The organism is Bernardetia sp., assembly GCF_020630935.1.
Lineage (GTDB): Bacteria > Bacteroidota > Bacteroidia > Cytophagales > Bernardetiaceae > Bernardetia.
Window position 1 is genome coordinate 1 of the sequence record NZ_JAHDIG010000013.1, and the last position, 57,671, is coordinate 57,671.

At 33.5% G+C, this 57,671-nt stretch carries 46 protein-coding genes and 1 tRNA gene (1 of these 47 running past the window's edge); 25 read left to right on the forward strand and 22 right to left on the reverse strand.

Features of this window, described 5'->3' with window-relative positions:
- Positions 1-8: 8 nt before the first annotated feature.
- Genes QZ659_RS05430 through QZ659_RS05440 form a run of 3 tightly spaced genes read right to left on the reverse strand, consistent with a single transcriptional unit; the run spans position 9 to position 4,567 of the window.
- Positions 9-626, reverse strand: a complete 618-nt coding sequence (locus tag QZ659_RS05430) for a hypothetical protein (protein WP_291723062.1) — start codon at positions 624-626, stop codon at positions 9-11.
- 26 nt (positions 627-652) lie between these two features.
- Entirely contained in the window at positions 653-2,368 is a 1,716-nt protein-coding gene (locus QZ659_RS05435) for a DNA polymerase/3'-5' exonuclease PolX (protein ID WP_291723065.1), read from the reverse strand.
- Positions 2,369-2,410: 42 nt separating this feature from the next.
- Positions 2,411-4,567: a 7TM diverse intracellular signaling domain-containing protein gene (locus QZ659_RS05440; protein ID WP_291723067.1), complete on the reverse strand. Its 2,157-nt coding sequence runs from the start codon at positions 4,565-4,567 to the stop codon at positions 2,411-2,413.
- 358 nt (positions 4,568-4,925) lie between these two features.
- On the opposite strand from QZ659_RS05440, the gene QZ659_RS05445 reads away from it, so the two are divergent.
- The 3 genes from QZ659_RS05445 to QZ659_RS05455 all read left to right on the forward strand — a co-directional run bounded on the left by QZ659_RS05445 (position 4,926) and on the right by QZ659_RS05455 (position 7,727).
- The gene (locus QZ659_RS05445) at positions 4,926-6,080 is read left to right on the forward strand and encodes a small-conductance mechanosensitive channel (protein ID WP_291723070.1); all 1,155 of its coding nucleotides are present in this window, start codon (positions 4,926-4,928) and stop codon (positions 6,078-6,080) included.
- A 12-nt stretch (positions 6,081-6,092) separates the two neighbouring features.
- On the forward strand, positions 6,093-6,734 hold the full coding sequence (locus QZ659_RS05450; RefSeq protein WP_291723073.1) for a DUF1361 domain-containing protein: 642 nt from the start codon (positions 6,093-6,095) through the stop codon (positions 6,732-6,734).
- A 183-nt stretch (positions 6,735-6,917) separates the two neighbouring features.
- Positions 6,918-7,727: a formylglycine-generating enzyme family protein gene (locus QZ659_RS05455; protein WP_291723075.1), complete on the forward strand. Its 810-nt coding sequence runs from the start codon at positions 6,918-6,920 to the stop codon at positions 7,725-7,727.
- Between the two features lie 76 nt (positions 7,728-7,803).
- Here the strand turns inward: QZ659_RS05455 and QZ659_RS05460 are convergent, their stop codons facing one another.
- A complete protein-coding gene (locus QZ659_RS05460) occupies positions 7,804-9,129 on the reverse strand; it encodes a tetratricopeptide repeat protein (RefSeq protein ID WP_291723079.1) in 1,326 nt (441 codons plus the stop codon).
- A 57-nt stretch (positions 9,130-9,186) separates the two neighbouring features.
- Positions 9,187-9,798, reverse strand: coding sequence for a fumarylacetoacetate hydrolase family protein (locus QZ659_RS05465; protein ID WP_291723082.1), 612 nt, complete (start codon positions 9,796-9,798; stop codon positions 9,187-9,189).
- A 299-nt stretch (positions 9,799-10,097) separates the two neighbouring features.
- On the opposite strand from QZ659_RS05465, the gene QZ659_RS05470 reads away from it, so the two are divergent.
- Together QZ659_RS05470 and QZ659_RS05475 are read left to right on the forward strand one after the other, a co-directional pair.
- Positions 10,098-12,128: a CBS domain-containing protein gene (locus QZ659_RS05470; RefSeq protein ID WP_291723085.1), complete on the forward strand. Its 2,031-nt coding sequence runs from the start codon at positions 10,098-10,100 to the stop codon at positions 12,126-12,128.
- 83 nt (positions 12,129-12,211) lie between these two features.
- Positions 12,212-12,994: a metallophosphoesterase gene (locus QZ659_RS05475; RefSeq protein WP_291723089.1), complete on the forward strand. Its 783-nt coding sequence runs from the start codon at positions 12,212-12,214 to the stop codon at positions 12,992-12,994.
- A gap of 21 nt (positions 12,995-13,015) precedes the next feature.
- Here QZ659_RS05475 and QZ659_RS05480 read toward each other — a convergent pair whose 3' ends face one another.
- Positions 13,016-13,792 (reverse strand): EI24 domain-containing protein, encoded by a 777-nt coding sequence (locus QZ659_RS05480; protein ID WP_291723093.1) that lies wholly within the window; start codon positions 13,790-13,792, stop codon positions 13,016-13,018.
- Positions 13,793-13,843: 51 nt separating this feature from the next.
- The gene (locus QZ659_RS05485) at positions 13,844-14,845 is read right to left on the reverse strand and encodes a DivIVA domain-containing protein (RefSeq protein ID WP_291723097.1); all 1,002 of its coding nucleotides are present in this window, start codon (positions 14,843-14,845) and stop codon (positions 13,844-13,846) included.
- 256 nt (positions 14,846-15,101) lie between these two features.
- Here QZ659_RS05485 and QZ659_RS05490 point away from each other — a divergent pair, with 256 nt between their 5' ends.
- On the forward strand, positions 15,102-15,269 hold the full coding sequence (locus QZ659_RS05490) for a hypothetical protein (RefSeq protein ID WP_291723099.1): 168 nt from the start codon (positions 15,102-15,104) through the stop codon (positions 15,267-15,269).
- A 138-nt stretch (positions 15,270-15,407) separates the two neighbouring features.
- Here the strand turns inward: QZ659_RS05490 and QZ659_RS05495 are convergent, their stop codons facing one another.
- Complete coding sequence (locus QZ659_RS05495) at positions 15,408-16,295, reverse strand: UbiA family prenyltransferase (protein WP_291723102.1); 888 nt, start codon at positions 16,293-16,295, stop codon at positions 15,408-15,410.
- A 217-nt stretch (positions 16,296-16,512) separates the two neighbouring features.
- Here QZ659_RS05495 and QZ659_RS05500 point away from each other — a divergent pair, with 217 nt between their 5' ends.
- Positions 16,513-17,766, forward strand: coding sequence for a hypothetical protein (locus QZ659_RS05500; RefSeq protein ID WP_291723105.1), 1,254 nt, complete (start codon positions 16,513-16,515; stop codon positions 17,764-17,766).
- A 27-nt stretch (positions 17,767-17,793) separates the two neighbouring features.
- Positions 17,794-18,888: a DUF6688 family protein gene (locus QZ659_RS05505; RefSeq protein ID WP_291723108.1), complete on the forward strand. Its 1,095-nt coding sequence runs from the start codon at positions 17,794-17,796 to the stop codon at positions 18,886-18,888.
- Between the two features lie 51 nt (positions 18,889-18,939).
- On the opposite strand, the gene QZ659_RS05510 is transcribed toward QZ659_RS05505, so the two are convergent.
- Both QZ659_RS05510 and QZ659_RS05515 read right to left on the reverse strand, forming a co-directional pair.
- Positions 18,940-20,619, reverse strand: a complete 1,680-nt coding sequence (locus QZ659_RS05510; protein ID WP_291723111.1) for an AMP-binding protein — start codon at positions 20,617-20,619, stop codon at positions 18,940-18,942.
- Positions 20,620-20,772: 153 nt separating this feature from the next.
- Positions 20,773-21,291 (reverse strand): phosphoribosyltransferase family protein, encoded by a 519-nt coding sequence (locus tag QZ659_RS05515; RefSeq protein ID WP_291723114.1) that lies wholly within the window; start codon positions 21,289-21,291, stop codon positions 20,773-20,775.
- Between the two features lie 372 nt (positions 21,292-21,663).
- Here QZ659_RS05515 and QZ659_RS05520 point away from each other — a divergent pair, with 372 nt between their 5' ends.
- From QZ659_RS05520 to QZ659_RS05565, 10 genes are all read left to right on the forward strand, one after another.
- Positions 21,664-22,473 (forward strand): prohibitin family protein, encoded by an 810-nt coding sequence (locus QZ659_RS05520; protein WP_291723117.1) that lies wholly within the window; start codon positions 21,664-21,666, stop codon positions 22,471-22,473.
- Between the two features lie 187 nt (positions 22,474-22,660).
- Positions 22,661-23,437 carry a GAF domain-containing protein gene (locus QZ659_RS05525; RefSeq protein ID WP_291723120.1) on the forward strand — a complete coding sequence of 259 codons (777 nt, stop codon included), beginning with the start codon at positions 22,661-22,663 and terminating at the stop codon, positions 23,435-23,437.
- Positions 23,438-23,493: 56 nt separating this feature from the next.
- Complete coding sequence (locus QZ659_RS05530; protein WP_291723122.1) at positions 23,494-23,688, forward strand: hypothetical protein; 195 nt, start codon at positions 23,494-23,496, stop codon at positions 23,686-23,688.
- A 60-nt stretch (positions 23,689-23,748) separates the two neighbouring features.
- Positions 23,749-23,967, forward strand: coding sequence for a hypothetical protein (locus tag QZ659_RS05535; RefSeq protein WP_291723125.1), 219 nt, complete (start codon positions 23,749-23,751; stop codon positions 23,965-23,967).
- A 66-nt stretch (positions 23,968-24,033) separates the two neighbouring features.
- Positions 24,034-24,543 (forward strand): hypothetical protein, encoded by a 510-nt coding sequence (locus QZ659_RS05540; RefSeq protein WP_291723128.1) that lies wholly within the window; start codon positions 24,034-24,036, stop codon positions 24,541-24,543.
- An 8-nt stretch (positions 24,544-24,551) separates the two neighbouring features.
- Positions 24,552-25,244, forward strand: coding sequence for a hypothetical protein (locus QZ659_RS05545; RefSeq protein WP_291723130.1), 693 nt, complete (start codon positions 24,552-24,554; stop codon positions 25,242-25,244).
- Between the two features lie 179 nt (positions 25,245-25,423).
- Complete coding sequence (locus QZ659_RS05550) at positions 25,424-29,590, forward strand: DUF445 family protein (RefSeq protein ID WP_291723134.1); 4,167 nt, start codon at positions 25,424-25,426, stop codon at positions 29,588-29,590.
- A 71-nt stretch (positions 29,591-29,661) separates the two neighbouring features.
- Positions 29,662-29,988, forward strand: coding sequence for a hypothetical protein (locus QZ659_RS05555; RefSeq protein WP_291723137.1), 327 nt, complete (start codon positions 29,662-29,664; stop codon positions 29,986-29,988).
- Between the two features lie 74 nt (positions 29,989-30,062).
- On the forward strand, positions 30,063-31,391 hold the full coding sequence (locus tag QZ659_RS05560; RefSeq protein ID WP_291723139.1) for a hypothetical protein: 1,329 nt from the start codon (positions 30,063-30,065) through the stop codon (positions 31,389-31,391).
- Positions 31,392-31,411: 20 nt separating this feature from the next.
- Positions 31,412-32,497, forward strand: a complete 1,086-nt coding sequence (locus tag QZ659_RS05565; RefSeq protein ID WP_291723142.1) for a hypothetical protein — start codon at positions 31,412-31,414, stop codon at positions 32,495-32,497.
- A gap of 31 nt (positions 32,498-32,528) precedes the next feature.
- Here QZ659_RS05565 and QZ659_RS05570 read toward each other — a convergent pair whose 3' ends face one another.
- The 4 genes from QZ659_RS05570 to QZ659_RS05585 form a co-directional block, all read right to left on the reverse strand.
- Positions 32,529-32,948: a type II toxin-antitoxin system VapC family toxin gene (locus tag QZ659_RS05570; protein ID WP_291723145.1), complete on the reverse strand. Its 420-nt coding sequence runs from the start codon at positions 32,946-32,948 to the stop codon at positions 32,529-32,531.
- Positions 32,949-33,692 carry a hypothetical protein gene (locus QZ659_RS05575; protein ID WP_291723148.1) on the reverse strand — a complete coding sequence of 248 codons (744 nt, stop codon included), beginning with the start codon at positions 33,690-33,692 and terminating at the stop codon, positions 32,949-32,951.
- Positions 33,693-33,822: 130 nt separating this feature from the next.
- Positions 33,823-35,988: a dipeptidyl-peptidase 3 family protein gene (locus tag QZ659_RS05580; protein ID WP_291723151.1), complete on the reverse strand. Its 2,166-nt coding sequence runs from the start codon at positions 35,986-35,988 to the stop codon at positions 33,823-33,825.
- Positions 35,989-36,132: 144 nt separating this feature from the next.
- Positions 36,133-36,546: a DUF3276 family protein gene (locus tag QZ659_RS05585; RefSeq protein ID WP_291723154.1), complete on the reverse strand. Its 414-nt coding sequence runs from the start codon at positions 36,544-36,546 to the stop codon at positions 36,133-36,135.
- 243 nt (positions 36,547-36,789) lie between these two features.
- Here QZ659_RS05585 and QZ659_RS05590 point away from each other — a divergent pair, with 243 nt between their 5' ends.
- From QZ659_RS05590 to QZ659_RS05610, 5 genes are all read left to right on the forward strand, one after another.
- Positions 36,790-37,554, forward strand: a complete 765-nt coding sequence (locus QZ659_RS05590; RefSeq protein WP_291723157.1) for a DUF4290 domain-containing protein — start codon at positions 36,790-36,792, stop codon at positions 37,552-37,554.
- Positions 37,555-37,750: 196 nt separating this feature from the next.
- Positions 37,751-39,967, forward strand: a complete 2,217-nt coding sequence (locus tag QZ659_RS05595) for a peptidase domain-containing ABC transporter (RefSeq protein ID WP_291723160.1) — start codon at positions 37,751-37,753, stop codon at positions 39,965-39,967.
- Positions 39,968-40,179: 212 nt separating this feature from the next.
- Complete coding sequence (locus QZ659_RS05600) at positions 40,180-44,121, forward strand: two-component regulator propeller domain-containing protein (protein ID WP_291723163.1); 3,942 nt, start codon at positions 40,180-40,182, stop codon at positions 44,119-44,121.
- Positions 44,122-44,353: 232 nt separating this feature from the next.
- Entirely contained in the window at positions 44,354-44,740 is a 387-nt protein-coding gene (locus tag QZ659_RS05605; RefSeq protein WP_291723167.1) for an STAS domain-containing protein, read from the forward strand.
- A 214-nt stretch (positions 44,741-44,954) separates the two neighbouring features.
- On the forward strand, positions 44,955-46,847 hold the full coding sequence (locus tag QZ659_RS05610) for a SpoIIE family protein phosphatase (protein ID WP_291723170.1): 1,893 nt from the start codon (positions 44,955-44,957) through the stop codon (positions 46,845-46,847).
- A gap of 5 nt (positions 46,848-46,852) precedes the next feature.
- On the opposite strand, the gene QZ659_RS05615 is transcribed toward QZ659_RS05610, so the two are convergent.
- The 5 genes from QZ659_RS05615 to gyrA form a co-directional block, all read right to left on the reverse strand.
- Positions 46,853-48,397 (reverse strand): sensor histidine kinase, encoded by a 1,545-nt coding sequence (locus tag QZ659_RS05615; protein WP_291723173.1) that lies wholly within the window; start codon positions 48,395-48,397, stop codon positions 46,853-46,855.
- 257 nt (positions 48,398-48,654) lie between these two features.
- The gene (murB, locus tag QZ659_RS05620; protein ID WP_291723178.1) at positions 48,655-49,677 is read right to left on the reverse strand and encodes a UDP-N-acetylmuramate dehydrogenase; all 1,023 of its coding nucleotides are present in this window, start codon (positions 49,675-49,677) and stop codon (positions 48,655-48,657) included.
- 144 nt (positions 49,678-49,821) lie between these two features.
- Entirely contained in the window at positions 49,822-50,490 is a 669-nt protein-coding gene (locus QZ659_RS05625; RefSeq protein WP_291723181.1) for an L-threonylcarbamoyladenylate synthase, read from the reverse strand.
- 737 nt (positions 50,491-51,227) lie between these two features.
- Positions 51,228-52,448, reverse strand: a complete 1,221-nt coding sequence (locus QZ659_RS05630; protein WP_291723184.1) for a tetratricopeptide repeat protein — start codon at positions 52,446-52,448, stop codon at positions 51,228-51,230.
- 140 nt (positions 52,449-52,588) lie between these two features.
- On the reverse strand, positions 52,589-55,273 hold the full coding sequence (gene gyrA, locus QZ659_RS05635; RefSeq protein WP_291723187.1) for a DNA gyrase subunit A: 2,685 nt from the start codon (positions 55,271-55,273) through the stop codon (positions 52,589-52,591).
- Positions 55,274-55,606: 333 nt separating this feature from the next.
- On the opposite strand from gyrA, the gene QZ659_RS05640 reads away from it, so the two are divergent.
- Positions 55,607-56,026: a hypothetical protein gene (locus QZ659_RS05640; protein ID WP_291723190.1), complete on the forward strand. Its 420-nt coding sequence runs from the start codon at positions 55,607-55,609 to the stop codon at positions 56,024-56,026.
- A 139-nt stretch (positions 56,027-56,165) separates the two neighbouring features.
- On the opposite strand, the gene QZ659_RS05645 is transcribed toward QZ659_RS05640, so the two are convergent.
- Entirely contained in the window at positions 56,166-56,543 is a 378-nt protein-coding gene (locus QZ659_RS05645; RefSeq protein ID WP_291723193.1) for a hypothetical protein, read from the reverse strand.
- 70 nt (positions 56,544-56,613) lie between these two features.
- Between QZ659_RS05645 and QZ659_RS05650 the strand changes: the two genes are divergently transcribed.
- Positions 56,614-57,024: a hypothetical protein gene (locus tag QZ659_RS05650; protein WP_291723196.1), complete on the forward strand. Its 411-nt coding sequence runs from the start codon at positions 56,614-56,616 to the stop codon at positions 57,022-57,024.
- Positions 57,025-57,232: 208 nt separating this feature from the next.
- Here QZ659_RS05650 and QZ659_RS05655 read toward each other — a convergent pair.
- Both QZ659_RS05655 and lptE read right to left on the reverse strand, forming a co-directional pair.
- A tRNA-Arg gene (locus tag QZ659_RS05655) sits at positions 57,233-57,304 on the reverse strand.
- A gap of 15 nt (positions 57,305-57,319) precedes the next feature.
- On the reverse strand, positions 57,320-57,671 hold the 3' portion of the coding sequence (gene lptE, locus QZ659_RS05660) for an LPS assembly lipoprotein LptE (RefSeq protein WP_291723199.1). 173 nt of this gene lie beyond the right edge of the window; only the last 352 of its 525 coding nucleotides appear in the window; its start codon lies off the right edge, out of view — the gene reads right to left on this strand; it ends in the stop codon at positions 57,320-57,322.

Consider the following 57,671-nt stretch of genomic DNA (forward strand, 5'->3'; position numbering starts at 1 on the left):
TTATTTTACTAGACAGCATGTTCTTCTATAATTTGGATAACATCTTCTAAAATAGCACGAGTTCTTTTTCTCATAGAATTAATGCCATAAATTATAAATCCAATAGATACGCACGTACAAAGAGGAAAGTATATGTAGGAGAAAATATTTTTATCATCTGAAAAAAATCGTTGAAAATTTGTACTTTCAGCCATTCCAATTAGCTCTACAATATTTCCTATCGCAAAAGCAGTAAAAATACTAAAGACACAAAGTAATAATATTGTTGATATAAATGGTATACTAATACTGACTCTTATTTGTCCATCTTTAGCTTTTATGATGCCTTTTAGTTTGGCTGAATCTTTTGAAAACATGGATACACTCCTAAAATAAGCCTTACCTTCTGATTTAAAATAATAGACTATTGAGTTTTTACGTATTTTCCTACCCTTCAAAGAATTACTTGGCACTTGGTAATTTATCTTTGAAGTAAAACGAAACAATTTGAGATAAAAAACAGGCAGAACAAATGATGATATGAGTATAACTTCTACAATACTAAGTAAAATCAAAGTAGCAGCAGAAAAAAATATTCCTACAAATAAATTAATCTCTTTTAGTGGCTCAAAAATATCTAGTATCATATATCAAATACGTTAAATTTTAATTATCACTTACTCTCAATCCAACTCTCAAACTCCTCCACAGAAAGTGTATTGAGGGTTTTAGATTTTAGAAGTCCTCCTTTTTGAGCTACTTTTACGCCCCAGTTGCTGTCTTTTAGACCTTCGGTAGAATGTGCATCTGGACTGATACAGAGCCACACCTTTTTTTGCATTGCATAATCAATCCATTTCCAATCCAAATCTAAGCGATACGGATTTGCATTTATTTCAATCGCTACATTGCATTCTGCACAAGCATCAATGATTTTTTTGTGGTCTATTGGGTAGCCTTCACGTCTTAAAAGTAGTCTTCCTGTGGGGTGTCCTAAGATTTTTGTATATGGATTTTGAATGGCTTTTAAAAGACGTTCAGTTGCTTTTTCTTCACTCATTCCTAGTGTAGAATGCACAGAAGCAATCACTACTTCAAAGCCTTTGAGCGTATTTTCATCATAATCCAAACTTCCATCATTCAAAATATCGGATTCTATTCCTTTGAAGATACGGAAAGGAGCTAGTTTTTGATTCAAGATTTCTATTTCTTCCCACTGTTTTTCTACTCGTTCTTTGTTCAAGCCGTTAGCATAAAAAGCAGATTGTGAGTGGTCAGAAATTACTAGATACGAATGCCCTAACTCTTGGGCTGCTAAAGCCATTTGTTCGATGCTGTTTTGTCCGTCGCTGTACGTAGAATGGTTGTGGATTGTTCCCTTTAAGTCTTGCAGCTCTAAAAGTTCAGATTGCGAATTTTCTTTTATCCATTTCCATTCGCTATTATTATTTTCTCTTCCATTTCGGAGAGGTGCAGGAATAAATTTTGCTCCTATCTTTTTATAAATCTCTTCTTCTGACTCTGATTTTTGATATGAATATTCAAGTAAAGAAACTTCTTCGTTTACTGCATTTTTTTCAGCATAATTGAGGTGCGAAGTAGAAGCCGATTCTCTCAACAGTTTCCCATAAAAACTTTCTTTATCTGTAAAATGAATTTCTATATTCAAATCAACTTCATCAAAATTTCCTTTCCAAAGAAACGGCGAGCTTTGTTTTTTATCTTGACTAATTCCGTCCAAATCATTTAAAAACTCAAAGGCTTCTTTAGTAGTTTTTTCTTTTTTCAGAATAGCCACAAAAGAAATAGTATCAATAACAGGTTCGTGCCTTCTGCCTTGTCCTGCTACATTTATTTTTTCTATAAAATCTTGTTTTTCTAAGTTTTGAATAATATAATCTGAATACTGAAAAGCTACATTGATTCGATGTTTCCCCTCTTGTTTTTCTAAAAACTTTATCTGACTAGCAATATTTTCAGCTGTTTTCTTACCAAAGCCTTTTGTTTTTTCTAGTGAGCCATCTTGTGTAGCTTCGTAGAGGTCTTTTGTAGTTTCAATGTCTAATTCTTGCCAAATTACACGAATTTTCTTTGCTCCTAAGCCTTTAATATTGAGCATTTCAAAAACTCCTGTGGGTGTTTGTGCTGTAAGGTCATCTAATTCCTTAAAACTTCCATTTTCTAAAAGAGAAAATATTTTCTCACTCATATTTTGACTAAAACCTAACTCTACAAGCTGTTTTTGAGAGAGTTCGGCAGCCACTTCATTCAGATTTTCTAAACGTGTTGCTGTTCCTGTATAAGAACGAACCTTAAAGGAATTTTCATTGTGGAGTTCTAAAAGTGAACCTGTCAGTTTGAAGGCTTGAGCGAGCTGTTTGTTAGTCATTTTGCTGGTAGAAATTAGAATCGTCGATTTTTATGCAATATATCAACTTTCTAATTTGAAACCTATTAGGAGCATATCATCTATTTGCTTATGAAATCCTTTCCATGTATTGATCACCTCTTCTACTTTTTGTTCCTGCTCTGTAAATGGAGCTTCCTGTATTTCTGTAAGCAGTTGGTAGAGACGACGAGGCATAAACTTTTTATTTCGCTCTCCCCCAAACTGATCTTGTATTCCATCAGAATAAAGATAGAAAGTAGTTGGTTTATCTATAAATACTTTATGCAACTTAAACTTTTGTCCTTTAAAATAATCTGTTGCTCCTCCAATGATTATTTTATCTCCTTTTATTTTATGCATTTCTCCTTGCTGAAAATAAACAAGAGGTTGTTTAGCTCCTGCATATTCTAAAAAGGGTTTTTCTACAGAAAGATTGATTCGGCAAATGGCAATATCCATTCCGTCTCTGTTTGTACCACTCTTTTGCTTTAAGGCTCTAGTAATTTCTAATCGGAGTGTATTAAGTATTTCATCTGGATGAAGAATGTTTTTAGCATGAATAATTTGATGTAGTAAATCATTTCCTATTAAAGACATAAATGCACCAGGAACACCATGTCCAGTACAATCTACTGAAGCGATAAAGATATCTTGTTCTTTTTTAGAATAAAAGTAAAAATCTCCAGAAACGACATCTTTAGGTCGGAAGAAAATCATACTCTTTGGCAAATTTTCTTTTATCTCTGAAAGACTTGGTAATATAGCTCCTTGAATTTGCTGAGCGTAAGTAATACTAGATAAAATATCTTGATTCTTTTTTTCTATGAGTATGTTTTGTTCATTTAGCCTTTCTAAGTTTACTGAAAGCTCTTCATTTACTACATTGAGTTCTTCTGTACGTTCTTCTACCTTTTCTTCTAACCTCTTGTTTTGAGTTTCTACAAACTTTCTGTGTTCTTCAGAGGTTTTGAGCAGCTCTGCTTGTATGAACTCTTTCTCTCTTCGTATAATATTCATTCTATCTCCTAAAGCTAAAGAGAACATCCAAACCTCTAAGGCTACCCCAAAATATAAAGCATTGCGAGTATATGGATTAAAAGGAATAACACCAAATAAAACAAAGAAAAAAGTAAAAACTCCTGTAATCATAAAAGTCCAGCCTAAAGCATAAAAACGGGCTTGTTTATCTCCTTTGAAGGCATAATAATAAGCAGTAACTAAGCAAGTAGCATAGAGCAATAATATACATCCTTGGAAAGGAGCAACAGTATCCACCAATTCTACTCCAAATAAGGTAAGGAGAGGAAATACACCAGATATAATTACAAGTTCTGCTATAATAATTTGCCTAACTATTTTTCCTTTTGAACTACTAAGATTTAAGTATTTAATACAGAAAATCCCTATAAATAAATACACAAAAGGATGCCAAAACAAAAAGTAATTATTCCACCATTTCTTATCAATAAAGCCAATATTTATATCTTGAATGAAAGGATAACCATTGGCGTAGGTCATTGATATAGACATTAGTAGTAAATATCCAATATAATATACATATATAATGTCTTTAGTAGAGAGATATATGAAAGCATTATAGAGAATCATGATTATCATAATTCCTAAGAACCCTGCCGTAAGAAAATCATTTTTTGTCTTGTTTTTGTAAAGAGCAGGTAATGTTCCAATTTGAAGAGGTAACTCAAAGGTTAGAGCTTCTTCAACTCTCAAGTAATAAGTGTTTTGGGTCTGATAAGTTGGCTTAGTTGTAGTAAGTGGAAACCAAAATAAATTTACGTCTACCAATTTAGATTGCTCTGGGCGAAATGTACCTGTTTGTGCAACTAATGAATAATTTGAAGAGCTATCAAGAGCAAAAAAATCTATATATCTTGCATAGGTACTACCAGCTTCTAGCCAAAGTTTGTCATTAGTGAGGTTATTGACAGTAATCTTAAACCAAAATGCACTACGAGTTGCTGCATAAGTAAATACTTTTTTATTATTTAATTTGAACTGCTGCTGATATGCATCTGATAATACATCATTTATGGTAAGTGTTCCTGTTTTGTCTTCTAAAAACTCTATTGTTTCTCCTATTACCATAATTTCCTTTGCATCTTCAAACTGAATAACTCTATCTTGAGCAAACAAAACTATTGGTATAAAAACAAAAAAAAGTATATAAAAGTATTTCATTTTTTTAGTGCAAAGGTATTAATTTTGATAAGTGAATTTTAACTTTCAAATAACTTAGACGAGCTCAAACTAAATTTAATATTTTTACTATTAAAAGCCAAGTTTAAAACTATAACATAGTATGTTTTTTAGGAAAAAATGTTAGCTTTAGATTTAGAGCTTGTTTAAAATTAGTTCTTTGAGCTACAAATGATAAATTTTAGCCTATATCTGTGTTATTTTTTCGTCAAATAGTTTGCTATTCTCCTTAAAAATACCTTGATGAGTCAAAAAATTTCTTATTTTCACTAGATGTAAAATGAAAAATTTAAACAAGCCTTAAATTAATTCAAATTTCAAACTTATACTACTTAGACTAATGAAAAATAGAAAGCTACTGCTCATATCATTTCTTTTAGTATTTATTATTCCTACTGTATCTTCTTATATAAAATGGGGTGGCATGCCCCCTGGGTATGGTTTTTTTCCTGCACAAAAAGTTGTTACAGACCCTCCTTTCAACCTTACTTATTTTATATTAGCTAGTATCGTTGCTGTTATAATTTTACTCTTTCTTCTTTTTCCAAGGATTTTTGGTTTTAAAAAATATACACCTATAACTCCCCCTCCTCCTAAAGTAAGTTATCCAAAATGGTTTTATCCAGCAGTAGTGATTACACTTATAAGCTGGTTCTTGATGTGGGCAAGAATAAAAATTTTATATCCTATAGAACATTTTACCTTCGTTCCTCTTTGGTGGGGGTTTATTTTTGTTTTAGATGGAATAGTTTATAAGAGAAATGGTGGTGTATCTTTGATTTCATCTAAACCCAATACAATGAAACTACTGGCTGTAAGCTCTGCATTCAGTTGGTTTGTATTTGAATATTTGAATTTTTTTGTCCTAGAAAATTGGTATTACCCTAACAATAAAGTCCTAACCAACTTTGGAAATATCTCTTGGCAACTCTTGTCTTACACTACTGTTCTTCCAGCCATTTTTGAGTGGTATTCACTTCTAAAAACTTTTAAAGGCATCAATAACTACTACAAAAAAGGACCTTCTATCAAACCATCAAATCTAGTACAATGGGTGCTTCTCATATTAGGTTTTATACTTTTGTTATTGATGGGCTACTTCCCTTTCATTCTCTTTTGGGTTCTTTGGGTGTCTTTAGTTCCTGTTTTAGTTCCAGCTATGAGTATATCTAAGCTTTGGAATCCTTTTACTGCTATATCGGAAAAGGGAGATTGGTCGTTTGTAATTTTGATTGCAATCGCTACTGTTGTTAATGGTTTTTTCTGGGAGTTTTGGAATTTTGGAAGTGAGTGGTTTCACGATTATGCTCCTACTAATCCTAACTACTGGAAATATGCAATTCCTTACTTAGATAAATTTCATATTTTCTCTGAAATGCCTGTACTTGGCTACTTTGGCTATTTATTTTTTGGTAACGTGTGTTGGGTACTGTGGTTAGTTGTAGCTTATCTTGTCGGATTTGACCCTTCTATAAAATTAAAAAATCAAGATTAATAATTTATGGTTATGGCTTCTAACAAAAAGAAATATCTCACTACACTTCTTATCTCAACAATTTTGTCAGTTGGAATACTTTTCGTTCGCAATTTGGTAGAAAATAATTCTAACTACAACTTTTTGCTTTGGAATTTATTTTTAGGATTTATTCCTTTTGGAGTAGTTTTGCTAATTGATATTTTCTACCAAAAATTAAATACAATCCTTATTGTCTTAGGTGTTTGTCTTTGGCTTCTTTTCTATCCAAATGCTCCCTATATGATTAGTGATTTGATTCATGTAGATAAAAATAGTTCTGTTGTGTTATATGATACACTTATTATTTTTTCACTTTCTATTCTGTCTCTCTTTTATGGGTTCTATTCTTTAAAGTTAGTATATGAAATCTTAGTCAAATGGAAAAGCAAAAAGATTGCAAACTTTCTTATCAGTTTCTGTATTGTCTTGAGTAGCTTTGGAATTTACTTAGGTAGAATACTACGACTTAATTCTTGGGACGTATTTACTAAGCCTATCCAAACAGCAATTACTATTTTTGAACATCTTTTTCCAGTTACGAAAAATCCTGTTACTTATTTAGTAATTTTTCTCTTCAGTTTTGTACAGTTTATGGTATGGTTTCTTATTAAAGACTTCAAGTATGTAGAATAGATTTTACACTTTCATAATATTTTATTTTTATAAATTTTGAGATGTAAAAAATAAGTGAAAGTTATAGGTACTAACATTGGCAAGATTTTTTCCTTACTGTTTTGTGTATTTTTATACTTTAGACATTTAGTGTTAAACCTATCTTCATACCAATTACCTTTTTAACTTGCCAGATAACGTTTTATGAAAACTCGTTTTACTTCTACTCACATTTTTTCTTTTTTTCTTTCTGCCTTTGGAATAGCTATCATTATCTTAGGAAGTGGTTTTTTTCCTGCTTCGTTAGATAAAGAATACACTCATTCTACCCATTATTTTGCCAAGACACAACAAGACACCACAGGAATGGTCTTGGTAAAAGGAAGTATTTTCAATATGGGCAGCACTACTTTTGAAAATGAAATGCCTATCCATGAAGTGGAACTAGATGATTTCTATATGGGTAGGTATGAAGTTACTGTCAAAGAATACAGAGCTTTTTGTGAGGCAACAGGCAGAGATATGCCTAAAGAACCAATGTGGGGCTGGGACGATAATCACCCTATTGTTGGAGTAACATGGGATGATGCTAATCAATATGCTGAATGGGCTGGAAAACGCCTTCCTACAGAAGCTGAGTGGGAATATGCAGCACGAGGAGGACTAAAAACAAATCATTATACATATTCAGGAGCAAATTATGCTGAAGTTGTGGGCTGGTATGAAAGAAACTCTGTTGAGATGGTACAACCAGTAGGGTTGAAAAAACCAAATGAATTAGGTATTTATGATATGTCTGGAAACGTATGGGAGTGGTGTTACGACCATTATGGACGTTATCAGCAGCATCGTCAGAAAAATCCTAAAGGAGTTCCACAAGGCTTGAATCGTTCTATCAGAGGAGGCAGTTGGTTTGGAAACAAAGGAAATCTACGTATTGCCAACCGTTATTACAATCCACAAGGTTTTGGAAGCAATTTGATTGGTTTTAGAGTAGCAATGGATGCTAAATAATGATTAATGGTAAATTGTGAATGATAAATGAAATTACGAAATCAACTCTATCACAAACACCAATTTATAATTTTACTTATTCTCTAAGTTTGCTAAGTTCCCAATGAGCTGCATCTTCAAAAACACCTCGTTTGGCTTGTTCGAAGGCTTTTTCAGCTTCTCCATAGTTTTTGAGTCTTTTTTGTAATAATCCTAACAGAAAATAATATTTTGAGCGAGTTTCATTATCTAGTTTTGGAAATTTTTTGAGGGCTTGCTCTACAATTACTACTCCTTCTTTATCTTTAATAGTTTTATAATTTGCAATAGCCTCCAAAAAATATACTTCTTGCCTATTAGGCTCTAATTGTAAACATGAATCGGCTACTTTAATGGCTTCATTATAACGTTTTTCATATACACAAAGGCGAGTAAGGTCATAATAGTAGGCTGCATCGTGTGATTTGTGTTCAGAAAATTTTATTTTTTGTCGAATATGGTCTATAACTTCTGACCTATCCTCTTTTTGATGCTCTACCTTATTGAGAAAAACTTGTGCAGGAGAATAGTCAGTCTTGATAGTGAGGGCAGTTCGAAGATAGCGCATACTTTTATCAAAGTCGTACATAAAAAAATACACATAACCCAAATTGTAATAATACTTCGGAGCTGTGTTTTCTAGCTCTGTTTTCAATCTTTTATCTTGTATTCTTGCATAGTAGGTTGCCATACCATCAAAGTCTTGCAAGCGAAAAGCACAACTGGTATAAATAAAAGCTGCTTTCTGAACAGGATATGCATTTGAATTGGTCTTTTCTAAAATAGGTTTCGTCAGTTTTTGGGCATTTTCATACTCTGAATTTTGATAGAGAATATTTGCCAAAGCAAGTGCCACAGGAGGAGGAATTTTTTCTATTTCTTGTGATTTGAAATACGTATCTGCATACGCCACAGTTTCTTTATCTATTTTCTGTGTAGCATCAGAAAGAACAATAATTCTTGCCAAAATCGTATTTTTCTCCTCTTCTTGCGTACTTGGGACATGAAGAAGTGCTGTCTTATAATAAGCAAATGCCTGCTCTGCCGAATCTATTTTTTCATAAAGAAACCCTAATCTATAATTGGCTTCAAAATTAGTTTTATCTATTTTTATAGCCTCTTTATAAAGTTCAACTGCTTTTGGAACATTTTTGAGTTGCTCTAAATAAAAGCCTGTATAATAAAGTAACTCCGAATTTTTACTATCTGCATTGAGTGCTGACTTGAGCAACTCTAAGCCTTCCTTCGGATTTCCATTTTGTGCCATCTCAACGGCTTTGTTGTAGGCTTCTGGCTGTGCTTGTAAAGAATTAGAGACAAAAAGTATGAAAAATAGCAAGCTATTTAGCATTAGAAATTGAACAGATAAACATTTACTTTTCATACTTTTTCAATCTTTTTTAACCGTCGTTGAGGTCAAGACTATCAACAAGGCTTTGTTTTATTTAATTTCGAAATCTAACATTTTTTTCTCTCTTATAAAACCCTCTAACCTATCGCCAATGTTTATTTTTCCTACTCCTGCTGGCGTACCTGTAAAGATAATATCTCCTACTTTGAGTGTAAAAAAGGTAGAAATATAAGCTATAATTTCATTAAAATTCCAAATCATAAGCTCGTTATTTCCTTTTTGGCGTGTCTGTCCGTTTACATTCAAGTGAAAATCAATAGAATTGAGGTCTCTTAACGTCGAAATATCTATCCATTCTGAAATAGGTGCAGAACCATTGAAGCCTTTAGCAATATCCCACGGAAGACCTTTTTCCTTAGCTTTGGATTGCAAATCTCTTGCCGTAAAATCTATCCCTAAACCAATTTTATCATAATATGAAGCTGCAAACTGTTCTTCAATGTATTTTCCTTCCTTACATATTCTCAAAATGAGTTCTGCTTCATGATGAATATCTTTACTAAAATCTGGGTGATAAAATGGGTCATTATTTTTGAGAATAGCCGTATCTGGCTTTAAAAAAATGACAGGTTCAGAAGGACGTTCGTTATTGAGTTCGGCAATATGGTCAGCGTAATTTCTACCAATACAAAGAATTTTCATAATTTATAAATTGATGGATAAGTGTGTAGGGCAAAGATGTATCTTTGACAAAAATCATTTTAACAACAAAAATACAAAATCATAAGTGTTTATTTTAAATCTGTAAGGACAATGCCTGTTTTGTTCTTATGAATAAATAAAAGTGAAATAAGGTTTTGTCTAGAAAGCATTTTATAAAAATTTGGCAAACAAGCATTCTATTAAATTAAAATTTGTATTTTAGACCAAACTATAATATAATCATCTACAAAAACATACTACTTAAAAAATATTTTCACAAACACAGATATATAATTTTTATGGGAGACTTGAACGTAAGAATAGCAGACAATCAGCTTGACCTCAATGAGTTTACACGCTACCTACTCAAAGATATTCAAGCCCTTGAATTGATGCTCAAAAAAGATTGCTTCGATACAGAACAAATGCACATTGGAGCAGAACAAGAAATCTGTTTGGTAGATGACCACGGAAAACCCTCTGCCACAGCCTTAGAAGTATTGGAAGCCTTAGGAAATGAAAATTTTACCACCGAACTTGCTCGCTTCAATGTAGAATGTAATTTAGAGCCACAGCCTTTCAAGGGAGATTGTTTTTCCAAACTAGAAGCTGAGACAATAGAATTATTAAAAGCATTAGAGAAAATTACAAAAAAACATGATATAGATTATATCTTAACAGGAATCCTTCCCACTATTCGAAAGTTTGACCTAACGACGGCTAATATTACTCCCTTAGACCGTTATTATGCTTTAATGAACTCATTAAAAAAATTGAGAGGAAAAGAAACCTACGAGCTCAAAATTGAAGGAATAGACGAACTCAATACATTGCATGATACAGCACTTGTGGAGGCGTGCAATACCAGTTTTCAAGTGCATTTACAAGTAAAACCAGAAAATTTTGTTTCAAAATATAATGTTGCAATGGCTATTTCAGCACCCATTTTGGCAGCAGCTTGCAACTCTCCGATGCTTTTCAATAAGCGTCTTTGGAGTGAAACAAGAATTGCACTTTTCCGTCAGTCAGTCGACACTCGTATTTCATCAGAGCATTTGCGTGAGCGCAGTCCTCGTGTGATGTTTGGCAATAAATGGCTCAAAGGTTCTATCTTAGATTTGTATCGTGAGGATATTATGCGTTTTAGAGTTCTCTTGACAACAGATATTGATGAAGATGTTTTGAAGATGGTTCAAGAAGGCAAAACACCAAAATTACGTGCTTTGAATGTTCATAATTCGACAGTATATCGTTGGAATCGTCCGTGTTATGGTGTAAGTCCAAATGGAAAACCTCATTTGAGAATCGAAAACCGTATTTTGCCAGCAGGTCCAACAGTGGTAGATGAAGTAGCCAATGCAGCTCTTTGGATTGGTGCAATGAATGCCTTTGAAGATACTTATCCAGACGTAAGCGAAATAATGGAGTTTGATGATGCTCGTGCTAATTTTATGAATGTAGCTCGCCATGGCTTGCGTGTGGATGTAAAGTGGGTCAATGGTAAAAAAATGAGTATAAAGGATTTACTTTTGAAAGAAATAATTCCAATGGCAAGAAAAGGCTTGCAAAAAGCTAGAGTAAATCAGACTGACATCGATAAATATATTGGTGTAATTGAAGCTCGTGTAAAATCCGAACAAACAGGAGCAAATTGGATGCTTCAATCCTATTCCAAACTCATCAAACAAACTACAAAAGAGGAAGTGATGACAGCCATCACAGTAGCGATTGCAGCCAAACAAAAGAGTAACAAACCTATTCATACGTGGAAACTCGCCACGATTGAAGATATTTCGGATTGGCAGCCTTCAGATTTGTTAGTGGAAGAGTTTATGGACACTGACCTTTTTACGGTTACAGAAGATGATGTACCCGAGTTTGCAGCCGATATTATGGACTGGCAGCGCATTCGTTACTTGCCTGTGGAATGTCGTGATGGTGTTTTGGGTGGGCTTGTCTCTTCTCGTCTTTTGCTTCGTTATTTTACTTCTCAACAAAGAGATATAAAAAATAATGTCAAGACAGTAAAAGATTTGATGATAACCAATGTCCATACTGTTTCTCCAGAGGCAAATATCTATGAAGCTATGGACTTGATGCGAAAACACAAAGTGGGATGCTTGCCTGTGGTGGCAAATAAAAACCTTGTTGGAATTATTACAGAGGCTAATTTCTTAAATATTACAGCTAGTCTGTTGAAACGCATTGCAGAGCGCAGAAGAAAACGCAGAGAACAGAACGGGAAGAGTGAAAAATCAAACAATATTTCACAACCTCAAAACCTAAAAGAACTAGAAATTAGTATAGAAGATATAAAAGTAGAAAAGTAAACTTTGTAAAACCCTAAGATGAAAGTCTTGGGGTTTTTGAATTAAATCTTTTAATAAAAATACCATCAAGAAATTTAGAATCTATGAGTAAAAAAAACCATCTTTTACCTCAAATATTCCCAAAAAAGTTTACCCAAAAAATTCCAAAAAATGAAGGCAGACGTTTTGCTATTAGTGATATTCACGGCTGTGGCAAAACGTTTATGTATTTGGTAGAAGATATTTTAAATCTTAAAAAAAATGACCAACTTTTTATTTTGGGAGATTTAATAGACAGAGGCGAAAATTCTATTCTCTTATTGAATTATATCCTAGAAAAGCAACAAGAAGGCTATCAAATTTTTGTCTTGATAGGCAATCACGAACAAATGCTTTTAGATTTTTATCATCAGAATGATAATTATTTACATAGGAAAACCATAGCAAGAAACCATTTGGAAGAGTTGGTTAATGAGAAAGGAAAGATAAAGAAAAAATATGCTGATTTTTTTGATGATATGCTTTTCTATATTGAGCTAGAAAACTGCTTTTTAGTCCACGCTGGTTTTGATGTAGGTTATGAACCTCTCAACGATGAAGATTTGTTTACCAACACTCATGCTATGCTTTGGATTCGGAAATTTAAAGGAAATCTATACAAGACTAATCAGAAGCCTGTTGTACACGGACATGTAGTGCATAACTTAGAAGCAATAAAACAAAACCTTGAACTAGCCAAAGAAAACCGAACGGCTATTGTTCCGATTGATAATGGGTGTGTATATGTAACTTTAGGAAAGTACAGAAAATATAAAGGCGAAGTAGGAAATCTTTGTGCCATTGAGTTAAATTCTTGGGAACTCTTTTATACACCTTACAGAATGTAGTATCGTACCTCAACAACGGTGTTACACCTCAGTTACAGAACCTTCCTCCAATTCATAAATTCCCAAACCAGCCGAAATACATGCCCAAATAGGCGCAAATAAAATTCCTAAAACAGGAATCAGAATCATAAGGTACATGGTCAGCCCTACGCCCACAGCAAAAGGACGGTGTTTTTTTACAGTTTCTCTACTTTCTTTTACTCCCAATTTCATAAACTCATTCCTTAAGTCTATCATTCCAAAGCCTAGAAAATAAGACTCTACCAAAATAACGATGATGGTTGTAAAGGGAGACAAAAATGAGACAAAAATTCCTAGCAAAATAAGAGGAATGGTAATGCCCAGTTCTATGGCTAGATTAGTAAGACTAATTGTAAGACCACGTTTCAAATCACTAACAAATTGAGGAAATTGAAATTCTTCGTTAGGACGGTCTGGATGCAGAATTTCCTGTACTTTTGCAGCCACAATAGAAAGTGCTGGAGCAAGCAAAATAAGCATCAGATATTTATATAACTTCAAATAAATTAAGACAGAAGCTACTGAAACTAAGAATATAACCAAATAAGAAAGTCCTTTTTGCCACCAGTTTTCAGGATTTTCTAAGCCTACCAAACTTTCTAACCAGTCTATCGTATCTCCAACAAAATAATACCCTAACACTCCCACAGAAAGAAAAATAACTAGATTCAAAAAGGCAGGAAGTAAATGATATTTCCAAAGATTGTGTTCTTTTGTAAACGAAAAAGCCTTTCCATACAAACGAACGCCTAATAAAAATTTCTTAAATGGATTCATTTTATATTATTTTTCTATTCTAAAATCTGCAATCTAAGTTCTGAATTGATTTTATAAATCACTCAAATCAAAAATTACACCTCTTGAGCGTGAAGACGATGAAGTATCTTTTTGAGCTTGTTGAGTTTTTTCTACTTTCTGTTCTTGTTCTCTTATTTTTTTAGCAAACTCTTGTCTGTCTTTTTCTTCTTGAGCTTCCAACTCTTTTCTGATACGTTCTTGATTTAGTCGGTCTTGTTCTAATTCTTGTCTTATTTTTTCTTGTTCTTCTCTTGTTTTCTGCTCGGCTTCATATTTCATTTCTTGACGCATTTCTGGAACAACTTTTCTTGGCGTTTCTTTGTCATACTCATTACTTTGAGAATAATCAGAATATGAAACGTCTGTTTGAGAATATAAATCTTGATAATTTCCTCCTTCTAGCAGCCTTAATTGTTCCCTAATCATTTGGCTCTGTTGTTGGTGCATTCTTTCGGCACGCTCCAATGCTTTTTCAGAGGTATGTTCCACATCAAGTTTTGCCAAACGGTCAATTTTTGAAAGAGCTGTTTCCATAAAACTTTTAAGCTCCTGCATCATTTGTGCTTTCTGCTGCGCACTATACTCATAGGCATAATTCAAAAGTTTTATCTCTCGCTTCATTTCTGTAAGCGTTTGGTCAGCAAGCTGTTGTGTACTCAAAAGAACTTGCTTGGCATTCGATTTTGCAGTCTGAAGAAGTGCATCAGCTTGCATTTTTCCTTCCAAAATCATCAAATCTGCTCGCTTCTGTGCCTGTTCTAAGTTCAGACGGTTGGCTTCTTGTGCGTGTGAGAGCGATTCTAAAAGAGTACGTTCAATTTCCTTGAGCTTGGCAAGTTCGGAATGCAAGTAGCCTACTTGTCTTTCAAGTTCTTCGTTGCGATGAGCTACCGAACTCATATTTTCGGCAATATCAGAAAGATATTCGCTTACATCTTCCTTACGATAACCACCAAAGGTAACTTGTTTGAAAGATTGTTTGCGAATTTGTGTTGGGGCGATAGGAGACTTGCCTGTGCTGCGTTCTGCCATAGCTCTTTGTATGCAATTATTTTATGGAATAGGATATAGTTCTGCTAAAATAACATTTTTTTGGAAGAAATGGAGATAAAATGATAAATTAGAAACAAAATGAGTAGCCTTACATAAATATCAGTATTACAAACAGACTTAGATGTTTATTTATGTCATGAGCTATTTTTGGTCTGCTCTGAAGAGGCTGACCTAACTTTCATCAAGGTCAGCTTCAAAAGGTAGTACTGAAGACATAGATTTTTTATTACAAATATTGGATAAGATGAATAATGATAAAGAAAATAGAAGAATCATAAAACAGAACTATCAAACCTTAATTGATTTAGGGATTCCTTCTTATATCTTAGATAATCAAAGAAAATGGTTATTTTTCCTCCAAGAAGGATGGGATGGTGAAAATAACTGGTACTATTTTAAGTAAATGTCTGATACACAACAAATTTCACTTTATGAATTCATAAAGCTAAATAATATTGAATCTTGTTTATCAAAAGAAATTAAATCAAAATTCAACTTATAAGTTTGAAAATAAGTAGGTTACTGTTTCAAAATTATACAGCTACTTCATCAATGTAATAATTGTAAAATAGGCTATCATAGAAAGCGAAGACAAAACATTGAGAAGCATGGTTCGCTGAAAGTTGGCTTGTGAAGCATCTCTCCAAGAAATGATAGTCCAATAGACGAAATAAAGCAAAACAGGAGCAAGAAAGGCTTGAAAGAGCCAAAAATAAAACTCATCTTGGAAAGTAGAGAAATAAAAATAAAATCCTGCTGTTGCGATTCCAAAAAATAGGATAGTAAAAATAAACGTTCCACGGATTCCTAAAAGCAAACTAATAGTTTTATCACCTCGCTTTGCATCTTCTTCATGCTGATAGATTTGTGTCATAGGATACGAACCTAAAAGTAAAATCGAAATCAAGGCAGCAGCAAAAAGATGTCTTTCTTTGTAAAGTACCTCAAAACCATAAAAATCTGTCAGAAAATCTTTTTCAAATGCTAATACACACATCAAGTATGTGCAAGCTCCTTGAAAAATTCCGACCGTCAGCCAGCCTCCAATCGCATATTTTTTCAGCCTAATACTAGGATGGCTGTATGCTTTAGACATCATTCCATAGATAAAAACCAGTAGTGCAAACTGCCAATTTACCAACAGAAAACTAAAAAAAAGTCCTATCACATCAAAGATGAGCGAAGTAAAAAGTAAATCCTGTTTTACTTTAGGTGGATTTTTTAGCCCTCCAATGCTGCCCTCATCTTTGTCGTAAAAACTATTGAATCCGTTGCTGGCAGGATAGACGAAAATATGCAAAATCACAAAGACAGCAAAATACATTTGCCACGTCAGATGCTCTACTTGGCTGGCAGCAAAACAAAATACTGGCATTAGGAAAATGGAAAACGGAATACGAAGGTGAAGAAGTGTAGAACGAGTAATCATAAGAAAATAGTATAGATTCAATTTTTACGAATTACGTATATTTTTCTCTAAAAACTATCAAACATGTCTAGCTTTCTGTTTTTTCTAAGGGTTTTAAGATTCTAATGGCTTATTTTTGTAAATTATCATTAAAAAATAATTTTATTTGAATAAGGATTCTCTAGTAACAACGTTTTAGATACAATAGCCTAGAGTACGTACGAAATTAGCTTCATCAATGAAAAAAATACTATTCCATTTCCTTTTTATATTTTTGTCTGTATTTTGTTTTTCTTCTGTTTTGGCACAGTCTGCTAGTCTTGTCATGGGGAAAGCAGAAACTAGAGAAACTAGAGACTATGACCCTGCCACTTCTGTTGAGGGAACATTCTTGTTTCCAACAGCTTTTGGAAAAATTGCCGTAACAAATACTTCCCACGCCAGACTTTTAGATGAAGTAGAAATTCAGCGTGTAGAACTTGTCTATTCAAAATATCCAAAAACCAATAACTTTCAAGAAATTCAGCAGCGCAAACTCAACTTAGCTCGTCTAAACGAACTTGAAAAAACAGCGCCCCAACTTTTTAAAGAAAATGTAAAATGGGAATTTGTAGCTCACCTTGTCGATAATGCTGCCCAAGCTAAAAATCTATATCATGGTTTTGTGGTGTATTATGATATGAAGGAAAAAGCAAAAACTCAAAAGCAGAAAATACCTGAAACTCCGAAAGAAGAACCCAAAACTCCAGTAGTTCCAACCTTTGCTTACAATGAAGAATCAGCAGAAGCTACCTTCATAAAAGAAGGAAATCCCAAACCTAATTCTACTTATCAAGTCTTTGACCGTCAAGACTGGAAAGATGTGGTGGTGGTTTGTGATTGGACGGCAAGTATGTACCATTTTGCAACACCTGTTTTGCTTTGGCACAACCAACAAAATGCAAAAAGTGATACGTCTTCTATCTTGAATTTCGTTTTTTTTAATGACGGAGATGATACCCCCAACAAGGAAAAAAAAATAGGAAAAACAGGTGGAATTTATGCCACCAAAACGGGAAGTATTGATGAAGCTCTTCAAATGATGGAAACCTCAAAGGCAGCAGGCACAGGAGGCGATTTTCCAGAAAACGATGTAGAAGCCTTACTATATGCTCAAAAAAATTATCCAAAAGCAAAAGCATTAGTTTTGATTGCTGATAATATGGCAAGCGTGCGTGATATAAAACTATTAGAAGAACTCAAAACATCTAAAAAACCTGTTCACATCTTGATTACAAGAACGGAAGAAATTGACCTCATTCGCCCAGAATATTGGGATATTGCCATCCAAACAAAGGGAACAATTCATACGCTAAAACAAGATATTTCTTTAGAAGAAGCCATAAATCATAAGAAACGCTTAGACGAAATTGCAGCCATGAGCAAACGAGAACTCAAAAAGCTAGAACGTAAAGAAAAGAAAAAGTTACGCAAACAAAAAGGAAAATTTTAGATATATATCATTCAAAATGAGTAGCAAATGGAAGCCATATTTATATTTTTTGTAATTTTTCCACTTTTATCAGCAATACTTGTTTTCGTTGATTTTTTGATGTTTCTCTTCAAAAACAAAAGAGCATTTGGAAAAAAATGGATAAAGACAGTAGATACTTGTGTAATTGTTGGTTTGCCTTTATTGTATCTTGCCTACGACCCTATGAAAAATGACTGTTGTAATGAAAGTACAGCATTTTCTCCAGAACATTCTCTGACTATTTTAGTGCTGATTGGTCTGTCGGTCTTGGCGTGTTTGTTTTCTATTTTTAAAGAAAAAATACTAAGTCCAGTCGTGGAAGTATTGATAAACTCTGTTTTGCTCATTGGATTTATTTTGAATGCTATTGTAGCCATACAACTGAAAGAAATTTCAATTATTGGATGTTTGCCTATCAGCATTGTTTTTGTATTTCAACTTGTTAAAAGTCAGAATTTATTTTTAGATTCTAATTTTATTCAAACTTCTGAAATAGAAAAACTTACTAATCCTATAGAAAAGGTAGCTTGGAAAATTCTTTCCTTAGAACCCATTTTAAAATATCCTGTTTTTCTAATTTTAGCTTTACCAATTTTTATCAGCATTATTTCATTTTTACTTCTTTTTGGGCAAAAACCAGATTCAATACTTCGTGTTTTTACAGATACGTACAAACATACCTTTTCAGAACTAGATTATATGTGTGATAATGTAAATTGTGGAGGGCATTTTTTGTGTTCAGTTGCTGCTAGAGGACATTCTGAAGTGGTAAAACCTATTCGATATGGAGAGCGTGGAGGAAACAAAATTATTTGTAATCGTCAGCTTTTGGTAGCCAATGCTTTTGAAGAACTGATAGAAGAAAAACTACCAAATTTCCATTTTTTAGTACGAAAAAACTACAACAAAGTGGGAAATGTTGTTCACAAATACTATGGCATTTTCAATAATAAATTTGTCGCTGATACAGTTTATTTTCTGATGAAACCTCTTGAATTTATTTTTATAATTACACTTTATACTTTTGACAGAAAACCAGAAAATCGTATTGCTAGGCAGTATTTGAGTAGTAAAGACAAGCAGAAATTAAAAAATGGATAAGTCTTTAAAAGACTTATCCATTTTTATTTTAGTAATTTAACCTATGCATTTTTAAGCATTTTCTTTTGCCATTTCTTGTTCTTTCAAAACACGTCTAAGGATTTTGCCTACATTAGACTTTGGCAATTCTTCTTTAAAGACAACGTGTTTAGGTACTTTATAGCCCGTCAGATGTTCCTTACAGAAAGCTCTTAGCTCTTCTTTAGTAAGGCTATCATCTTTTTTCACTACACATGCCATAATAGCTTCATGTGATTTAGGGTCTGGAACGCCAATCACACCTACTTCCAATACCTTGTCATTCATAGCAATTACTCCTTCAATTTCATTTGGATAGACATTAAATCCAGAAACCAAAATCATTTCTTTCTTTCTATCTACAATTTTGAAGAAACCTTCTTCATCCATCACACCCACATCTCCTGTTTTGAAGTAATCGCCTATCATTACATTAGCAGTTTCTTCTGGACGCTCCCAGTAGCCTTTCATAATTTGAGGCCCTTTAGCACAAATCTCCCCAGGTTGCCCTTGTTCTACATCGTTTCCTGCATCGTCTAAAATACGCACTTCTGTACTTGGAATTGGAATTCCAATCCAACCAATGCGAACATTTCCAGCCAAAGGATTTACAATAAGACCGGGAGAGGTTTCTGTTAGCCCATACGCCTCTGCAATCGGCTGCCCTGTAATTTTCTTCCAACGGTTGTTTACAGCTTCTTGAACTGCCATTCCACCACCTAAAGCTACTTTTAGTTCTGAAAAATCTACATTTTTAAACTCCGGTTGGTTCAATAGACCATTGAAAAGTGTGTTTACGCCACTAATCATTCCGATTTTATGCTTTTTGAGTTCGTTTACAAAACCTTCCATATCTCTAGGGTTGGTAATTAAAACATTTCTAACACCATAACGCAAGAAACCAAAACAGTTGAAGGTTAGAGCAAAAATATGATATAGAGGTAAAGCAGTAACACCAATTTCTTTTCCTTCTTCAATAGGACTAGCATTTATCCAAGCTACAAGCTGTTGCATATTTGCCAAAATATTACGGTGGGTTAGCATAGCTCCTTTCGAAACGCCAGTTGTTCCTCCAGTGTATTGTAAAAAGGCAATATCTCCAGAGTCAAATTTAGGTTTGCTATAATTATATTTTTTTCCTTCATACAGTGCATCAGTAAAAGACACAACATTTGGAATAGAGTATGAAGGCACCATTTTCTTTAAATATTTTACAGCCATATTCATAGCCCAACCTTTCAACCCACCTACCATATCAGCAACTTCAGTAACAAATACGTGTTCGATGTTTGTATTTTTGATTATCTTTTCAAGATTAGCAGCAAAATTTGCCAAAATCAAGATTCCTTTTGCACCAGAGTCAGTAAACTGATGCTCCATTTCCTTAGGTGTATAGAGTGGATTTGTATTGACTACAATCAGACCTGCACGCAAAACTCCAAAAATAGCTATCGGATATTGAATAAGGTTAGGAGATTGAATAACAAAGCGGTCACCTTTCTGAAATCCTTTGCGTTGTAAGTAGGCTGCAAAAGCTGCACTTTTTTCATCTAACTCATTGAAAGTTAGAGTCGCACCCATATTTTCGTAAGCGATTTGGTTGCCATATTTTGCAATGCTTTCTTCAAAAAGTTCTAGTAGGGAAGAGTATTCGTCTGGATTAATTTCAGAAGGTACGCCTTTTGGATATGATTTGAGCCAAGGTTTGTCCATAATTGATGTGAATAAGAGTGAGTTAGGTGTATTTTTTTGTTAGTATTACTATTATTGATACAAGTTATTACTTTTACAAAAGATTTCAAATGAAATAAATAAGTAATATTAAATTTATTTTGAATATTCCATTAAAATCCGAATTTTTTTAACTTAATGCAAATAAACACCATATTTTTTGTCATTATCTAAAATCACTTCAATATGCTCTTGGAGTGTTGTGGAAAGGCGAAAGCCTGCAAAATCAGCTGCAATAGGGAAAGAATGGTGTCCACGGTCTATCAAAACAGCTGTATGAAGAGCTTTAATCCTTACTTTCAAAAAAGGTCGCAAGCTATACACCATTGTTCTGCCTGTGTTCAAAACATCATCTATCAAGACAATAGATTTGTTCTCAAAAACTGCTGAATCACAATCTAGGGTTACATCACTTTGTGTGGGTTGTAACTTATCTAAAGAAACACAAATCTGTACGATTTCTAAATTAGATATTTCATGAAGTGCTTTGGCTAATTCCTTTGCCAATAACACTCCCATTCCTTCAATACCTGCCAAGACGATTGTTTTTTCATCGAAGTTTTCTTCATAAATTTCGAAGGCTAGTCTTCGTATTTTTTGGCGAGTTTGTTCTGCATCAAGGATTTGTCCAGTTGTTATGTTTTCTGCTTGCAAAATCAGTTTTTCTTTAAGGTAGAACCATTATTTTTATAGATAGACTAAGATACACATTTTTTTATTTTGGATAATTAAACACATAAATATAGTGTAAGATAAATCGTTGGCTTTGACTATAATAGTTATCAGTATGATTTTTTGAAAACAATAAAATTTTAAAAAGTCATTTTAAAAGAAGCAAAATGCTTTTATTTTTAATTTAAACAGCATTATTTAAAAATCTAAAAATCAGTTTTACAAAAAACAAAGTATTCGTCTTGCATACTTTTAAGGCATTTCTTCGTAAAACCTCAATAAAGCAACGTATTCTTTATTTGAAGTATCTAAACAGTAAAAAAACATTTTTATCATTCTCAAAACTCTACAACTATGAAATATCTAAAATTTAATTCGACATCAGTTCTATTTTTGTTATCTTTTTTTACTCTAACATTTTCTCTGTCTTCTTGTGGCATTGTTCGTCCAGGGGAAGTAGGAGTAAAACAGCGTTTAGGAAAAATAAAAGGAGGTGTACGCCAACCAGGAATGTATTTGCACAATCCTTTTTTTGCTAAAATTGTCAAAGTTCCGACACGAACACTAAATATGTATGCCTCACTCAATTCACTCCCTACAAAAGAAGGATTAAATATTAGTTGCGATTTGTCTGTTTTGTTTCATATTGAAGAAAGTTATGCAATTAAGGTGGTCGAAACGGTTGGTGTAAGAAACGGAGAAGACGTAATTAGAAGTGTTCTGCGTTCTTCAGTAGCTGATGTAACAGCACAATTCTTTGCTAAAGATTTGTACACATCGGAACGTCATGAAATAGAACTTGCCATTGCTAAAAAAATGACTGAACGATTAGGAGATAGAGGTTTTGTAGTTGAATCTGTACTTTTAAAAAGCATAAATCTTCCTCCAAACCTTGCCAGAACGATAGAAGAAAAGTTACAAGCCGAACAACGAGCGCAAACGATGCAATTTGTTTTGGAACGTGAAAGACAAGAAGCCGAGCGAAGAAAAATTGAAGCAGAAGCTATTCGTGATGCACAAAAAATTATTAATGAATCGCTCAACGAGATTACACTAAAATATTTGAGTATTGAAGCCTTCAAGGAGCTTTCAAAATCTCATAATGCTAAAGTCATCGTAACAGACGGAAAAACGCCATTTTTGATAAATCAAGATGGAAAGTAATTTCAGATGTCTTTCTCTAGCTCACAACTTAAATTGTGGGCTAGTTTATTTGTAATCATTCTAAAAAAATTGTATGAGTAAAAATAAGTTGTATATTTCATCTTTTTGACTAATTTTTGATGTGCCTTAAAACATATTCTCTTTCTACAACCCTTATTATACTTAATTTACTACATCAATTACAACTATGGGACAAAAATTATATTCATACTATGTTGAGGCAGGCAAAACAGGAGGAGTAAAAGCTCGTACGGAACTCTCAATCTTGACTAAAATTTCATCTGCTCAAGCTAAATCATTACCTGATGAATCTCAATATTTAAAAATTGTAGAAGATGCTTGGAAGAGTATTCAATCAGATTCAAAAGTTGTATCAAAAAGTTCTCTAGCATTAGGCATAGATGAAACAAAAGAAGAAAGTGTTTCTGATGAAACAACCACAAATTTATTACGCAATCATATTACTATTTTTTCAGACTTTGTTGCACAGCGTTCACTCTATAAAAATGATATTAAAAAATCAATACAACGAATAACAGAAGTTTTAGTGGATGCTATCCAAGTTGAAAGAGCTAGTATTTGGTTTTACATTCAAGAAGATGGACAGGAAGGCATTGAGTGTATTGACTTATATGAAAGAAGTAAGAAAAAACATAGTGAAGGTGTAAAGCTATATCAAAAAGATTTTCCTAATTACTTTGAGGCTATCAAAACAGAAAATACCATCGCTGCTCATGATGCACACACGCACAGAGCGACCAAAGAGTTTTCAGAAGTATATTTGAAACCTTTAGGGATTGAGTCTATGTTGGATGTTCCAATTTGGAAAAATGGAAAAATGATAGGTGTAGTTTGCCACGAGCATACCAATTATAAGCGTACTTGGACAAAAGACGAAGAAAACTTTGCTTATCTCATCGGACACTTAACAGGAATGATACTTGAATACAATGACAAACACTAAACGAAAAGTTTAAAATACTCTCACAAGTTGTGTAGAGTATTTTTTTTAAGTAACCTATGATTACAGAAAAACAAGAAATGGCAGATACATTTTCCGTACTTCATGACGGAACAATAGAAAGTTATGAGCAAAAAAATAATAGTATTATATTGAAAATAAGTTGTATATATCTGGCTGAACACATAAACCTAGCCTTTGAATATTTTTATGTAGAGCTACAAGAAGTAAGTTCACTTTCCTTGAACCCTTAGTTAAAAGATTCTACAGAGGATATTTACTGGACAGATTTAAAACTTATCTTTCAAAAAGATTTGGAAATACTCACAGCCAAACCAAATCCAGAAGGAAGTATAAAAGTTGCCTGTAATTGTCTTGATATTTTTGAAGGAGAACAAATAAGTTATGTAGGGGGAATATTGGAATTTAAGTGTAAATCCATTTCTATTTTTGATGAATCTAAAAAGGAAATCAGTTTAGATTTTGTCAAAGAGAGGGCTACAAAATATTGGGAAGATTTTTCTAAATCTTAACAAATTGAGTATATTTACAATCCACGATTTGTAAATCGTGGATTGTAAATTAAAAACTATCGTACTATGCGACCACAAGACATAGCTATTTTATTAAAAATTATTTCTTTTGAAGAGAAACAGATGAAAGACTGGCGAAATATAGACTTAGCTACTTCATTACAAATCAGTACATCAGAAATATCAAACTCTCTACATCGTTCGAGGATAGCCAAACTCATAAGTTTAGACAAAAGAAAAGTTGCTAAAAATTCATTGAAAGAGTTTCTTGTATATGGTCTGAAATATGTGTTTCCTGTGGAACTTGGAGCTATTGCAAGAGGTATTCCTACAGCATATTCTGCTTCACCTATTGACCAATCTATTGTATCAAATGATGAAAAAATTGTTTGGGCGCATTTTAAGGGTTCTAGTAAAGGTCAAACAATAGAACCACTCTATAAGGCACTTCCAAAAGCAGTAGAAAATGATAGTTTTTTTTATGAACTAATGGTCATTGCAGATACTTTGCGAATAGGAAAAAATAGAGAAATAGATATTGCTATCAAGGAATTAGACAAACGATTTTTTAACTAAAAACTAAAATGAATATAGAAAATATTGAATTGATTGAGCTTGTAGCCAAAGGACTTGGAGAGCTAAAAGATGAGGTTGTATTTTTAGGTGGAATGGTAACATTTTTATACGCTGATGATGCTTATTTATCAGATATTCGTCCTACTAAAGATATTGATTGTATCGTAGAAGTTCATTCTAAAATGGATTACGCTGATTTGGAAAAAAAATTGAGAGAGAAAGGGTTCAAAAATGATATTTATTCTGAAAAACCTCTGATTTGTAGATTTATTTATGAAGGAATAATAGTTGATGTGATGCCAACAGAAACAGATATATTGGGTTTTTCAAATAGGTGGTATAAAACTGGTTTTGAAAATAGAATTATACACAAACTCACAAGTGAAACAATAATTTATATTTTACCTGTTGAATATTACTTAGCTACAAAGTTTGAAGCACTTTTATCAAGAGGAGGAGCAGACTTAAGAATAAGCCACGACTTTGAAGACATTATCTATGTAGTACAAAATAATGAAGGTGTAGTAAAGGCAGTAAACTCAAGTAAGAAAGCAGTTAAAAGCTACTTGAAATCACGATTTCAAGGTATCTTGGAAGATAAAAACCATAGGGAAGCTATTGAGGCAGTAATGCCTTACAACAGTACAAGCGAAGAAGTTGAATTTGTATTGAAAAAACTCAACGAATTAAGTAAGCAATAAACTCACTTCATAGCTCATGTCTCACAAGCAATTTATAAAGAAAACACAAATCCATTTTTTACGTTCCTAATAGATAGATTTTTTTTAACTTTCAGACAAAATATTTTTTGAGTTGTTTTTCAGACAACTACTGCCATTGTCGGTATTTTAACCGATGATAAAATTCAATAAACCTTTTTATGGTCGGACTCACTTATGCAGCCAAAGCACTCACAGGTGCATTTGTAGGATATATTACCAATGATTTAGCTATTCAGATGCTTTTTAGAAAGCGTTTTGGCTTGGGAGGAATTTTTCTCAAAACACACCACGAATTTGTCCTCAATATTAGCAAACTGGTAGAACGTGATATTCTGAATCACAAAACGCTATTGCCACAAGTAGAAAATGAAGAGTTTAGAAAAGCTCTTCAAAAAACTGTTCAGACCTACATAGAAACCAAATTAGCCTATTCAGTTGAGGAAAATTTCACGCTACAAGATATTCCAAAATTTAAGGAAACGACAAACATTGTTAGAGAACAGCTGAAAAGTAATTTACCTCAAACACTAGAGCCATTTTTATTGCATCTTTCAAAAGAAACAACTTTAGGAGATGCCGTTTCAGATGAGCAGTGGCAAAGCGTGAGTAAAAATATTGTAGAAGAACTAACGGCTGGCGTTTCGGAGTGGAACAGTTTGGAAAAATTAGTACGAGATTTTGCTGATGAGATTGGGAATGAATCTATTTCCTCTTTTATCCATCCAGATTTACAAAAAACTATTAAAGACGAGCTTCATTTCTTAACGGCTGACTTACATTTGCTTTTAGAAGCTCAACATAAAAAACCGATTGAAAATTTAATCAATCAAACTTTTGAAGAGCTAGAAATTGAGGAATTGGTAGCTAGTCTTGCCGAAAGAGTTTCGAAAAAACGCTTGATAGATATTTTGGGGGAAGACAAAGCAGCACATTTAGCATCCGAAATCTTGAAACGCCTGCAAGCCATTCTACAAACTGAAGAAGGAGTAAAAATTTTAGATGTTTTTTCTGACTTTTTAATCAATACATTAGAGAAAGAAGAAAAGACTATTTTTGAGCTTTTAGATAAAAACACGAAAGTTACCTTAGAAAAATTCTTTGCTCATCAGTTTCCTGCCATTTTGGTAAAAGTAATTGGTTGGCTCTATTCTCGCCAAAGGGAATTAGAAATTTTGATAGACCAAACTTTCACTAATAATGTCGAATCTGGTTTTAAAAACTGGCTTGTAAAAGTTTTTGTGGGCAGCATTAGCCAAACAGCAGATATTATTGGAAAGGTAACAAGCATTATCGATTCCTATCGTAGAAATCCAGAGGAAGTAGCCAAAGAACTTACCACACAAGTTGTAGAATATTTAGAAAGTAAAAGTATTGGAGAAATTGTTTCTGGACTCAAAACACAAAATACAGTCGTTTCTCTGACCAAAATTTTACGTAAAAATGTAGGTGATGCACTTGGACGAATGGATGTAATGCCAATAGCAAAACTATTTTTAGAAAAAGAAATTGGAGAGTTTATCCCAACCGAAAAACTAATTCCATTTTTACTTACCAATCTAAATAAATTTAGAAAAGATTCTGTTCAGACACTTATTTTTAATCCTAAATTTTCAGAGCGTCTGACAAAAGAACTCAATAAAAGACTAGACAAAATTCTTCAAACACCCTTAAACGAACTCATTGTAGCCGAACAGCGTAAAAAAATAGCTATTAATTTTGAAAACTGGGCAGTAGAAAAATCTCAAAACCACCAAGAGGAAATAGCTAAATTTTTAGCAAAACATATTTCTACAAGAGTAAACGAACAGCCATTAAGTCGTCTGATTTCGGCAGACCAAATTGAAGAACTTGCGATTGCTCTCACAAATAGAGCTGACTCATATACGATTGATTTTTTAAAGGACGTAGAAACAAGTGAAGTAAGAAATTATTTAACTTCGCTTAAGCAGTTTCCCAATCTTTCAGAAGACCTGTCCAAAACGCTCCACAAATTTCTCATTCAAAACTTAAATACGCTTGTAGAGGGCAGAATTGAGGAAATCGTACAGCTAAATTTGAGCCGACAGACTCCAGAAACTATCCGAACGATGGTAGAGAAGTTTATGGGAAAAGAACTCAAACCAATTACGGCACTTGGTGCGCTTTGGGGTGGAATTGCTGGTGGCGCACTCGCTGGAATGCCTGAAATCAATAACTTGGCGTTGAAATATACCGTTCCTGCACTAGCGTATGGAGTAACAGGATTAGGCACAAACTGGATTGCTCTGCAAATGATTTTTAAGCCTTATGAAAAGAAATATTTTCCACTCACAGGCAAAACGGTAGCTGTTCCCCTTACTCCTGGAATTGTGATTAAAAACCGTGAACGTTTTGCTAACAATATGGGGAATTTTGTAGGCGACAAACTAATGAGTGAGGAAGGACTTAGAACATCTTTCGAATCTAGTAAAGATAAAATCTTGATAGGAGCAAAAAACTGGATTCAGTCAGATAATTATGCAAAAATTTATGAATATACAGAAGATTATAAAGCATTTATTGCACAAAAAGGTGCAGAATTAGGGTGGAAACTGGTTGAAAACTTTGCAACAGACGACAAACTAGATGAGCTACTCAAAAAAGGAATTTCTCCTTATAAAAAGTTTACTTTAGAAGACATTGATACAGCTTCTTTCGAAAGCACCGTTTTGAGGTATATTCAAGATGATTCGCTTTCCAATTTGGTTACCAATACGGCTTTTGAGCAAATCGAAAACTATTTAAAAAGCCACGACACACTCGGTGATGCACTTCCACAGTCTGTAAGAACGGTTCTCTACGACAAAATTCGTAACTGGATTAGCTTAGAGATGGATTCATTTTTTGAAAAAATTGATAGCGATGAGCAAATAAACTTCCTTTTAAATCAGCTTAATTCAGAATTTGCAGAGAAAGCAACAGAAAGAACCATTCAAAGCTATTTGAGCAAAAAACAGACACGCAATTTAGAAGTAAAATTGGCTGATTATCTAGTAGAACAATTACAAAACTCACAGACACAGAGCAAGATTTTTGATTTTATCAACAAGAATATTGCTACTGAAATTGCAGATGAGAAAAAAATAGGCGAACTCTTCGATGGAACACTTCTTAATCTCTTGACAAATAATATCGATTTTATCATTCAAAAAATGATAGAAACGGGAGCAGACTGGCTTACTGAAAATAGCGAAAAAGTAGCAGAACAAGTTTATGAAGCAGCCTATAACGAGCAAAAAGCAGCTTTTATTTATAAAAAAGCTATCAAAAAAACAGCAAAGGAACTCGCTACCGAAGGCATACCCAAATTTTTACTCAAAGAAATTGAGAGTGTAAACCGTTTGGTGCATAATGAAGTAGAGCGCATTGGAGAGGTTTCTTTGGGAGAAGTGGGCGTAAAACTCAATGATGCGTATTTGGAAAAAACAGTTTCTAATCTGTTGGGAAATGAAACCACACAAAAGGCTGTTAGAGATTTGACAAATCAACTTTTGCATACACTTTTTCAAACCAAAGTTTCGACGTTTGTTTCAGTTACAGATATTCATTCCTTAGAAGACTTGCAAAACCTACTACAAACCGAACTCAAACTAGCAGGAAAGCACCTCAAAACGCATTATTTTTCCAACAAAAAAGAGCTTCAAGAAAAGCCAAACGAACTCATTATTGGTGTGATTGAATCTATCTTACAAAAAAATAGCTTCGAAAATCAAGAAAATAATTTAAGTTCGAATACGGCACTTTGGCAGCGCATTGATAAGCCTGCCTTGAAGCAAACTATTGAAAAGGCGAGTAAACAGATTTTGAAATCGGCTGCCTTAGATGCACAAGGGCGAAGGGTAGTAGCACTTCTCTTTGAGAGAATTAAGAAAATTCCTGCAGATGAGTTTGTAGATTGGAGTATTTTGGAAAAAGACATTTCAAATGCGATTCAAAAACAGCTCAATGAACCTAAAAATAAACTTCTTTTTGAAGAAGCCTTATCGCATTTTATTCAAAGAAATCTACTGCCAACACTCAAAAATATTCCAAATGAAAGTAAGAATTTTGTAGTAGAACTTTTATTAAATGCAGGTTTGGAAGCCTTACAGGAAGAATTACCTCATATTTTGGCTTCTATTCCGATAAAAGATATTGTGGTAAAAGAAATTTCGCAGATGCCACCAGAAGAGATTGAAGCCTTATTTAATTCTTTTGCCAAAAAGTATTTTGATAGGCTAGTGCAATACGGTTTTGGTTTTGGAATTGCCTTTGGTCTTACGTTAGACACGCTTTTGGAGTTTGGTTTGAGTTATGTTCCACAGTAGAAAAAATACAATCACACCTGTAGGTCAAACGGCTTGCCTTTGACAAAACAATAACAAAAAAAATAGAACCTATGGGTTTATTTGATACTATAAAGATAGATGTTGATAAATTGCCTATTTTAGAAGATAAAAAAGAACAGTTAAAAGCAGTTCAAGTTGATTGGCAAACAAAGGATTTAGAACCTAATCTATCAACTTATGAAATTACAGATGATGGCAAACTACTTCTGATAAAATCTGGATGGGGGGAAGATAATATTGACATTCCAAAAGAAATAGACTTTCATGGAATACTCAACTTCTATGGAGATGTAGGTAAAGATTGGTATGAGTTTTACGCAAAATTTACAGACGGAAAGCTGATTGAAATTACAGGAGGATTAAATAATTGGGGCTAAATACAATGAGTTATCAAATCAGACAGCCAAGTCAAAAGATTTATGCTAAAGATAAACTTTTAAACTTTGTAAAAATGAAAAACCTCCTTTCACTACTTTGCATTTTGTTGCTTGCTATTAGTTGCAAAACAAATTCTACCACTTCGAAGGTAAAAAACAGTCAAGAACTTATCATTACATCTGATATTGACTTATTTTGGAAGGCTTATGATAAAATCATACAAACTACAGATACTACTTTACAACAAAAATACCTTCAAGAACTTTATTTTGATAAAGGTTCAAGTGGTTTAGATGGAATCATCAAAGCTAGAAATTATACAGCAGCAGAATACCTACGAGCCATCAATAACTACCCTCTGTTTTGGCAATCGGTACGAAAAAATACGCTAAAGGCAGAAAATATTAGCAAAGAATTGGAATATGGTATTGAGCGTTTGAAGAGAGTTTATCCCAATCTCAAACCTACAAAAATGTATTTTACAGTCGGTGCTTTGCGTACCAACGGAACGGCTATCGATGGAATGCTTTTGATTGGTTCGGAACTCGCTATGGCAGATACAAGTACAGTTGCTTCAGAGTTTCCTAAAAACTTTAGTTACCTCAAAGATTATTTCAAAACCAATCCGATTGAGAACATAGTTGCTCTCAATATCCATGAATACGTACACACTCAGCAAAATACTACTGGTGGATACGATTTGCTCTCACAAGCTTTGTTTGAGGGAGTGGCAGAGTTTATTCCTGTGATAGCTCTTAAAAAAAAATCGAATACGCCAGCGATTGCTTTCGGAAAAGCAAACGAGAAAAAGGTAAGAGAGATTTTTGAAAAAGAGATGTTTTCACCTTGGTATTATAACTGGATTTGGAACGATAATAAGAATGAATTTCAAGTGCGAGATTTGGGTTATTACGTGGGGTATGCAATGGCAGAAAAATATTATAACCAGTCAGAAAATAAGCAGGAAGCCATTAAAAACTTGATAGAATTAGATTACACGAGTAGAGAAAATGCAGAGAATTTTATAGATAAAACAGGTTACTTTGAAAAACCTCTTTCACAATTACGAAAAGAATATGAAAAGAACCGACCAAAAGTAATAGCTATCGAAGAGTTTGAAAATAATAGCCAAAGCGTAGATAGAGAGGTTACTACTATCACAGTTGTTTTTTCTAAGAAAATGGATACTCGTTTTCGTTCTTTTGAGTTGGGAGAGTTAGGAAGAGAACACTACCCAGAGTTTGAAAAAATAGAGTTTTCAGAAGATGGTAAAAAGCTCATTTTCTATCCGAAACAACTGGACAAAAACAAAACTTATCAGATAGTTTTGGAAGAGGGGTTTCGCTCCAAAAAATATAATTTGCCTTTGAAAAGACAGTTAATAGAATTTAAGACCAAGTAAATTTGATTAATCTTTGAAAAATGACAGAAAAATACAAATATTCAGAAAAAGACATCAAGATTTTAACTCTTGATGAGTCTATGCGACAGCGTCCTCAAATGTATTTTGGAAAACTAACGAACAGAGGGTTTATATACAATTTAAAAGTGATTTTACAAGATGTCTATGAATTATCACAAGCAAATTTGATTTCTATAGAATTAATTGAGACACATTCTGTCAAAATCAGATTTGAAAATTTTAAAAGGTCAATAGAAAAGAAATGGATTGATTATCAAGGATTAGAGTTATATAAAATACCGTCTAACTACCTTTTTCTTTTTGAACTACAAGCCTTCAAAGCACTAAGTACTGACTTTATTATTCGCTCAAAAGATTTTAAGCAAGTTTATAAAGATGGAAAACTCATAAAAAATACAGAAACGACAGATTTGATTGATGGTTGGCTAGAAGTAGAATTTACATTAGATAGACAGTTTTGGAAAGATTTTGAGTTCAATACAGATTATATTCATCAAGAAATAAGAGATTTTGCTTTTTTAAATAAAAACATCAAGTTTAAGCTAAACTATTTTACTGATAATGAGGAAAACAAAATTACGTATCACTTCAAAAATGGGTTAAAAGACAAAGTAAATAACGAACTCTTGAACGGACATGGAGGAAGTGATTTACAAATGGAGGTTGAGCTAAAGCAAGAACAATTTGAGCTAGAAGCTGCCTTTGCTTTTAGAGAATACGATATAGACGAGCCTATTTTGAAATCGTATGTCAATAAAGCCTATACACCAGAAGATGGAACACACGTAGAAGCTGTTTTGAAAGGAATTACGTATGGAATAATGGCGTATCTTCAAAAACATGAACTTACTGGAAATCATAGAATTTCAGAACAATCCGTTCGAAAAAATATCATATTATTTCTCAACGTCCAATTTTTCAATATTGATATGCAAATGTTTAAATATCGCACGAAATACAAACTAGACAACGTAGGAATTATTGAACCTATTTCAACTCATATTTCTAAACTCGTTTTTGAAAAGTTAGAGAGTGATAAAGAAATAGCAGAAAAAATTATCAAGAAATTCAGAATCTATGAGTAAACAAGGAAAATATCCCCAAAAGTACATATCTCTAAAGTTTTGACCAGTTTTCATATTGAAGCTCATCTATTCTACCAAAATGCTTTTCATTGTTCGTAATCAGTATATAACCTTCTACAATGGCTGTGGCAGCAATCAGAATATCATTATGAGCAATGCTATTGCCTTCTTTTTTTAAGGTGGCGTAAATTTGTGCTGCTTTTTTAGCAATTTCTTTGCTTATGGGCAAGATGGTTTGAGCCATCAGAAACTCATCAATTTCATTTGTTCTCTCTTCTGTATCTGCAAAATAAAGTCCATTCAAAAGCTCATAATAGGTAATAATGCTAATAGAAAATGTTCGATTTGCTTTCAGATAGTCATTTATTTGTTGTGTTGCTTGCTGCTCGTGGGCTTTTCTATTGCGAAAGAAAAAAGAAAGTATATCTGTGTCTATGAGTATAGGTTTCATCTACTGCTTGTCCATTTCTTTGTTTAAATATTCCTTTGTCGTATAGATGGCATTTACTACAATATTTTTATTTACATCTATTACAAATTCGCTAAGTCCTATGTGCGATTTATTTCTAGGATTCCAGTCGTAGGTATAGCCAAGCTGACTCCATGGATATTTTTTATCTATTTCACATCCGTAATAACGACTTATCCTATTTTTATTTATCCAATCTTGATAGGATTCTTCTGTATCTTTAGGAAAGCATAAATCACATGCATTGTCTGTAATTTCTTTGTCTGGACAAGGACGAAACAAATCCTCTGGTTTTACCCAAAACTCTACAAAATAGCTGTATGTAGCATTGGGAGGCAGCCCCAATAGTTGCTTCAATCTCATATCTACATCTTTAGCATGTTCTTTTTTCATTCTCTGATATAGCTCAGGAGCTGTTGTTACCCATATCTGATAACTTCCAGTATTATAATGAGTAGAATCTATGTATTTTTGGTAAAATGAGATGTTTTGCTTCCAAGTAACCACCAAAATATGCTCTTCTCCGTTGATTGTTTTACGAACTAAATTCTCATTTTGAGAATTTATAGTTACCAATCTGTCATATACTTTATTTTCTGTCGGAGACATAGAATTTTCTATGGCTTTCTGATATACAGCAAATGCTTTTTCTTGAGATAGCTTGACAGATGTGCAGCTTACTAAAAGCAAGAGCGCAAAAAAAACAACTAGATTACTTTTTTTCATGTGATTAAATAACTTTGAGAGTGGCTATAATTAAAAACCAAAATAACTATAAAACTAGCTACTTCAAAGAAAAAGTCTGCTCAATGTGATACTGAACAGACTTTTTAAAGTTAAAAATAAAGTTGTTGAATTACTCTGCCTTCAAAAAACTATAGTTTTCACTAAAGTTCATCATTTGTTCTGCAAAAGAAGTCGCATAACGAATTTTTACGTCTTTAATTTCGTCACCTTCCATTACTGGCTCAAGAACAGGCTGCAAAAACCCAGAGTATGGAGCAATATCAAACTGTGCATAACGTTCTTTTACTTCTTTGAGCATAGCACCATCTACTTTTACGCCGTAGCCTTCCACCAATTTTTCAGCAGCTTCATAGTCGCCTTCTGACTTAATGCGCTGAATTTCTCTTAAAAGTTCTCCAAAAATAACACGTAATTTGTCATAATCATTGACAAGGAAATACGTTTTTCCATCGATTACTTTTTTCTCAATTACATTTTCTGCGTGTCCTTTTTCATACGCCCATTTTGCTACAAGCTGACGGTTACGCATGTGGTCTTCTTCAATGTCTGCTCCTTCATCTAAACGACGAAGTTGTAACATCATTCCATTCATTATATAGCCATCATATTCTGCTTTTCCAGCTTCCAAAGAAGGCAAAAGATTCAGCTCTACCAATTTTGGGTCTAAGAGGTAGTACAAAGCCACCAAATCGGCACGAGCTTCTTCTAACGTCGAAGAGTAGTTTTTGAGTGTTTCTTTTGGAGTTCCTACTCCATCATTTATTTGCCCAGAAGCGTGTCCGATAACCTCGTGAAGTGCTGTGTGCATTTTTCCACCAATTTCTCCGTATTCTTTCTGACGGTTTTGGAGTTCTTCAGTCGGATAAAATTCAGCTAATGTTTTTCCTCCTGCTGCGTGATTATAGGCATCTTCAATATTTCCCAAAGAAACTGACTTCGAACCGTGCTGTTTTCTAATCCAGTTCGCATTTGGCAAATTGATTCCGATAGGCGTGGAAGGAGCAGCATCACCCGCTTCATTGACAACTGTGATGATTCTATACGTAACACCTTTTACTTCTTTCTTTTTGTGTTCGTCCATAATGGAAGAATTATCTTCAAAATATTGAGCATTTTCAGAAAGAACAGCCATACGCTTAGAGGCTTCTTTATCATCCATAAAGATTACAGATTCGTAGTGCGCTCGGTAACCCAATGGGTCGCCATAAACTTCAATAAAACCATTGATAAAATCTACATTGGTATCTGTTGTTTCTACCCAAGCGATAGACATTTCATCAAAAGTTTTTAAGTCGCCTGTTTTGTAATACTTCACAAGTAAGTCAATTACTTTTTTCTGCTGTGCAGATTCGGCAACTGTGGAGGCTTTTTCCAACCAATAGACCATTTTTTCTAAAGCAGCAGCATATTTTCCACGTTTGCCTTCTGTTCCGATACCATATTTATACTCATAAATTCCATCTTTTGAAAGTCCAACTAAAGCACCTTCTGGAGCTTCTCCTCTGATAAGTTGAGAGTTTAAGCCATACGAAATAGGCGTAGCATCGTTTTTATCAGCAAAAATTTTATAAAAATTTTCTACTTCTTTCTGTGAAAGATTCTCATAGAAATTGGCTGCCGAAGTCTTAACTAAATCTTGTCCTTTAGTTTTATTTACTTTCTTTCCATCTACATTTGCATCAAACATAATAGGTTTGAGCTCAGCTAAAAATGCTGTCATTTCTTCGCCTTCTTTTGTTGGAAAGTCAGCTACATCTGAGTTATTTACCAATCCTTCAAAATACTCATAAGAAAACTCTGGCATCATCTTTTTTTCTGAATAGTGATGATGGATTCCATTAGAAAACCAAATTCTTTTCAAATAGGTTTCGAAATTTTGCCAATCTTCTCCAGACTTATCGCCATTATAAGTTTTGTAAATATTTTCTAAGGTCTTTCTTACCAAAAGGTTATTTTTATAATTTTGGTCATACGTAATATCACGACCACTGCGTCCAGCTTCTGAAAGATAATAAAGAAGTTTCTTTTGAGAAAGTGGTAATTCGTCGAAGCCTTTTACTTCATAACGCAAGATTCTCAAATCTGCAAAACGCTCTGAATCGTAAGGAGGAATTTCTTCTTTTTCTGTGTTGGTAGCGACAGAATCAGTAGTTACTTCTGTGGTCGTATCAGTTGGCTTTTTGTCATTACAAGCAGGCAAAAATACTGTTCCTGCACAAAAAGCTGCCAAAAGTCCGTAATAAGAAACTTTGGATTTTAATTGAACTAAATTCATTGTGTTAAAGGGATTAATTTGTAAGTCTAATTTTGAGGTAAGTTAGCTCTTTTTAGTTTTTTTTGGAAAATAACTTTTTTCAAGACACAAAAAAACGCTTTACTTTTCCAAAATAAAGCGTTTTTCATATTATATATAGTTACCTTAGTCCCATTGTAAGTGGTCTCTTACCTCATCGTCTTCTAGGTGAGACTTTCTGTCTGAAGTTTCATACTCTTCATCGTACTCTCTATCAAACTGGGTAAAGTCATAATTTGGCATAAGTTCGGTCTTTACATGGTCTATAACCTCTGTCAAGCCAGCCAAAATTTTGTTTAAATCTTCTTTGTATAAAAATACCTTGTGCTTTTCGAAGTAATATCCTCCACTACGACGAAATACCTTCTTGCTTTCTGTTAGTGTAATGTAATATTCTTCTTCCGAACGAGTAGGCTTTACATCAATAAAATAGGTACGTTTTCCTGCACGTACTTTCTTTGAGAAAATGGTCTCGTTATGATAGTTTGGTTTAGAATAATCATTGTTCTTTTCTTGCTCATCGTCGAAATACTCACTCATTTGTTTCTTTTTTAGAAAGGTTAATAAAATGTACTGCATCAGAATAGTGAAATCACACTATTTTTGAAATTCAAATATATCAAAAACTATTTCTTTTTGAAAAATCAATTCTCAAAAACAGCGATTTAATGGTAATACATCCAGTATTCAGATAAAGATTTGCTATATTTACGGTTAGATTTTACTAGAAAATCATTTTCTTTTCCCTCATAAATAGTAGAAAGACACAAAATAACTCATACATTGGAAAATATAAAAGATACAGAACAAGGAGCTGAAAAACTCAAAGATTTAGATTACAATACCCAAAGAGATAAACTTCTTTTAAGAGAATACGGAAGAAATATACAAAATATGGTGCGCCATCTCAAAACAATAGAAGATGTAGAGGAACGCACTCGTGCAGCAGAAACGCTCATTAACCTTATGAAACAACTCAACCCAAGTGTGAGAGAAAATAGTGATAATGTTCATCGTATTTGGGATCATTTGTACATTATGGCAGATGGTGAAATAGAATTTAATAATGAGTTTGCTCCACAAACAGAAGAAGAGCGTACACGCAAACCCGAACATATTGGTTATTCTGAAACACCTGTAAAATATCGCCATTATGGACGACATGTAGAATTAGTTATTGCAAAAGCTGCCGAAATAGAAGACGAACAAGAAATGATTGATGCTGTGGCAGATATTGGTAAGCTCATGAAGTCTTTTTACATTACTTGGAACAGAGACAATGTTGATGATGAAGTAATTTTAAAAGATATTAAGCGTCTTTCAGGAGGAAAAATAGACATTGATATAGAAACAATCAAAGAAGATGACCTCTTTGAGTTGGGAAGTAAGCCCAGACAACGCCCTCAAAAACAAGGAAGTAAAACCAACAGTCGCAGTCGTTCTGGACGTTCGCCATCTTCACGCTCAACAAATTCAAATACTTCTAGTAATAGAAGAAGAACACAAGGAACAAAGAAAAATAGACGCAATAAAAAGAGAAGAAAATAATTTTTTTCTACAACACTTGTTCATAAAGTCATTACTCTGATTTAAACTAGAGTAGTGATTTTATTTTAACAAATTTTAAAAGTAAAGCTATTATTAAAGTTAGCAAACCTTTTTTGTTTTTTTGGGTTATGTAGTTTTGTTAAAATACCGTATAAGCAGTATCTTGTTAAAGATTTAGAAAAAGAAACCATCACTTATGCAATACGAACTTGCCCGAAACATAGTCTTTCAAATTATAAAACGTTGGAAACCCGATGAAGCTCACTACAAATTTTCTCCAGTAGCTACATCAGAAAGCATTTTTACACGTAGAGAAATGCGTCAATGGGTAGGACATCTGCAAGATATTGGGCGTGAGGCGCATCTGCATTTTATAGAAAAAGAAGTATCGAAAAAAGAGTTAGATGAAGTTCTTTCCATTACAACACTTCCCTTAGTACTTTTTGAATCTGTTGATGGAAATGCAAATCCAATATTGGCATGGCACGGCAAAAGAGATGCTATCCATACCATGAGAGAAGACGGAGAGAATTGGAAAGAAAACGATATTGAAAACCACGATGATTTTATCAATTCTCTTGCTTGTAAGGCAGATTTATATGGTGATAGTGAGCTTTGCCAACCCAATACAATTTATTGTCTTGTTCCAATGCTCATAGACCCAATAGCTACTCCAGAAGAAATAAGTGGAGATAATCGTACACCTGCACAGCGTTTGTGGCATCTGCTTCTTACAGAAAAAAGAGATATTTCTTATACCTATATCTATGCCATGATTGTTGGTTTGCTTAGTCTTACTTTACCTTTGGGTGTACAGGCAATTATTGGTCTGATTTCAGGTGGACTTATAATAAATTCTGTGGTGGTTCTGATTGCCTTCGTTGTGGCAGGAACACTAATTAGTGGTGTGATGCAGATTATGCAGATGAGTATTGTAGAAACTCTACAACAACGCCTCTTTACTCGTGCTGCTTTTGAGTTTGCTTACAGGATTCCACGTATTCGTTTGGAGTCTATATTACAACAATATGCCCCAGAACTTGCCAATCGTTTTTTTGATATTCTAACTCTCCAAAAAGGACTAGCCAAACTCCTTACAAGCGTCATTACAGCACTTTTACAAGTTTTATTTGGGCTGGCATTGCTTGCATTTTACCACGAGTTTTTTGTGTTCTTTGGCTTATTTTTAGTAGCTGTTTTAGGTCTAATGTTTTACTTTACAGGAAAAACAGGATTAGACACAAGTCTTTACGAATCGAAATACAAATATAAAGTTGCCTATTGGTTGGAAGAACTAGGACGTAATCAGAGTGTCTTTAAAATTGCAGGAAATACGCTCCTTCCACTAAATAAAATGCAAAAACTACTGACAGGGTATTTATATAAAAGAAAATCTCATTTCCGTATCTTGATTATTCAATATTCTGCCTTTGTAGCTTTTAAAACTATCATTACTGGTGGTGTTCTGATTATAGGAAGTCTTTTGGTTATAGAAAGGGACATTACACTAGGACAGTTTGTCGCTTCTGAAATCGTAATTATTTCAGTCATTACAGCAGTAGAGAAAATGATTCTAAATTTAGACACTATTTATGATACGCTCACAGCAGTTGAGAAAATAGGTAATGTAACTGATTTAAAACTAGAAAAAACAAATACATTTGACCAATTTAATAGACAAGGCTTCCATATTAAGGCACACGGCGTTTCTTATACCTATCAAGGAAATGAAAATCCTACACTAAAGAACATAGATTTAGAGATAAAACCTCAAGAATATGTGGGTATAATTGGAAATGAAGGAGCAGGAAAGTCCACACTTATGAAAATTGTAACAGGTCTGTATGATGAATATAAAGGGCATATTACTTTTAATGGATTTACACTTCGTGATTTGAATATCAAGAACTTACAAGACTACATTGGAGACAACCTCTCTCATGAGGATGTCTTTGAAGGAACACTCTTAGAAAATATCACAGTAGGTAGAGAAGGTTTTAATATGGAATATCTCAACCATATTTTGGACATTGTAGAACTTATAGATGATATTCAATCTCTTAAAGATGGTCTTCAAACACAAATGTTACCTTCAGGACAAGGATTTTCTTCTACTTTTCAGAAAAAAGTAATTTTTGCTAGAAGTATGCTCACACATCCAAACTTAATCGTCTTTGATGACTTTTTCTACAACTTAGAAGGTAATTATAAGAGAAGAGTATTAGATAAAATACTGAAAAAAGACAAGTATCCTTGGTCTATCTTTGCTGCCAGTCATGACCCCATTTTATTAGAAAAAATGGATAAAATTTATCTTATGAAAAACGGTACGATTGTTAAAGAGGGTACTTTCAAAGAGCTTTTGAAAGATGAATACTTTGATGAATTGATAGCAGGAGTATTTGAAAATTAGATAATGAACAGAAGTTATATACTACACTCTTAGTCAGTTACGTTTTTCTTTGAAAGTGTTAATTTTTAAATTAATGTATTTGGGAGTAGAATAATTTGGTTTTTTATTGTATTTTTGAAGTTGTCAGTAATAAAAAGTTTAGTTAAGCAAAATAATCTTATCAAACACAAACACCCAAGAAACAATACTTTCATTATAATAAAGTAATCTTAATGCAATATAGATTCCATCATATTTTTTCAAGACCTTTATTTGCATTTGTGATGCTCTTGTTATTTATCCTAACAAGCAGCAATGCTTTTGTAGTAGCTCAAAATAATGGAACACAAGACTTGCCAAAACTAAGAGTAGAACAACTTTCTATTGACCAAGGCTTATCCCAAAATACGGTCAATGCAATGATACAAGACAGTGAGGGATACTTATGGATAGGCACAGATGATGGATTGAATCGCTATAATGCTTATGATGTTACTATTTTTCGCCACAAAAGAGAGGATTCATTATCTATTATAGATAATCAGATAATGTCTATCTATGAAGATACTAACCATAATATCTGGATAGGTACGATAGCAGGAGTATCTATTTTTGATCGTAAAACACAATCTTTTAAATCCTTTTACAAAAAAGAAGGAGACCCAAACACGTTAGTAGATAATGAGGTAAAGGCTATAACAGAAGATAAAGAAGGTTTTATATGGCTCGGTACAGCAAATGGTCTTAGCAAATACGACTATAACAATAACTCTTTTACCAACTTTGTAGCTTCAGAAGAGGACTCTACTATGCTTGGAAGTAATGATATTGCCAAATTGTATGTAGATAAAGCAAATAACCTATGGATAGGAACAAATAGTTTCGGTGTAAATAGATGGTCTAGTGATCGTTCAGAAAAGAAATTATACCGATATAACCGTTCAGATACAACTTCTCTTTGGGGGTTTGGCGGCTATGATATAAAGGAAGATGCAGACGGGAACATTTGGATTGCATCAGAAGGAGGATTCAATCAATATAATCCAAACATTGATGGATTTGATCGCTACCGTTATCAAGGTAAATCATATAGTCTTCAATCATTTACTTTAGGAAGCAATAATACTTTTTGGGGAGCTGGGCATGATTATATTTACAAATTGGACTTAAAAACCAAAGAGGTTATTAGATATAGAACTTCATTTGATGCTTTAGGACAAATGCCAGCAATAGTCAGAACAAAGGAAAATGTCATTTGGGTAGCCTCTAGAAATCTAGGAGCTATTAAGTATGACCCTCTAACAAATCAGTTTGACTACTACTACTATGAAATAGGAAACAAAAACTCTCTACCTCAGAGAAATGTGTGGGCAATGTTGAAAGATTCAGAAGGAATTGTTTGGGTAAGTACTAATAATGGATTTGCTCGCATAGATAGAAGTGGTGTAATTCCTAAGTATTACAATATTTATGGAGGAGAAGGAAAAAATGACTTGAAAGATTCTAAGACAGGAGCTTTACTTGAAACTAATGAAGGACAATTATGGGTAGCTACAGGAGCTGACATTTCTCGTTTGGTTAGTTTTTCTGAAAAAGGAGGAGCTAAATTTGTTACTTTAGAGGCTGACCTTAAAGATTCTACTACTGTTCAAAGACAAATATTGAACCTTCTACAAGACAAGCAAGGGACAGTTTGGGTAGGAACTTTTGATGGCTTCTACAAAATGACCCCATCTCAAAGAAATGAATTTGGATATGAAGCCCAACATTTTCTAGATGATGAAGATATTTGGACAACTTATGAAGATAGAAGTGGCATTTTATGGCTTGGTACTGCACAAGGATTAATAAAGGTAATTAGAGATGAAAATAATACACCTATTGATTATAAATACTATAAACACGACCCAGAAAATTTAAAATCTGTTAGTCATAATACTGTTAGAGCTATTGCAGAAGATTCTAAAGGCAACTTTTGGGTAGGAACTACCAATGGATTAAATATAATGAACCGTGAGACTGGAGAGTTTGAACACTGGGGACAGAGGAACGACCTTGCTAACTATGCTATTTATGGTATTTTGGTAGATGAAAAAGATAATCTTTGGATAAGTACCAACTTTGGCTTAATGCGTCTTTTGGGAGATGATAGTATAGATGATGCAAAACGCATGACCAATTATAATCCAAAAGATGGTTTGCAAAGTAGTGAATTTAACTCAGGAGCATTTTTTAAAGCTGAAGATGGAGAGATGTTTTTTGGGGGCATACAAGGATTAAATGCCTTTTATCCACAAAATATAAAAGCAAGCATGTATGTTCCTCCAGTAGTGATGACTGACTTTAAGGTACTCAACCGTTCAGTAGGCATTCAGAGTTTGGGAAATCCTGACTCGCCTCTAAAAGTAGATATTTCACAAACAGAAGAAATGACCCTCACTTATGAGGACAGAGTAGTTACCTTTGAATTTGCAGCTATTAATTTTAGAAGACCTGAAAAAACAAACTATTCCTATATTTTAGAAGGCTTTGATAAGGATTGGAATGAAGTAGGTAGCCGTCGTTTTGCAACATATAGTAACCTTCCTGCAGGAAATTATACATTTAGAGTAAAAGCATCAAATAGTGACGGGATAGAAAATAAAGAAGAAATCGCAATAAAAATAAAGGTTCTTCCTCCTTGGTGGAAGTCGTGGTGGTTCTTAACTATTGCAACCCTTTCTGTGCTTGGTATTTCATTTGGCTTCTACAAAAGTAGAATGAATGCTGTCAAACGTCAGAATGATACTTTGGAAAGACTTGTTGGAGAACGAACAGCAGAAATAGGGCAACAAAATCTTAAATTAGAAAGTCAAAAGACTGAAATTGAACGCTCATATAGCAATATTCGTGTACTTAGCGAAATAGGTCAGAAAATTACTTCTATCCTTGACCTTGACACAGTAATTAGCTCTGTTTATGAATATGTAAATGAGCTTACAGATGCTACTGCATTTGGTATTGGAATTTATAATCCAAATAAGGAGCGTATAGATTTTAGAGGTTTTATAGAAAATGGAGAACGCATTCCTGATAGCTATGATAATATTACAGATGAAAACAAACTTTCTGTGGTTTGTCTCACTCGGAATGAAGATATTATTATCAACAATTTTGCAAAAGAACATACGAAGTATATTAGTGAGGTTTCTTTAGATAGAGTGGGAGATATGTATCAGTCTATTATTTATCTACCTCTTCTTTTAGAGGGAAAAATTGTTGGGGTTTTGACAGTTCAAAGCCATAAAACAAATGCCTATTCTAAAAATGATTTGACTATTCTGCGTACGTTAGCCTCTTATATTTCTATTGCATTAGATAATGCTCGTACTTATACGCAATTAGAAGGAGCAAATGAGCTTATCAGAACAAAAAATCAAGCTATAATGGATAGTATTCGCTATGGAGAGACTATTCAGCATGCTATTCTTCCCGACCCTCAAGATTTTATCAGAAATTTTGATGACCATTTCATTATCTTCAAGCCACAAGCAGTCGTTTCAGGAGATTTTTATTGGTCTATACGTACAGGAAATAAAACCTTTGTTGCTGTTGTAGATTGTACAGGTCACGGAGTTCCAGGAGCGTTTATGTCTATGATTGGAAATACTATCTTAAATGAGATTGTAACTCTTCAAGATGTAACAGAGCCTGCTCAGATATTAGAAAACTTAAATCAAGGAATCTTTGAAGCTCTTCACCAAGAAGATTATCAAAATTTAGATGGAATGGATGTTTGCTTGTGCGTCATAGATGATGCAGATGAACTAAACATGCGAGTTGTGAATTTTGCTGGAGCAAAAAGACCTTTATTTATACTAAAAAATGACAAACTTATAGAGGTAAAAGGAAGCCGTAAATCTATTGGAGGAAGACAAAAGTCTGATTCAGATTATGAACAACGTCAGCTTTTACTACACCCTGGTGATATTCTGTATTTAACCACTGATGGATATGTAGATCAAAACAATTCTGAACGTATCAAATATGGTACACTTCACTTCAAAAAGATATTGGCTTCATTTACAGGAATGTCTTTACATGAACAAAAAGAAGTTCTTTTAGAAGAGATGAGAAATCACATGGGCGAAGAAGAACAACGTGATGATATAACACTTATAGGACTAAAAATATAACTCTTACTTCATATAGAAAAATACCTATTTTAGCACTTTATTCTTAGATAAAGTGCTATTTTTTGTTTCAAACACTTTCTTTCACTATCAAACAATACAGGTTACTTTGATGTTTTTTTGTAACTTGCTATACAAACAAATTAGCAATTCAAATTTTCAAAAATTATTTCGTATATTTTACCTAATAACAGTTTTTGATTCCTACTCCACATTCATTTTTTAAAAAAATAGTATGCAATTTACACTCAACAAACAAGAAAAATATACTGTATTTAAGCTACAAGAAGAAAAACTAGATTCTTCTGTTGCTCCAAAGTTAAAGACAGAGTTTTTTACACTTTATCAATCAGGAATGGTCAATCTTATTTTTGATATGAGCGATATCAAATATGTAGATTCGTCTGGACTTAGTTCTATCTTGGTTGCCAAACGTCTTTCAGAGCAAATCAATGGATTCTTGGCTTTAGCTGCTGTAAGTGAGCATGTAATGAAGCTCATGACAATTTCAAAATTAGACAGTGTTTTAAATATTATTCCAACGGTAGAAGAATCAGTAGATGCTGTTTTTATGGCAGAATTAGAACGTGATATCAAAGAAAATGAAAAGAATAGCAACTAACTAACTTCTCAATAGAATAATGATTACCCACACAACCTAATATTAATCTACATTAGATTAATATTAGGTTTTTATTTTAATAAATTTATAAAATTTGCTTTACTAAAGCGTAATTATTTTGTAATCTGTTAGGTGAGCTTTTAAACCTTCTTCCTCGTAATTTTGCAGTCAAGAAATGACGACCAGCTATTTTAAGATTATAATTTTAGTAGGAATGAATCAAAGTTATACAACTTACAACCAGCCAAATCAAAAATTTAGAGGAATAAAGAATAAACTCCAACTTTATTTTAGCATCTATTTGTTATTGACAGCACTAATTATTGGAGCTATTTTTATGTTTTATGAGAAACAAAAAAACATAGAAGAAATTACTGATTTACTTACCACACTTCATATTGATATTCAAATGCTTAGTGGAATAGAAAATGATTTCTTTACTTATGAGACTATAAATAATAACTTCTACAAAACAGGGGAAAGCGAATATTTAAACCATCGTAAACAAAAACTATATGATGTTCAGCGCAATTTAATAGCATTAAAAAACAGAAAGGAGTTACGCAATAAAAATATTGATAAAAAGCTATTCCAATTAAAACAAGCTGTTGGAGAATATGAAGTCCTCTTCGAACGCCTAGTACAAATTATACAACGTAAAGGACATAAAGATTATGGTAAAGTAGGACAGATGCGTAAGTTCATTCATCAAATCGAAAACTCAGATTTGCCTTTTAATAAAGAAACACTGTTAATGATTAGAAGACATGAAAAAGATTTCATTATTCGAAAAGAAGAAGAGTATATCAAAAAATTATCACTCGCTGTACAAAGACTTCGTTCAGAGATTCGTTCAACTATAAAAAATGAAAAACTCCAAAAAGAAATGGTAACGCTATTACGAAATTACCAATATGCTTTTTTGGATATGGTAGATTATGAAAAACAAATTGGACTAAGCATCCATGAGGGAATGCACTACCAAACTAGGCAAAAAGCCTACAAAATTGCTGATATTATAGCAGAAATAAATAAAGAAGGACATTTACAAGCAGAGCAGATTACACAACAAATAAAATATACATTGGGAGCTGCTATCATACTATGTTTTATTTTGGGTATGGTTGTCAGTTATTTGATTAGTAAAAAACTCAGCTTACCAGTTCGTCAACTTTCCAACTCTATTCATAAAGTCATAAAAAATGATTTTTCAGAAGATTATAAAATAAATCCTGTTATTACAAATGATGAAATAGGTTGGCTTTCTAAAGACTTTGGTCTAATGCTTAATAAAGTTCAGAATAGTTTAAGCGAAACACAAGAAAAAACTTGGGAAATTGAACGTTCACAAGCTCAAATAATGGATTCAATTAGATATGCTAGTCAGATTCAGAATGCTATTTTACCTACTGAAGCTGAACTAAGAGAGCTTTTTACAGAAAGCTTTGTTATTTATAAGCCTCAAAAAGTAGTTTCAGGAGATTTTTACTGGGTCTATCGTAAGAGACATAAGACTTTCATTGCAGCAGTAGATTGTACAGGACATGGCGTTCCAGGAGCTTTTATGTCTATGATTGGACAGACTCTTTTAAATAAAATTGTAGGACAAAGTAAGATATATGACCCTGCTATGATTTTAGAAGTCTTACACTTAGAAATTCAACATGCATTAAAGCAAAATGAAGGAAAAAATGATGATGGAATGGAAGTCGCTATTTGTGTTATAGAAAATACAGATTTAGGTAAAGAGGTAACTTTTGCAGGAGCACATCGTCCTTTATACTATGTGCAAGATGGGCAATTTTTAAAAGCAAAAGGTAACCGACGTAGTATAGGAGGAAAGCAAAAACAGGAACACCAGCAGTTCATAACACATCTTATCCATCTACAAACAGGAGATACTATCTACCTTACAACAGACGGATTTGCAGACCAAAACAATGATAGAAGAGAAAAATACGGCACACAAAGATTCATACAATTCCTAGATACTATTAAAGAATATCCTCTTACTACACAAAAATTAGAGCTGATAGAGGAGTTTGACAGTTTTAGGAATAATGAGCCTCAACGAGACGACCTCACCATTTTGGGAATAAGAGTATAAAAAACCTAGTTAGAAGGCTGATTGAAAGGCAGTCTGATAATGAAAACAGACCCTTTACCTACCTCACTCTCTACCTCTATCGTTCCATGGTGAGCTTCTACGATGGTCTTTACATAGCTGAGTCCTAAGCCAAAACCTTTAACATTGTGTACATTTCCTGTCGGCACTCTATAAAATTTATCAAAAATTTTGTTTACTACTTTCTTAGGGATGCCCTGTCCTTCATCAATAAATTTTATTTCAATTCCGTTAGAAGTATTTCTAGTCTGTACTTCTATGCGTGGTATATTAGGAGAATATTTGTTGGCATTGTCTAGCAAGTTAGAAATAATACTTGTGATATGAACTTGGTCTCCTTGTATGATAGTTTGGTCTGCCTGTAAGTCTGTAAATATTTTACCTCCTCGGTTTTCTACTTGTACAGCACTATTTCGAATTACTTTTTCTAAAATCTGATGTAAGTCCAATGACTTCAAATTGAGTTTGAAATCTTTTCTATCTAGCTTTGCTGCCTGTAAAACTTTTTCTACTTGCGAACTAAGTCTTTTACTCTCATCTGCAATTACACCTAAATAACGATTTGTCTTTTCTTGATTTTGTTGCACACTCACATCTTGCAAAAACTCACGAGCAAGCGAAATGGTTGCAATCGGAGTTTTGAACTCGTGTGTCATATTATTGATAAAATCATTGGTAACTTCTGATACTTTTTTCTGACGAAGAATAGTATAAATAGCTGCTGCAAAACAAAGAATAATCACACCAATAAAAATAACAGAAGAAGAGAGTATCATTGCCATTTGTCCTATCAAATACTTAGATTCTTTTGGAAAATATACACACAAAATATTTTCTGGATGACGCATATCATTAGGAAAAAGCTTTGCCGAATAGTTTGTTTCTAATAAACATTCACTACTTGTAGAAGGAGAAGCAAAATACCACTGTTTTTTAGGATGATTAAACACAGCAAAATCGTAATCTAATGTAATTCCTTTATTGTGCATTTCTTCACGCAAAATAGAATCAATTACAGGACGGCTCGTACGTTGTTGAATAGGTTTTTCTTGATTTTGAAAAAATAATTTTTCAGCAATTACAGAAACAATTTGAGATTTATTCATTCTTCGACGCTTATTTTCTTCCCAAGCCGTTTTTGCATCACGAATATCATATTTCATCATAGGTTCTAGAACTAATTCTGTACTTTGACTACCCGTAAACATTCCATTCTTTACTTCAAACTGTAGCTCATACGTCATAGAACGAGCAGCATTTTGGGCTCTTGTGATAGAGTCTAACGTCGACATGAGTTGTCCACTCATTTGGTCTGCACTACTTTTCATCACATAAATAGCTTCATGTTTTTCTAAGCGAGTAGCTACTTTTTCAAGAGCTTGATGTACATTTTGCTTAAAACGAGACTTATTTAGTGTTATGGTAGTAGTTATCCAATAAAACTGAAGTCCGATAAGTCCGAGCATTGCCAAACTCATAAGAGCGATGATATAGCGTACTTGTTTTGCGCCTACTAATCCTTCTATTTTCATAACCTTTTTAGCTGTAATTTTTCTTTATGATTCTCTACTTGGTAATACCTTCTTATTAATGAATATATCAACCTAAATACTATATTTTCTTCCGTTTCTGTATTTAATTTACTACAAAATAAAGCAATACTTATTCTTTGTAAATGCACTTAACAAACTTTAACCCACTATAATTGAGGGCTTTAAGAGTATTTACGAAAAGTAGAAAATAAATTAGAAAATTTTAGATGCAAAGTAATGACAGATAAGAAAAAATTTTATCCTATAATGTTAATCTCTGGCTCTATCTTTATTCCAAACGTATTATAAACAGACTTCTGAATTTCTTTGGCTAAGTTCCAAATTTCTTCTCCTTTAGCATTTCCATAATTGACCAAAACGAGAGCTTGATTTTTGTGCGCTCCTGTATTTCCGACTACTTTTCCTTTCCACCCACAAGCCTCAATAAGCCAGCCTGCAGCTACTTTTGTTGTTGTATCAGAGACAGGATAACCCACCATAGTAGGAAATTCTTTTTTTAATGTTTCAAATTGAGAGGTAGCAATTTCTGGATTTTTGAAAAAACTTCCTCCGTTACCTATCTCTTTTGGATTGGGTAATTTGGAGTCTCTGATGGAAATAACTGCCTTACTAATATTTTGAATAGTAGCAATTTGGGTTTCTAAAGCATCTTTTATCGCTCCATAAGATGTGTTTAGTGTATGATTTTGTTTAGTGAGTTTGAATTCTACTTCTAAAATAATGTATTTATCTTTTGCTTCATTTTTGAAAATACTGCTACGATAACCAAACTTGCATTCTGCATTTGAAATCCATTCTACTTTTTTTGTTTTTCTGTTTAGTACTTTTACGTTCGTTACTACATTTTTTATTTCTACTCCATATGCACCAATATTTTGCATCGGAGCTGCCCCTACCGTACCAGGAATAAGAGAAAGATTTTCTATGCCTCCATAATTTTTTTCCAAGCAAAAAAGTACAAACTGATGCCAATTTTCACCTGCTCCTACGCTAAGAATAACCTCGTTTTCATCTTCTTTTACTTTCTCAATTCCCTTGATAGAGTTTTTGATAACTAATCCGTCAAAATCTTTCAAAAAAAGAACATTACTTCCTCCTCCCAAAATAAAAATAGAATGAATATTTTCTTGTTCTGCAAAGGTTAGCACTTCTATTAGCTGTTCTGTCGACGTTATTTCTATAAAATTTTGTGCTGTGGCTGCGACACCAAATGTAGTATAGTTTTGAAGGGAAATATTATTTCGAACTTGAAATGTCATTATAGAAAATTTTATTTGATGGGTAGAATAATAACACCACAAAAATACAAAACAAAAAAACCACTACCTCAAAAAAGTAGTGGTTTTTCTATTCACTAAAACAAAATCAAAAATGAAAAATCTAATCTTACAATTTTTTTATCTCTACTCTTCTTCTACCAAAAGTGATTCGGCTTCTTCTTTTGAAAGCACATCAGCAAACTTTTCTATATCTCCTGCTCCTTGGCGAAGTAAAATAATATTATCTTCTATACAACGAATCACTGTCGATGGTTGAACATCACCCATACCAGCATCAATTACAATATCTACTAGGTGTTCGTACTCTTCCTTCATAAGCGAAGGGTCAGTCATTGGATTTCCATTTTTATCATACACAGAAGTCGTTACGATAGGGTTTCCTAGCTCTTGAACAATCATTCTAGGAATTTTGTGGTTGGGAACACGAATACCCACTTGATTTTTCTTTACTCCACCTACTTTTGGTACTTTATTACTGGAATCCAAAATGAAAGTAAATGCACCAGGTAAGGCTTTTTTCATTACCTTAAAAACGTGATTTGTTACTCTGTGTGCGTATAAGCTGATATCGCTCAAATCGTAGCAGATAAAGGAAAGGTGCATTTTCTTAGGGTCAATACCCTTGATTTTACAGACTTTTTCCACAGCTTTCGCATTTGTAAAATCACAACCTATTCCATACACTGTATCCGTAGGATAAATAATTACACCACCATTTTTTAATGTCTCAACTACTTTCTGAAGTTTACTCTCTTGAGGATTGTCTGGGTGTATTTTTAGGAGTTCTGCCATATTATGTTAATAACTTTTAGTAAAAAATAAACTTCTTTTTTGCTTTGCCTATTAAGAAGTTTTAAAATATGAGTATCATTCTTTTTCTATGAAATAAACTACTAAGCTATTTCTTTAAAACTTTATTATTGAATATGATATAAAAATGTATTGGGTTCAAATACTAAAAGAGCCGAAATAAAGAGTTGTATCAAAACTGACACTTTATTTCTTACTCTATCCAATAATACATAATTTCTTTGTGTGTTGCAAAGTTTTTTTTAAAATAATTTTGGATTTTTCAAAAAAAACCAAACAGCATTCTGCACACATACCATTTCAAAATACACTTAATAAATAACTCTTAGACTAATTGTTTTATTTTTTTTAAAAAAATAAGAGTTCGATGCAACCTTATTGCCTACTTAGTGGGTCATAGAAATAGAAGCCCAAAACTATCTTGTTTGGAGACCTTCTAACTTACAACCTAACAATTCCTAACAACTTCCTAAATGCTAGATTTAGGAAGTTTGTTTTCAAGAGTTTGTAAGACTTATCTTAAATACAGACATATTTTTAATATATATAAAAATCTTTTGTTGGCTATGCTATTTTGCAATAGTAATAGCCATAGTTAGTGAGTAGTGGGAGATGATGCATCCTTTGGAAGTATCATCTTTTTTTATGTCTTTAATAAAAAAAATAAAGCCCTGTTTCCGAAAAAACAGAGCTTTATTAAAAATAGATGTTATCAACAATTACTTGCTCTCTTCCGCTAATTTTTCCATTTCATCAGCTTTTTTAGCATCTCCTTTGTAGATATAAACATTCATTAGTGTACTATACACAATAGACTTATCTTCTGAAATATCTTTGTATGCCATAAGGTAAGGAATAGCTTTATCAGCAAGAACAACCATTTCTTTAAATCTCTTATCTTCTTTATTGATAGATTTTCCAGCGTCAGTAGCTTCTTTTCTCAATACACGATATATTTCGCCTGCATCTTCGTAATACCCTACTCCTAATGCACGAAGTGCCTCTTCGTTATCAGCTTCAATTTCATATATTTTTTGGTAGTAAGAATACGCATCTTCTTTTTTCTCTAGCTGGTTAGAAAGACGAGCTAATGTAATGAGATACTGTACATTTTTAGGCTCTAAAGTATGTACTTTCTTTAAGACATCAATAGCTTCTTGATACTCCTCTCTTTTGATATGAACATCATTTGCTACCAATAGAAAATATTTTTCTTCTGGAAATTTAGCTGTTCCTTTCTTAACAATGTTCATTAATTTAATAGTATCTTCTGCTTGATAATAGGCTGAAGCTGCAGACTGGTAAGCATCAGATTTATTATAGTCTTCTATATCACCCAATCGCTCAAAATATGCTCCTGCTTCATCATACTTTTCAGATTGAGCAGCAAAATAACCTGTATATTTCAAAAGAGTAGTATCATTACCAAAATAATCTACCAAAGGTACCATGGCTTTATAAGCTCTTTCAACATCTGTCTCTTGGTATTTCTGAACATCATTTAAAATAGTATTCTTCAACTGAGTTTCTAAACTCTGTTGTACATTGAGTCCGTCAGTAGATATATTTATTAGCTTTTCAGTGTATTTATCCTCTCCAGCAGCTTTTTCCATTGCTTTAACCTTTTTCATAGCTTCAAAAGCACTATCAGCTGGATTAGTTACAAGTGCTGCTACTTTTTCATCTTCTGCTCCTGCTTGAAGGATAGCCGTAAAAACTTTAGCACGAACATAGTACGTCTTAGCTTTATCTTTTGTTTTTTCGTGATATGTTGCTTGACGAATTTTATCTAATGCCTTTTCATAGTTTGGATTTTCTGAAGTTACTAAAAACTCGGCACTGCTTACAGCTCCATTTTGTGCAACTACTGTATTTGTAAGGAGTGAACCAGCTACAAAAGCTGCTCCTGCTATCATTGATTTTAAAATTGACTTTGTCATTTTTTAGGGAATGAGTTTAAATTATTGGTTTTGACACACACTTCAGTATGTGCTACAATTTTCATATAAAAATAGAAGTTCCATTTTATATTACAAAAATAGAACTTCCAAAGTTAATGCAACTATAATGCAAAAAAAAGTTACTCTACATCTTCTGAACTTTCATCAGCTTCTGCATTGCCATTTTTATCATGATTTCCATTACTAGATGTGTCCGCCTTATTAGCAAGGTCAGCAGAAACTTCTCCATCTGCATTTTCCATTCCTGATTCCAATGTTGTCTCTTCCTCATCTTCTTCTATGTGTTCAATTTTAGCTACAGAGGCAATCTCGTCTCCTTCTGCTAAGTTTATCAAACGAACGCCCTGTGTAGCACGTCCCATAGTACGAAGTTCTGAAACGGCAAAGCGAATCATTACGCCAGACTTACGAATAATCATCAAATGGTCTGTATCAACAACTTCCTTAATGGCAATCAAAGCACCTGTTTTTTCTGTTGTTTTGAGTGTAGTAACTCCTTTTCCTCCACGCTTAATTATTCTATAATCATCTATATCAGAGCGTTTTCCATATCCTTTTTCAGAAACCACCAAAAGATTGGCATCTGGACGGTTCAAGCAAACCATTCCTATAACTTCATCATCTCCTTGTACAGATATTCCACGAACTCCTGCTGCCGTTCTGCCCATTGGACGTACCTGCGTTTCATCGAAACGAATTGCACGACCAGAACGAACTGCCATAATAATTTCGTTGCTGCCATCTGTCAGACGAACATCTAAAAGAGCATCGCCTTCATTGATAGTAATGGCATTGATACCACCTTGGCGAGGACGAGAATAGGCTTCTAAAGCTGTTTTTTTGATTTGTCCTTTCTTAGTACAGAAAACAAGATTATGATTCTGAACATAGTCTTCTTCTTTCAGATTCTTGACATTAATAACTGCCTGTACTTTCTCTCCAGACTCTATTGAGATAAGATTTTGAAGAGGGCGACCTTTAGAAGTCTTTGAGCCTTCTGGAATAGCATAAACTTTTAGCCAATATACTTTTCCATAGTCTGTAAAGATAAGCAAATAGTTGTGTGTAGAAGCAACAAACAAATGTTCTGTAAAGTCATCTTCTTTTGTAGTTGTGCCTTTTGAGCCTTTTCCACCACGAGCTTGTGCTTTGTATTCTGAAAGCGAAGTACGTTTGATATACCCTTCATTTGAAATAGTAATTACCATCTCTTCTTCAGCTATCAAATCTTCAATATCAATATCTTCTGCACTATGAACGATTTGAGTTCTGCGCTCATCTCCATATTTTTCTTTTAGCTCTATGAGTTCGTCAGTAATGATTGCCATTCTACGCTCTACTTTAGCTAAAATATCTTCATAATCCTCAACTGTAAGGACAAGTTGGTCGTGTTCGTTTTGGATTTTGTTGCGTTCCAATCCTGTAAGACGTTGCAGACGCATTCCCAAAATTTCTTTTGCTTGAATTTCTGAAAAATCAAACACAAAATTATTTGGAACAGCAATATCCTTAAAGAAACGGCTATCTGTATTCATTTTACCTTCTCCCATCAAGACATTTCTTGCCTCTTCTGCATCTTGAGAACTTCTGATAGTAGCAATTACCAAATCAATTACATCAAGGGCTTTTAAAAGTCCTTCTAAAATGTGAAGACGTTTTTTGGCTTCTTTGAGGTCGTATTCTGTACGACGAGTTACTACTTCATGTCGGTGTTCGACATAATAATGGATTAGGTCTCTAAGATTACAGATTTTTGGACGACCTTTTACAAGAGCTACGTTGTTTACACTAAATGAAGTTTGAAGCCCTGTGTATTTGAAAAGCTGATTCAAGACTACATTTGCCATTGCATCACGCTTAATATCATAAACAATACGAAGTCCTTTTCTATCTGATTCATCACGAATTGCCGAAATTCCCTCAATGCGTTTTTCATTGACTAAAGCTGCTGTTTTTTCTATCAAACTAGCTTTATTGGTCTGATAAGGAACTTCTGTAACAATAATTTGCTCACGTCCGTTTTTATCTGTTTCTATATTTGCCACAGCACGCATCACAATTCTTCCACGTCCTGTTTCTAGTGCTTTCTTTACTCCTGTGTAGCCATAAATAATTCCTCCTGTTGGAAAATCTGGAGCAGTAACATATTTTGTAAGCTCTTCGACAGTTATTTCAGGATTTTTGATATATTCTATTGTTCCATCAACTACTTCTGTAAGGTTGTGAGGAGCCATATTGGTTGCCATTCCGACAGCAATACCAGCCGACCCATTTACCAAAAGATTAGGAACTTTTGCAGGAAGTACAGAAGGTTCTGTAAGCGAGTCGTCAAAGTTGGGAACAAAATCCACGACGTCTTTATTCAAATCGGCAAGCATTTCTTCTGCCAAACGCTGCATACGAGCCTCTGTATAACGCATCGCTGCTGCATTGTCTCCATCAATAGAACCAAAGTTTCCTTGTCCATCAACGAGCATATAACGAAGCGACCACTCTTGCGCCATTCTTACCATTGTTTCATAAACGGATGAATCGCCGTGAGGGTGATATTTACCCAATACCTCACCTACAATACGAGCCGATTTTTTATAGGCTTTATTGTGGTAAACTCCTAAGTCTGCCATTCCATAAAGCACTCTACGGTGTACAGGTTTTAAACCATCACGAACATCTGGAAGCGCACGAGAAACAATAACTGACATAGAATAATCTATGTATGCTGTTCGCATTTCGTCTTCTATACTAACTGGAATAATATTATCATTTCCATCGTCTAATAGCTCGTCATTTTCTATATCTGCCATATATTTTTAGTATAAAACTATATATAAATTAAAGTTCTTAATCAAACCTTTGTTGAGACCCAAAATGTAGCCTTCAATAAGGATTTAAAAGTTGTATCTTTAGATAGGTTCTTCCCTACAAAACAACTCTGCAAGATACGAAAAAATAGGCGTTTTGACAATAAATTTGAGGATTTGAATGATATAAATGAGTATAATTTTAAAGCAAAAAATTTACCTTTAGAGATGTTTTAAACAGCATATTTTCTATTATATAGAAAAAACAATGTTGGCTCTTTTTAGGTTTAAGAAAGAGAAAGGAATCACATGTATTTTTTATAACCTTTATACTTTATGAAAACATTAAAAAACTCGGACGGAAAAGTATTTTTGGAGACTTATCTGAAAAGTGATTCCAATTGCATTTATTCTTTGTGGAATGGCTTTGTAAATGTTGAAAATGTAAAGGCTGGGTGCTTATTTGGATTAGAGCTACTCAAAGAGCATCGTTCACCTTATCTAATAAATGATAACTCCAACTTAGAAGGACCTTGGCAACAAGCTAACGAGTGGATAGAAACAGTTTGGATGCCACAAGCTCTTGAAGCAGGATTGAGGTATTTTGCTCATGTTGTTTCTAAAGATATTTTTGGAAAACTCTCAGCTCAAGATTTAGAGAAGAAAACCATAGGTGTTTTGAATATGCGTCTGTTTGAAACAGTAGAAGAAGCTGAAAGTTGGATAGAAGAAGTACAAACTGAACAAGAAGAATAATTTTTTTTAGAGTACTGGACATGAAATAAAAAATTGGTGTTGTTGCTACACAACAACAATGAAAGGTGTTTTTTTGCTGTTTTGTGAGTCACAGAACAGCAAATATCCATTGATGTCCAGTACTCTAAAGTTTTCTATACTAGATTTCTTCTGTTATCAATATTTTTATTAAATCAATTTCACCTCTTAGCTTTTTGACTATTTCTTGTTTTCCTTTTTCCTCTGCTAAAGAAATATACCAGTTGTTTTTTTCAATGAGTTTTTTGGCATCTTCTGTTTGAGTAAGAAAAAAGGATTTTTTTGTCAGGGCAACTCTTTTGAAAATAGGGGATGTAGAAGTCAGAAACTCGTGTTTTTTCAAGGCTTTAAAAGCATTCATTGTATTTTTTATTCCTTGAGTTTTAGCAAACTCAAATAAAATTGCAAAGGTATCAAACTCTTCTTCTAGGGTTTGGGCTTGGTTAGCAAAAGAAATAAGTTGCCAAAAAACAAATTTAGTCAGTTTGTGTTGTCCCATAACTTATTTGAATTTTATTAATTTTACAGTCTCATCTTATAAAAAAAGAAAATAATAAGCCAACATAAAAATGACTCCAAACGATATACACGTAGAATCTGCTCGCATTCAGAAAGGCATAGAAGACCATTTAGGCATTGATGGAAGCCTTATTTTTGACTACTCACAAGAAGGAACAACCACAAAACTCAACTTAATTACTGTCAATCCTCGTCATAATCAATCTTTTTTGTTTCATACCGAACTTGGTACAGACAAGCTAGATGCACTCAAAAAAATGTTTGAGTATGTTCGTAATTATCGTGAGCGTGATAGTTCTTATACAATTCAATGGGTTTCGAAGGAGGAAAACGGACAGAGAGAACTACAAACTTCATATTTCCGTGCGAGAAATATGTATGAAGCTTTAGACAAACTTTATTTTGGAAGAGAACTCAATTCTATTACAGTATATAGCGTGGTAATGAATCCACAGGCTTAATAATTACGAGTTAATCCATTAGGAAATAAATATTCAGCGAAGCTAATTACGAATTAGCATAAGAGGCAACTTTTGAATTTTTCAAGAGCTGCCTAACGCTGTTTTGGCTACCGAAAAGTGAATAAAAATAATAGCTGTTGCTAAAGATAGAAGTTAAATGCTATTTCATTATTACATTAACAAGAATATCTAACTTGGTTTATGATAGTAGCTCTGCTAGGAATCGAACCTAGATTTTGAGCGTCGGAAGCTCACGCACTATCCATTGTACTACAGAGCCATTTTTTATCTATCTCTACCAATTTCCAGCTGTATCATTGAAGATATCGAACACAATTCGGTCTAAAATAATTTCTACGAGCTGTTCTTCTACCTGTGCAAGCGTTTGGTTTTGCTCAAAATCTTCAAACTGGGTATAGATTTTATCATCAAAAGAAGCCTCCTCATCTACTGCATTGTAATATGTTACTTCCATTTTTATTTGCAAACGCTGAATAGTCGCTACTTGAGAACCTCCTTGTGGAGCAACTGGAATAACTTCATAACCTACAATTCTCCCCTCAATTTGCATATCTCCACCTGACTGAACCAATCCTAAACGAGTATTTCGAAGATAGAATTCACGCAATTTTTCTGTGGCGTTTATG

What these genes read in the sequence shown, in the direction of transcription:
- QZ659_RS05625 (WP_291723181.1), bottom strand. Translation starts at nt 50,490, where the DNA reads ATGGCAGAACTCCTAAAAATACACCCAGACAATCCTCAAGAGAGTAAA.
- QZ659_RS05500 (WP_291723105.1), top strand. Translation starts at nt 16,513, where the DNA reads ATGAAAAAAATACTATTCCATTTCCTTTTTATATTTTTGTCTGTATTT.
- QZ659_RS05610 (WP_291723170.1), top strand. Translation starts at nt 44,955, where the DNA reads ATGAATCAAAGTTATACAACTTACAACCAGCCAAATCAAAAATTTAGA.
- QZ659_RS05565 (WP_291723142.1), top strand. Translation starts at nt 31,412, where the DNA reads ATGACAGAAAAATACAAATATTCAGAAAAAGACATCAAGATTTTAACT.
- QZ659_RS05455 (WP_291723075.1), top strand. Translation starts at nt 6,918, where the DNA reads ATGAAAACTCGTTTTACTTCTACTCACATTTTTTCTTTTTTTCTTTCT.
- QZ659_RS05555 (WP_291723137.1), top strand. Translation starts at nt 29,662, where the DNA reads ATGGGTTTATTTGATACTATAAAGATAGATGTTGATAAATTGCCTATT.
- QZ659_RS05465 (WP_291723082.1), bottom strand. Translation starts at nt 9,798, where the DNA reads ATGAAAATTCTTTGTATTGGTAGAAATTACGCTGACCATATTGCCGAA.
- QZ659_RS05575 (WP_291723148.1), bottom strand. Translation starts at nt 33,692, where the DNA reads ATGAAAAAAAGTAATCTAGTTGTTTTTTTTGCGCTCTTGCTTTTAGTA.
- QZ659_RS05430 (WP_291723062.1), bottom strand. Translation starts at nt 626, where the DNA reads ATGATACTAGATATTTTTGAGCCACTAAAAGAGATTAATTTATTTGTA.
- QZ659_RS05630 (WP_291723184.1), bottom strand. Translation starts at nt 52,448, where the DNA reads ATGACAAAGTCAATTTTAAAATCAATGATAGCAGGAGCAGCTTTTGTA.
- QZ659_RS05585 (WP_291723154.1), bottom strand. Translation starts at nt 36,546, where the DNA reads ATGAGTGAGTATTTCGACGATGAGCAAGAAAAGAACAATGATTATTCT.
- gyrA (WP_291723187.1), bottom strand. Translation starts at nt 55,273, where the DNA reads ATGGCAGATATAGAAAATGACGAGCTATTAGACGATGGAAATGATAAT.
- QZ659_RS05650 (WP_291723196.1), top strand. Translation starts at nt 56,614, where the DNA reads ATGACTCCAAACGATATACACGTAGAATCTGCTCGCATTCAGAAAGGC.
- QZ659_RS05435 (WP_291723065.1), bottom strand. Translation starts at nt 2,368, where the DNA reads ATGACTAACAAACAGCTCGCTCAAGCCTTCAAACTGACAGGTTCACTT.
- QZ659_RS05645 (WP_291723193.1), bottom strand. Translation starts at nt 56,543, where the DNA reads ATGGGACAACACAAACTGACTAAATTTGTTTTTTGGCAACTTATTTCT.
- murB (WP_291723178.1), bottom strand. Translation starts at nt 49,677, where the DNA reads ATGACATTTCAAGTTCGAAATAATATTTCCCTTCAAAACTATACTACA.
- QZ659_RS05520 (WP_291723117.1), top strand. Translation starts at nt 21,664, where the DNA reads ATGAAATATCTAAAATTTAATTCGACATCAGTTCTATTTTTGTTATCT.
- QZ659_RS05445 (WP_291723070.1), top strand. Translation starts at nt 4,926, where the DNA reads ATGAAAAATAGAAAGCTACTGCTCATATCATTTCTTTTAGTATTTATT.
- QZ659_RS05560 (WP_291723139.1), top strand. Translation starts at nt 30,063, where the DNA reads ATGAAAAACCTCCTTTCACTACTTTGCATTTTGTTGCTTGCTATTAGT.
- QZ659_RS05570 (WP_291723145.1), bottom strand. Translation starts at nt 32,948, where the DNA reads ATGAAACCTATACTCATAGACACAGATATACTTTCTTTTTTCTTTCGC.
- QZ659_RS05595 (WP_291723160.1), top strand. Translation starts at nt 37,751, where the DNA reads ATGCAATACGAACTTGCCCGAAACATAGTCTTTCAAATTATAAAACGT.
- QZ659_RS05480 (WP_291723093.1), bottom strand. Translation starts at nt 13,792, where the DNA reads ATGAATCCATTTAAGAAATTTTTATTAGGCGTTCGTTTGTATGGAAAG.
- QZ659_RS05460 (WP_291723079.1), bottom strand. Translation starts at nt 9,129, where the DNA reads ATGAAAAGTAAATGTTTATCTGTTCAATTTCTAATGCTAAATAGCTTG.
- QZ659_RS05600 (WP_291723163.1), top strand. Translation starts at nt 40,180, where the DNA reads ATGCAATATAGATTCCATCATATTTTTTCAAGACCTTTATTTGCATTT.
- QZ659_RS05640 (WP_291723190.1), top strand. Translation starts at nt 55,607, where the DNA reads ATGAAAACATTAAAAAACTCGGACGGAAAAGTATTTTTGGAGACTTAT.
- QZ659_RS05525 (WP_291723120.1), top strand. Translation starts at nt 22,661, where the DNA reads ATGGGACAAAAATTATATTCATACTATGTTGAGGCAGGCAAAACAGGA.
- QZ659_RS05450 (WP_291723073.1), top strand. Translation starts at nt 6,093, where the DNA reads ATGGCTTCTAACAAAAAGAAATATCTCACTACACTTCTTATCTCAACA.
- QZ659_RS05440 (WP_291723067.1), bottom strand. Translation starts at nt 4,567, where the DNA reads ATGAAATACTTTTATATACTTTTTTTTGTTTTTATACCAATAGTTTTG.
- QZ659_RS05485 (WP_291723097.1), bottom strand. Translation starts at nt 14,845, where the DNA reads ATGGCAGAACGCAGCACAGGCAAGTCTCCTATCGCCCCAACACAAATT.
- QZ659_RS05580 (WP_291723151.1), bottom strand. Translation starts at nt 35,988, where the DNA reads ATGAATTTAGTTCAATTAAAATCCAAAGTTTCTTATTACGGACTTTTG.
- QZ659_RS05505 (WP_291723108.1), top strand. Translation starts at nt 17,794, where the DNA reads ATGGAAGCCATATTTATATTTTTTGTAATTTTTCCACTTTTATCAGCA.
- QZ659_RS05540 (WP_291723128.1), top strand. Translation starts at nt 24,034, where the DNA reads ATGCGACCACAAGACATAGCTATTTTATTAAAAATTATTTCTTTTGAA.
- QZ659_RS05545 (WP_291723130.1), top strand. Translation starts at nt 24,552, where the DNA reads ATGAATATAGAAAATATTGAATTGATTGAGCTTGTAGCCAAAGGACTT.
- QZ659_RS05550 (WP_291723134.1), top strand. Translation starts at nt 25,424, where the DNA reads ATGGTCGGACTCACTTATGCAGCCAAAGCACTCACAGGTGCATTTGTA.
- QZ659_RS05510 (WP_291723111.1), bottom strand. Translation starts at nt 20,619, where the DNA reads ATGGACAAACCTTGGCTCAAATCATATCCAAAAGGCGTACCTTCTGAA.
- QZ659_RS05615 (WP_291723173.1), bottom strand. Translation starts at nt 48,397, where the DNA reads ATGAAAATAGAAGGATTAGTAGGCGCAAAACAAGTACGCTATATCATC.
- QZ659_RS05530 (WP_291723122.1), top strand. Translation starts at nt 23,494, where the DNA reads ATGATTACAGAAAAACAAGAAATGGCAGATACATTTTCCGTACTTCAT.
- QZ659_RS05495 (WP_291723102.1), bottom strand. Translation starts at nt 16,295, where the DNA reads ATGATTACTCGTTCTACACTTCTTCACCTTCGTATTCCGTTTTCCATT.
- QZ659_RS05475 (WP_291723089.1), top strand. Translation starts at nt 12,212, where the DNA reads ATGAGTAAAAAAAACCATCTTTTACCTCAAATATTCCCAAAAAAGTTT.
- QZ659_RS05605 (WP_291723167.1), top strand. Translation starts at nt 44,354, where the DNA reads ATGCAATTTACACTCAACAAACAAGAAAAATATACTGTATTTAAGCTA.
- QZ659_RS05470 (WP_291723085.1), top strand. Translation starts at nt 10,098, where the DNA reads ATGGGAGACTTGAACGTAAGAATAGCAGACAATCAGCTTGACCTCAAT.